The sequence below is a fragment of the Mucilaginibacter ginsenosidivorax genome (assembly GCF_007971525.1).
Lineage (GTDB): Bacteria > Bacteroidota > Bacteroidia > Sphingobacteriales > Sphingobacteriaceae > Mucilaginibacter > Mucilaginibacter ginsenosidivorax.
Genome location: NZ_CP042437.1, coordinates 685875 through 743545, shown reverse-complemented (window position 1 = coordinate 743545; position 57671 = coordinate 685875). Strand labels below are relative to the sequence as shown.

The 57671-nt window shown below is 42.7% G+C and carries 44 protein-coding genes (1 of these 44 only partly in view); 24 read left to right on the top strand and 20 right to left on the bottom strand.

Annotated elements, in window-relative coordinates:
* Nucleotides 1-91, top strand: partial view of an Hpt domain-containing protein gene (locus tag FSB76_RS03095; RefSeq protein ID WP_147052137.1) — the end only. The gene continues 287 nt to the left of window position 1, outside the view; 91 of the gene's 378 nt are visible here — the last part of the coding sequence; its start codon lies beyond the left edge, outside the window; its stop codon occupies nucleotides 89-91.
* 266 nt (nucleotides 92-357) lie between these two features.
* On the opposite strand, the gene purS is transcribed toward FSB76_RS03095, so the two are convergent.
* From purS to rho, 3 genes are all read right to left on the bottom strand, one after another.
* Nucleotides 358-612, bottom strand: a complete 255-nt coding sequence (gene purS, locus FSB76_RS03090; protein WP_090646069.1) for a phosphoribosylformylglycinamidine synthase subunit PurS — start codon at nucleotides 610-612, stop codon at nucleotides 358-360.
* Nucleotides 593-1315 carry a CDP-alcohol phosphatidyltransferase family protein gene (locus tag FSB76_RS03085; protein ID WP_147052136.1) on the bottom strand — a complete coding sequence of 241 codons (723 nt, stop codon included), beginning with the start codon at nucleotides 1313-1315 and terminating at the stop codon, nucleotides 593-595. Before FSB76_RS03085 ends, purS begins: the two co-directional genes overlap by 20 nt.
* Before the next feature lie 91 nt (nucleotides 1316-1406).
* The gene (gene rho / locus FSB76_RS03080) at nucleotides 1407-3041 is read right to left on the bottom strand and encodes a transcription termination factor Rho (protein WP_147052135.1); all 1635 of its coding nucleotides are present in this window, start codon (nucleotides 3039-3041) and stop codon (nucleotides 1407-1409) included.
* Between the two features lie 353 nt (nucleotides 3042-3394).
* On the opposite strand from rho, the gene pyrF reads away from it, so the two are divergent.
* A complete protein-coding gene (pyrF, locus tag FSB76_RS03075) occupies nucleotides 3395-4225 on the top strand; it encodes an orotidine-5'-phosphate decarboxylase (RefSeq protein WP_192910157.1) in 831 nt (276 codons plus the stop codon).
* Nucleotides 4226-4279: 54 nt separating this feature from the next.
* Here the strand turns inward: pyrF and FSB76_RS03070 are convergent, their stop codons facing one another.
* A complete protein-coding gene (locus FSB76_RS03070; protein ID WP_147052133.1) occupies nucleotides 4280-5695 on the bottom strand; it encodes a B12-binding domain-containing radical SAM protein in 1416 nt (471 codons plus the stop codon).
* 307 nt (nucleotides 5696-6002) lie between these two features.
* Between FSB76_RS03070 and FSB76_RS03065 the strand changes: the two genes are divergently transcribed.
* From FSB76_RS03065 to FSB76_RS03040, 6 genes are all read left to right on the top strand, one after another.
* A complete protein-coding gene (locus tag FSB76_RS03065; RefSeq protein WP_147052132.1) occupies nucleotides 6003-7970 on the top strand; it encodes an alpha/beta hydrolase family protein in 1968 nt (655 codons plus the stop codon).
* A gap of 57 nt (nucleotides 7971-8027) precedes the next feature.
* The gene (locus FSB76_RS03060; RefSeq protein ID WP_147052131.1) at nucleotides 8028-10019 is read left to right on the top strand and encodes a S9 family peptidase; all 1992 of its coding nucleotides are present in this window, start codon (nucleotides 8028-8030) and stop codon (nucleotides 10017-10019) included.
* A gap of 155 nt (nucleotides 10020-10174) precedes the next feature.
* Entirely contained in the window at nucleotides 10175-10570 is a 396-nt protein-coding gene (locus FSB76_RS03055; RefSeq protein ID WP_147052130.1) for a hypothetical protein, read from the top strand.
* A 161-nt stretch (nucleotides 10571-10731) separates the two neighbouring features.
* Nucleotides 10732-12123, top strand: coding sequence for a TolC family protein (locus FSB76_RS03050; RefSeq protein WP_147052129.1), 1392 nt, complete (start codon nucleotides 10732-10734; stop codon nucleotides 12121-12123).
* A 6-nt stretch (nucleotides 12124-12129) separates the two neighbouring features.
* The gene (locus tag FSB76_RS03045) at nucleotides 12130-15390 is read left to right on the top strand and encodes an efflux RND transporter permease subunit (RefSeq protein WP_147052128.1); all 3261 of its coding nucleotides are present in this window, start codon (nucleotides 12130-12132) and stop codon (nucleotides 15388-15390) included.
* 4 nt (nucleotides 15391-15394) lie between these two features.
* Complete coding sequence (locus FSB76_RS03040; protein ID WP_147052127.1) at nucleotides 15395-16477, top strand: efflux RND transporter periplasmic adaptor subunit; 1083 nt, start codon at nucleotides 15395-15397, stop codon at nucleotides 16475-16477.
* A 114-nt stretch (nucleotides 16478-16591) separates the two neighbouring features.
* On the opposite strand, the gene FSB76_RS03035 is transcribed toward FSB76_RS03040, so the two are convergent.
* The 6 genes from FSB76_RS03035 to FSB76_RS03010 form a co-directional block, all read right to left on the bottom strand.
* Entirely contained in the window at nucleotides 16592-17128 is a 537-nt protein-coding gene (locus FSB76_RS03035) for a pyridoxamine 5'-phosphate oxidase family protein (protein WP_147052126.1), read from the bottom strand.
* A gap of 261 nt (nucleotides 17129-17389) precedes the next feature.
* A complete protein-coding gene (locus FSB76_RS03030; RefSeq protein ID WP_147052125.1) occupies nucleotides 17390-18754 on the bottom strand; it encodes an exonuclease domain-containing protein in 1365 nt (454 codons plus the stop codon).
* 375 nt (nucleotides 18755-19129) lie between these two features.
* Entirely contained in the window at nucleotides 19130-19888 is a 759-nt protein-coding gene (locus tag FSB76_RS03025; RefSeq protein ID WP_147052124.1) for an ABC transporter ATP-binding protein, read from the bottom strand.
* A 196-nt stretch (nucleotides 19889-20084) separates the two neighbouring features.
* Nucleotides 20085-20375: an Asp-tRNA(Asn)/Glu-tRNA(Gln) amidotransferase subunit GatC gene (gene gatC, locus FSB76_RS03020; protein WP_147052123.1), complete on the bottom strand. Its 291-nt coding sequence runs from the start codon at nucleotides 20373-20375 to the stop codon at nucleotides 20085-20087.
* Complete coding sequence (locus FSB76_RS03015; RefSeq protein ID WP_147052122.1) at nucleotides 20372-21103, bottom strand: lysophospholipid acyltransferase family protein; 732 nt, start codon at nucleotides 21101-21103, stop codon at nucleotides 20372-20374. The genes gatC and FSB76_RS03015 overlap by 4 nt, the downstream gene beginning before the upstream one ends.
* 108 nt (nucleotides 21104-21211) lie before the next feature.
* On the bottom strand, nucleotides 21212-21958 hold the full coding sequence (locus tag FSB76_RS03010) for a lysophospholipid acyltransferase family protein (protein ID WP_225976399.1): 747 nt from the start codon (nucleotides 21956-21958) through the stop codon (nucleotides 21212-21214).
* A gap of 45 nt (nucleotides 21959-22003) precedes the next feature.
* Here FSB76_RS03010 and trpS point away from each other — a divergent pair, with 45 nt between their 5' ends.
* The 3 genes from trpS to kdsB all read left to right on the top strand — a co-directional run bounded on the left by trpS (nucleotide 22004) and on the right by kdsB (nucleotide 24574).
* A complete protein-coding gene (gene trpS / locus FSB76_RS03005; RefSeq protein ID WP_147052120.1) occupies nucleotides 22004-22999 on the top strand; it encodes a tryptophan--tRNA ligase in 996 nt (331 codons plus the stop codon).
* 126 nt (nucleotides 23000-23125) lie between these two features.
* Nucleotides 23126-23740: a deoxynucleoside kinase gene (locus FSB76_RS03000; protein WP_147052119.1), complete on the top strand. Its 615-nt coding sequence runs from the start codon at nucleotides 23126-23128 to the stop codon at nucleotides 23738-23740.
* A gap of 99 nt (nucleotides 23741-23839) precedes the next feature.
* Complete coding sequence (gene kdsB / locus FSB76_RS02995) at nucleotides 23840-24574, top strand: 3-deoxy-manno-octulosonate cytidylyltransferase (RefSeq protein WP_147052118.1); 735 nt, start codon at nucleotides 23840-23842, stop codon at nucleotides 24572-24574.
* 270 nt (nucleotides 24575-24844) lie between these two features.
* Here kdsB and FSB76_RS02990 read toward each other — a convergent pair whose 3' ends face one another.
* Entirely contained in the window at nucleotides 24845-27874 is a 3030-nt protein-coding gene (locus FSB76_RS02990; RefSeq protein WP_147052117.1) for a protein O-mannosyl-transferase family, read from the bottom strand.
* A 413-nt stretch (nucleotides 27875-28287) separates the two neighbouring features.
* On the opposite strand from FSB76_RS02990, the gene FSB76_RS02985 reads away from it, so the two are divergent.
* Both FSB76_RS02985 and FSB76_RS02980 read left to right on the top strand, forming a co-directional pair.
* The gene (locus tag FSB76_RS02985) at nucleotides 28288-29424 is read left to right on the top strand and encodes an FIST signal transduction protein (protein WP_147052116.1); all 1137 of its coding nucleotides are present in this window, start codon (nucleotides 28288-28290) and stop codon (nucleotides 29422-29424) included.
* Between the two features lie 3 nt (nucleotides 29425-29427).
* Nucleotides 29428-30960, top strand: coding sequence for an ATP-binding protein (locus FSB76_RS02980; RefSeq protein WP_147052115.1), 1533 nt, complete (start codon nucleotides 29428-29430; stop codon nucleotides 30958-30960).
* Nucleotides 30961-31032: 72 nt separating this feature from the next.
* Here FSB76_RS02980 and FSB76_RS32670 read toward each other — a convergent pair whose 3' ends face one another.
* Nucleotides 31033-31161, bottom strand: coding sequence for a hypothetical protein (locus tag FSB76_RS32670; protein ID WP_262713501.1), 129 nt, complete (start codon nucleotides 31159-31161; stop codon nucleotides 31033-31035).
* Between FSB76_RS32670 and FSB76_RS02975 the strand changes: the two genes are divergently transcribed.
* The 3 genes from FSB76_RS02975 to FSB76_RS02965 all read left to right on the top strand — a co-directional run bounded on the left by FSB76_RS02975 (nucleotide 31160) and on the right by FSB76_RS02965 (nucleotide 36031).
* Nucleotides 31160-32770, top strand: coding sequence for a CTP synthase (locus tag FSB76_RS02975; RefSeq protein ID WP_147052114.1), 1611 nt, complete (start codon nucleotides 31160-31162; stop codon nucleotides 32768-32770). The two genes, FSB76_RS32670 and FSB76_RS02975, sit on opposite strands and share 2 nt — an antisense overlap.
* Nucleotides 32771-32791: 21 nt before the next feature.
* Nucleotides 32792-34612, top strand: coding sequence for a membrane protein insertase YidC (yidC, locus tag FSB76_RS02970; RefSeq protein WP_147052113.1), 1821 nt, complete (start codon nucleotides 32792-32794; stop codon nucleotides 34610-34612).
* 216 nt (nucleotides 34613-34828) lie between these two features.
* A complete protein-coding gene (locus FSB76_RS02965) occupies nucleotides 34829-36031 on the top strand; it encodes a sensor histidine kinase (protein ID WP_147052112.1) in 1203 nt (400 codons plus the stop codon).
* A gap of 94 nt (nucleotides 36032-36125) precedes the next feature.
* Here FSB76_RS02965 and FSB76_RS02960 read toward each other — a convergent pair whose 3' ends face one another.
* Complete coding sequence (locus FSB76_RS02960) at nucleotides 36126-36914, bottom strand: hypothetical protein (RefSeq protein WP_147052111.1); 789 nt, start codon at nucleotides 36912-36914, stop codon at nucleotides 36126-36128.
* Between the two features lie 82 nt (nucleotides 36915-36996).
* Nucleotides 36997-38013 (bottom strand): chitinase, encoded by a 1017-nt coding sequence (locus FSB76_RS02955; protein ID WP_158642825.1) that lies wholly within the window; start codon nucleotides 38011-38013, stop codon nucleotides 36997-36999.
* A 182-nt stretch (nucleotides 38014-38195) separates the two neighbouring features.
* Here FSB76_RS02955 and FSB76_RS02950 point away from each other — a divergent pair, with 182 nt between their 5' ends.
* The 3 genes from FSB76_RS02950 (at nucleotide 38196) to FSB76_RS02940 (ending at nucleotide 39312) form a co-directional block, all read left to right on the top strand.
* Nucleotides 38196-38744: a cob(I)yrinic acid a,c-diamide adenosyltransferase gene (locus FSB76_RS02950; protein WP_147052109.1), complete on the top strand. Its 549-nt coding sequence runs from the start codon at nucleotides 38196-38198 to the stop codon at nucleotides 38742-38744.
* Nucleotides 38745-38836: 92 nt separating this feature from the next.
* Nucleotides 38837-39058: a DUF2795 domain-containing protein gene (locus tag FSB76_RS02945; protein ID WP_002996718.1), complete on the top strand. Its 222-nt coding sequence runs from the start codon at nucleotides 38837-38839 to the stop codon at nucleotides 39056-39058.
* Between the two features lie 107 nt (nucleotides 39059-39165).
* Nucleotides 39166-39312 carry a lmo0937 family membrane protein gene (locus tag FSB76_RS02940; RefSeq protein WP_147052108.1) on the top strand — a complete coding sequence of 49 codons (147 nt, stop codon included), beginning with the start codon at nucleotides 39166-39168 and terminating at the stop codon, nucleotides 39310-39312.
* Between the two features lie 29 nt (nucleotides 39313-39341).
* On the opposite strand, the gene FSB76_RS02935 is transcribed toward FSB76_RS02940, so the two are convergent.
* Nucleotides 39342-40064, bottom strand: a complete 723-nt coding sequence (locus FSB76_RS02935) for a 2-C-methyl-D-erythritol 4-phosphate cytidylyltransferase (protein WP_147052107.1) — start codon at nucleotides 40062-40064, stop codon at nucleotides 39342-39344.
* 133 nt (nucleotides 40065-40197) lie between these two features.
* Complete coding sequence (gene queA, locus FSB76_RS02930; RefSeq protein ID WP_090652026.1) at nucleotides 40198-41247, bottom strand: tRNA preQ1(34) S-adenosylmethionine ribosyltransferase-isomerase QueA; 1050 nt, start codon at nucleotides 41245-41247, stop codon at nucleotides 40198-40200.
* 238 nt (nucleotides 41248-41485) lie between these two features.
* Here queA and FSB76_RS02925 point away from each other — a divergent pair, with 238 nt between their 5' ends.
* The gene (locus tag FSB76_RS02925; protein ID WP_147052106.1) at nucleotides 41486-42733 is read left to right on the top strand and encodes an ABC transporter permease; all 1248 of its coding nucleotides are present in this window, start codon (nucleotides 41486-41488) and stop codon (nucleotides 42731-42733) included.
* An 8-nt stretch (nucleotides 42734-42741) separates the two neighbouring features.
* Nucleotides 42742-43269, top strand: coding sequence for a DUF3347 domain-containing protein (locus tag FSB76_RS02920; RefSeq protein WP_147052105.1), 528 nt, complete (start codon nucleotides 42742-42744; stop codon nucleotides 43267-43269).
* A gap of 12 nt (nucleotides 43270-43281) precedes the next feature.
* On the opposite strand, the gene FSB76_RS02915 is transcribed toward FSB76_RS02920, so the two are convergent.
* The gene (locus tag FSB76_RS02915) at nucleotides 43282-46509 is read right to left on the bottom strand and encodes a PAS domain-containing hybrid sensor histidine kinase/response regulator (RefSeq protein ID WP_147052104.1); all 3228 of its coding nucleotides are present in this window, start codon (nucleotides 46507-46509) and stop codon (nucleotides 43282-43284) included.
* Between the two features lie 153 nt (nucleotides 46510-46662).
* Between FSB76_RS02915 and FSB76_RS02910 the strand changes: the two genes are divergently transcribed.
* The gene (locus FSB76_RS02910) at nucleotides 46663-47949 is read left to right on the top strand and encodes a citrate synthase (protein WP_147052103.1); all 1287 of its coding nucleotides are present in this window, start codon (nucleotides 46663-46665) and stop codon (nucleotides 47947-47949) included.
* A 291-nt stretch (nucleotides 47950-48240) separates the two neighbouring features.
* Here the strand turns inward: FSB76_RS02910 and FSB76_RS02905 are convergent, their stop codons facing one another.
* From FSB76_RS02905 to FSB76_RS02895, 3 genes are all read right to left on the bottom strand, one after another.
* On the bottom strand, nucleotides 48241-49263 hold the full coding sequence (locus FSB76_RS02905; protein WP_147052102.1) for a SusE domain-containing protein: 1023 nt from the start codon (nucleotides 49261-49263) through the stop codon (nucleotides 48241-48243).
* 77 nt (nucleotides 49264-49340) lie between these two features.
* Entirely contained in the window at nucleotides 49341-50936 is a 1596-nt protein-coding gene (locus FSB76_RS02900; protein ID WP_147052101.1) for a RagB/SusD family nutrient uptake outer membrane protein, read from the bottom strand.
* Nucleotides 50937-50955: 19 nt separating this feature from the next.
* Nucleotides 50956-53916: a SusC/RagA family TonB-linked outer membrane protein gene (locus tag FSB76_RS02895; RefSeq protein WP_147052100.1), complete on the bottom strand. Its 2961-nt coding sequence runs from the start codon at nucleotides 53914-53916 to the stop codon at nucleotides 50956-50958.
* A gap of 347 nt (nucleotides 53917-54263) precedes the next feature.
* On the opposite strand from FSB76_RS02895, the gene FSB76_RS02890 reads away from it, so the two are divergent.
* Together FSB76_RS02890 and FSB76_RS02885 are read left to right on the top strand one after the other, a co-directional pair.
* Nucleotides 54264-55400, top strand: coding sequence for an alpha/beta hydrolase-fold protein (locus FSB76_RS02890; RefSeq protein ID WP_147052099.1), 1137 nt, complete (start codon nucleotides 54264-54266; stop codon nucleotides 55398-55400).
* 149 nt (nucleotides 55401-55549) lie between these two features.
* A complete protein-coding gene (locus FSB76_RS02885) occupies nucleotides 55550-57442 on the top strand; it encodes a RecQ family ATP-dependent DNA helicase (protein ID WP_147052098.1) in 1893 nt (630 codons plus the stop codon).
* Nucleotides 57443-57671: the final 229 nt, after the last annotated feature.

Below are 57671 nucleotides of genomic sequence, written 5' to 3'. Positions count from 1 at the left end.
TTTTGCCAAATTTAACCAGGTAAAAGCTACAGTAAATGCTAATTTGATTACCCTGCAGCAAATTAAGGCCGAAAAAGAAGCAAGCCTTTAAGGAGGTAAAAGGTTAAAGGCGAAAGTTAAAAGGTTTTTGCCTGTGTGCTAAAAATATAAGAGAGGCTATCCCTGGAGGGGTAGCCTCTTTACGTTTCTATATGCCTACAAATACAATATCGGGCCAGTTAACGAAAAAAAAGAGGCTACCTCTCTGTGAGATAACCTCTTTTTATATTTTAAAATTATTAAAGCCTTTCGCCTTTAACCTTTTCCCTTTTTATAAAGTTATTAAAGCCTTTTGCCTTTTCCCTTTCACTTCAAAAACTAAACTTCTACTACCTTAAAAGTATAGCTTTCCATAATCAGGTTGGCTAATAGGTTTTTGCAGGCTTCGTCTACTTTGCTGTGTGCTGTTTCGGCGCTGTCGGCTTCAAGCTCAAGGGTGATATGTTTGCCTATACGTACGTTTTGAATTTCGGCTAAACCGAGGTTTTTCATGCTTCCGGTTACTGCTTTTCCTTGCGGGTCAAGAATTTCTTTTTTGGGCATTACGTCAATTTCAGCCTGGAACTTTGTCATTAGTTATTTTAGTTTGAATTAAAGATAAGGTGATGTACATGAATATAACCACCGGAACTGCCACAAATTTAAAAAATAGAATCAGTATTGCCGAAAACATGAGCAGTAAATAACGGAAAATGTTTTTATTGAAGTCGCGATTCTTGAATTTAAGCGACATTAGCGGTAATTCGGATACCAGTAGGGTACACATGATAACTATGAGTACCGTTAATGTATACGGATTTAGGATAAATCGGGCCAAAACCTCATATTGTTCAATAATCAATGGCAGCGATGCTATAAATATGGCATTGGCGGGTGTAGGCAGGCCAATAAAGCTATCTGACTGCCGGGTATCATTATTGAATTTGGCCAGGCGTAAAGCCGAAAATACGGTTATTAAAAAAGCCAGGTAGCACAAATACTCGCTGATGTGTGCAATTTGCGGGGCTTTTAGAAATAGTTCATACAATATAGCCGACGGTAAAAAGCCAAAGCTTACCATATCTGCCAGCGAATCAAGGTCTTTGCCTATAAACGAGTAGGAGTTGAGTACCCTGGATGCAAAGCCATCAAAAAAATCAAAAATGGCAGCCAGGAAAATGGCGTATGATGCGATTAATAAATTACCCTGAAAGGCAAACACGATGCCTATACAGCCGCTAAACAGGTTGGCGCAAGTTATGGTATTGGGCAGGTGTTTTCTAACTCGTCTCTTCATTTTGTGTTACGAAGTTATCAGGATTTTATTAAGTAATAATGAAGTTACAAATAATATTTACATTAAATATAACTTCATTACCACTAAAATATTACGAATTCATCGAAATCAGGAACTCTTCGTTGGTTTTGGTACCCCTTATTTGTGCCTGTAAAAACTCCATTGATTCTTGCGAGTTCATGTCGGCCAGGTGGTTACGCAATATCCAGATGCGCTGTAAAGTTTCGCGGTCAAGCAACAGATCGTCGCGGCGGGTACTTGATGCAGTGATATCGATAGCAGGGAAAATACGCTTGTTTGAAAGTTTACGATCCAGTTGTAACTCCATGTTACCGGTACCTTTAAACTCTTCAAAAATAACCTCATCCATTTTTGAGCCGGTTTCTGTAAGGGCAGTAGCGATGATGGTTAATGAACCGCCATCTTCGATGTTACGGGCCGCGCCAAAAAAGCGTTTTGGTTTGTGCAATGCGTTGGCATCAACACCACCCGATAGTATTTTACCTGATGCAGGTGCAACTGTGTTATAAGCACGGGCCAAACGGGTTATAGAATCTAACAAGATCACCACATCGTGACCACACTCTACCATACGTTTTGCTTTTTCCAAAACAATGTTGGCAATTTTTACGTGGCGCTCGGCAGGCTCATCAAATGTTGATGATACTACTTCGGCGCGTACGCTGCGGGCCATATCGGTTACCTCTTCAGGGCGCTCGTCAATCAGTAAAATAATCAGGTAAACTTCGGGGTGGTTACGGGCTATGGCATTGGCCACATCCTTTAACAACATGGTTTTACCGGTTTTAGGCTGTGCCACAATTAACCCGCGCTGACCTTTACCAATAGGCGAGAACAAATCCATGATACGGGTTGAATAGTTACCCGGATCAGTAAACAAGCTTAGTTTCTCGGATGGGAAAAGTGGCGTTAAGTGATCAAAGGGAACGCGGTCACGTACTTCGGCAGGAATGCGGCCGTTAATAGCCTCAACACGTACCAAAGGGAAATATTTTTCGCCTTCTTTTGGCGGGCGGATGCTTCCGCGAACGGTATCACCTGTTTTTAAGCCAAAAAGTTTTATTTGCGATTGTGATACGTAAATATCATCAGGAGAAGTAAGGTAGTTGTAGTCAGATGACCTTAAAAAGCCATAACCATCAGGCATAATTTCCAATACACCTTCATTTACAATAACGTTATCAAAATCAAGGTTTATTGGTGGTTCCTGTGCTTTTTGCTGGTTAGGGTTGCCATTTGGCTGGCGTCTGTCAAATTTTTGCGGGCGGCCTTCGGCAACAACAGCTTCAGGTTTTGGTGCCGCTTCGCCGGGCTGGTTATCAGGGGTTTCGCCTGTTACGGGTGCCGGTATGGTTGTATCGTTAACAGCGTCTGCGTTGTTTTGATCGTCCTCTTCCTGGTCAAACAGGTTGGTATCATCCAAAGGTACTTCAACGCGGGGCTGGTTTTTTGGTTTTAACACGCGGGTACGCTTGCGTGTTTTTTCACCGGCTTCTTCGGCTACAGGCTCGGCTGTAATCGGTGCATAATTTTGTTCAACAATGTTCTGTTGTACCCTTGCGGCCTCAATTAATTGTTGTTGTTCAATAATACGTGCAATTAGCTGTGCTTTACGTAGTTCGTCGGCCTCAGCAATACCTAAATTTTTTGCAATTTCGCGCAACTCTGAAACGAGTTTGTCGTTCAATTCGATTTTATCAGACATGATATGAATTATAGTTCAAAGGGATTTTTAATATCGTAAATAGTTTTCAAACGGTTATAAAACTTCCATGTGCATTTTGGCTAATACGTTGTTACACACGGGGCGTTATAGTAAGAAATTGATCTTGAAGCATTGATTAAATAAACATCCAAACCCACTCAAAACATTAGTTAATAAAAATCGTGGGGTTTTAAATTGTTTCTTTGGTGCAAGAAAAAATTCAAAGGAAAACGATGCAATTCTAAACAATTATTTCTTAATATCAAATTAATTAAATAAATATCTGCGGTGTTATAACGTTTAAGCTAAATTTTTAGTTTTTTTGCCATCCGAATATTTAATCCCTTCCTATGATATCGCGCAGGCAGCTAATAGACCAGATCAAGCAAAAAAAATCCTTTTTATGTGTAGGCCTTGATACTGATATTGATAAGATTCCCGAATTTTTAAAAAATTACCCGGATCCTATCTTTGAATTTAACAAACGAATTATTGATGCCACTAAAGATCTTTGCGTATCCTACAAACCCAATGCCGCTTTTTACGAAGCACGTGGCATAAAAGGCCTGCAAAGCCTGATAGATACCTGGAAATACCTGCCCAGGGATACCTTAAATATAATAGATGCAAAAAGAGGCGATATAGGCAATACATCTGATAAATATGCCACAGCCTTTTTTAATGAAGAAGCATCGGGCATGAGCTTTGATGCTATCACCATAACCCCTTATATGGGTAATGACAGCGTTACGCCATATCTTAAATATGATGGCAAATGGATTATTATCCTGGCACTCACCTCATCGGTAGGTAGCAAGGATTTTCAGTACCTGGAAACCGGCGACGGTTATTTGTACGAAACCGTTATCCAAAAAGCCAATACCTGGGCCGGGGCCGATAGAATTATGTATGTGGTAGGCGCCACCAAAAGCACCGAATTTACCAACATCCGCAAATACGCGCCGGATAACTTCCTGCTGGTGCCGGGAGTAGGCGCCCAGGGGGGCAGCCTGGAAGAAGTGTGTAAATATGGCATTACCAAAGATTGCGGTCTGATTGTAAATGCATCCCGCTCGATCATCTACGCCGGTAACGACGAAAATTTTGCCGAAGCAGCCCGCGCCGAAGCATTACTTATTCAACAGCAAATGGAAGTGGAGTTGGAAAAGGCGGGGGTGATTTAATTTGGTGAGTGGTTGATTAAGTGAATGGTTGATTGGGTTAAATAGTTGATAGGTTTAGGCTTCAGGTAAGTATAAGGGCATTGGTCCGGCTTCTTTATCAGGTTTTTTGCCGAAGTTTATTTTTGATAGCACGGTTTCGAGGGCAGGGAGCGTGTTGTTGAGATTTTTTGTTTTGATGAGGAAATTCCACACCGGTTCAAATTTTTTCCAGCCGCCGGCATAAAAAAAGTGTTTGAGCTTGTGTATATGCGATTGGTGCTGAATGCTGGCCCTGAAGATGTTGTTCCATTTATAAAATTCCTTATAAGCCCACCAGTAGCCATCTTCCAGTTCCTGTGCGCTTAAGCCAACGGTTTGATAAACCACTTTGCGGGTATCATACAAATCCCAGTTTTTGGTAATTATCCTTCCCTGTCTTTCCATGGTTTTAAATAGTTCGGTACCGGGATAAGGGGTTAACACGTGGTAGGTTGATGTGGTAATTGAATGTTTTACGCCCCATTCAACTGTCCGCTTGAAAACATCTTTGTCATCATCGTCCAACCCAAAAACAAAGCTGCCGTTTATCATGATGCCAAGGCTGTGGAGCCTGTTTACGGCTTTTACATAATCTTTTTCGAGGTTTTGTTTTTTATTACTTTGTTTAAGGTTTTGCGGCGAAAATGTTTCGAAACCCACAAATAAACTCCTTAAGCCGGCTTCTGCTGCTTTTTCAATAAGGTTTCCCCTTAATATCGAATCTACAGTGGCTGCTCCCTGGAAAACACGGTTCATACCTTTCATGCCGTCGAATAGGGCGGCCGAGAATTTGGTGTTACCTAACAGGTGATCATCTAAAAAATATAAATGCCTGCCGGGCAGCCGGTCAATTTCGGCAAGGGCGTCATCAACCTCCTGGGTGTAAAAAGTGCGGCCACCTTCAAAAAAAGCATCCTTATAACAAAAGCTGCAATGATGCGGGCAGCCCCTGGTAACCACAATAGAGTTGGGAACAAGGTACAAATGCCTTTTGATCAGGTCGCGGCGGATGGGCGGAACTTTTTCTAAAGTACGGATGGTTGAATTGTATATTTTTTGAGGGCAGCGATTTTTAAAATCCAGCAAAAATTTAGGGAATGTATCCTCTCCCGGGCCTATAAAAATACTATCGGCATGTGGTGCAGCCTCAAACGGGAGGGAGGTAACGTGCAGGCCGCCAAGAATAACGTAAGCGCCCTTTGCGCGGTAATGGTCGGCAATTTTGTAGGCGCGGTAGGCATTGGTGATGTACACCTGGATAACCACCAGGTCGGGGCTGTCATCCAGGTTAAGTTTTTCTACGTGCTGGTCCTGCAGGTCAATCTCATCATCGGCCGATAGATAAGCAGCCAGGGTTGCCAGGCCAAGGGGCGGGAACAGGGAATATTTTATCGGCCTCCAAAACGGACTTTCGGCTTCGGTTAAGGCGGGCAGGATTATTTTAACTTTCATATTTTATAAATAAAAGTACTTTGATATGCAAAGTAAATGAATTGAATTTAATTAAACAAACTATGTTATAAATTTTGTGTGCACTATGGGATATTGCGGTTAACTGTTGCGCCTTTGTTGCGATATTTAAAGTTTGATAAATCTTGGTCTATTGATTTTTATATAGATGTTGTTTTTTACTGTTTCACCTGTTACGAACACTACAGTTTGGAATGCTCACTTAAAAAAAAGTCTTAACTCTTGATTCTTGCCTCTTGATTTTTCTTATTGCAAAAATCCCTAACTTACCGCCTCGTAAGTTGACGCTATGAAAAAAACACTACTCTCGCTTTTTGCGTTATCCTGTGCTTTGTATGCTACTGCTCAGATAAAACCATTTAAACCGGCCGATTTTGATAAAATACCTACAATAAGCGATCCGCAGCTTTCGCCGGATGGCAAATGGGTGGCTTACAGCGTATCTGAAGTTGATACGGCAAAGGATAAACGGGTATCGCACTTGTGGGTGCAAAGCTGGGATGGCAAGGAATCAATAGAGCTAACGCATGGCGAAGAAGCAGCTTCGGCGCCGCGGTGGTCGCCGGATGGTAAGTATTTGTCGTTTGTTTCGTCGCGCGATTCAAAAAAGGGCGGCCAGATCTGGTTGATGGACAGGCGCGGTGGCGAAGGCGTAAAGCTGACAGATATTAAAGGCGATATTGGCGAATATGCCTGGTCGCCGGATAGTAAAAAACTGGTGATGGTTATAAGCGACCCTGAAAATAAGGGGAAAGAGGAGCCTAAAACACCCAAACCCATTGTTATCGACCGCTATCATTTTAAACAGGATATAGAAGGCTACCTGCAGCACTTGAACAAGCATTTGTACCTGTTTGATGTTGCAGCAAAGAAGCTTGATACCTTAACCAGGGGAGATAAGGATGAAAGCTCGCCGGTATGGTCGCCAGATGGCAAAACGATAGCTTTTGTGAGCAACCGCAGTGCCGACCCTGATAAGAATGAGAACACGGATATTTTTACCATTGATGCGCACCCTAATGCCAGTATGCTCCAGATTACTTCATGGAAAGGCCCTGATACAAACCCACAGTGGAGCCCCGACGGCAAACTAATAGCTTTTTTGCGCTCCACCAGTGATGCCGACTATATGATGTACGATCAGAACATGTTGTGCACCATGGATGTGGTTGGTTCCAACAAAAAGATTCTAACGCAGCAGCTTGACCGCCCGGTTACCGACCTGGCCTGGGCAAAAGACAGTAAAAACATCTCGTTTTTAGTTGTTGACGACCGTGAACGCTACGTAGCCAGCGTGAACATAAACAATGGTAAAATAAGTACGGTTAATAAAGGCACGTACAGCATTACCGATATAAACACCAACTTAAGCGGCAACTGGGTTGTTCAAAAAACAGATCCTTATACTCCTGCCGAGTTATTCGCGTTGGAAGGCGGCAAGCTGCGCCGCTTAACCTTCCATCAGCAGGCCTGGTTAGCCAATGTTAAACTGGCACATGTAGAAGGTTTTGAATCTACCAGTGCAGATGGCACTTTGGTTAACGGTATTGTATTAACACCCGATAGTAACGCCAAAAAGTTACCCTTTATTTTATTTATACACGGCGGCCCTGTTGGGCAGGATGAATATGCCTTTGATGCCGTAGGGCAGGTTTTGGCTTGTGCCGGTTATGCGGTTGCGGGTGTAAATTACCGCGGCAGCAACGGCCGTGGCCTTGATTATTGTAAAGCCATTTATGCCGATTGGGGCAACAAAGAAGTAAAAGACTTGCTGGGCGCGGTTGACAAGCTGGAAAAATTAGGAATTGCCGATCCCGACCATTTAGGTATAGGCGGATGGAGCTATGGCGGCATCCTTACCGATTATACCATTGCATCTGATACCCGCTTTAAAGCTGCGGCCAGCGGCGCAGGCAGTGCATTGCAGCTCTCGGTTTATGGCAGCGATCAGTATGTTTTACAATATGAAAACGAAATTGGTGTGCCCTGGAAAAATGCCGATAAGTGGATTGCCTTATCGTACCCGTTTTTTCATGCTGATAAAATCAAAACACCGGTATTGTATATGTCCGGTTTGAAAGATTTTAATGTACCAACCATAGGCAGCGAACAAATGTACCAGGCCATGCGGTCGCAGGGGATACCTACGGAGTTAATACTTTATCCAAATTCTTTCCACGGCATCACCAAGCCAAGCTACCAGGTTGACAGGTTGCAGCGGTATGTAGAATGGTATGATAAGTATTTGAAAAAATAAATGTCGTTACCTATGCAGTAGGTAATTGCTGAAACCATTGATTCTTGTTCCATCGCTATGAATAAAATTGTATTAATGTTTGTCGCCATATTTGCTTTTACCAGCGCTATGGCACAAACGGCAAAGCGCCCTTTAAAACCGTCTGACGTAAATAATATTCCAACACTTGCCGATCCGCAATTATCGCCCGATGGTAAATGGCTGGCTTATAGTGTTTCGGATGTGGATACGGCGAAGGATAACCGGGTATCGCATTTGTGGATGCAGAGTGTTGATGGTAAGCAATCTATCCAGCTTACTTACGGTTCCGAACCTGCTTCCTCGCCAAAATGGACACCGGATGGTAAATTTTTGTCCTTCGTATCAGAGCGCGATTCAAAAAACGGCGGCCAGGTTTGGCTGATGGACCGCAGGGGAGGCGAAGGGCATAAATTGACAGATTTAAAAAAGGGCGACCTGGAAGATTATGCATGGTCGCCGGATAGTAAAAAACTGGCGCTGGTAATTAAAGATGCTGAGTATGATGGTAAGGAACCAAAAACAATCCCACCTATAAAGATAGACCGCTACCATTTTAAGCAGGATATTGAAGGCTACCTGCAGCATAGGCATACGCATTTGTACCTGTATGATATTGAAAGCAAAAAGGTAGATACATTGACGACCGGCGACAGGGACGATCAATCGCCGGTGTGGAGTCCGGATGGCAAATACATAGCTTTTGTAAGCAACCATACCAAAGACCCCGACAGGAACGAAAACTCGGATATTTTTACGGTTGAGGCCAAAGACGATGGAGAGATTAAGCAGCTGACCACTTTTACCGGTCACGATATTCTGCCGCTTTGGAGCCCGGATGGTAAGCATATTGCCTACCTGCGATCGACAAGTGATGCCGACTATTATATTTACCAGCACGATTTGTTGTGCATGATGGATGCCGACGGAAAAAATAACCGTGTACTTACCGAAGCATTGGACAGGCCTGTAAGTAACGTAGCCTGGAGCCGCGATAGTAAAAATATAGGCTACCTGGTTAGCAACGACCGGACGAGGTATGTGGCTCAGTACAACTTGTTGCTCCGCAAATCAACTACAGTATATAAGGCCGCAGAGTGCAGTTTTGAAAACATTATTGGGGCAACGCCCGGCGTGTGGATAGCCAAAATGACCACACCCTATATGCCTCATGAACTGGTGGCTATCGAAAATGGAAAAATCAGGCGGCTCACTTTTCACCAGGATAAGTGGTTGAGCGGTGTAAAATTGGCTTATGTAAAAGGTTTTCAGTCTTTTAGTGCCGATGGTACGCTGGTGTCGGGAATTTTATATACCCCCGATAGTGTAGTAAATAAAAAGCTGCCATTCATCCTGTATATCCACGGCGGCCCCACTGACCAGGACGAGTTTGAGTTTGATATGACCCGCCAGACTTTAGCTTCGGCAGGGTATGCTGTCGCTGCGGTTAATTACCGGGGCAGCACCGGCCGGGGGCTGGAATACACCAAAGCCATTTATGCCGATTGGGGTAATAAAGAAGTTCAGGATTTATTAGGCGCTGTAGACGAACTGGTGAAGTTTGGCATAGCCGACCGTGACCATTTAGGTATAGGTGGCTGGAGCTACGGCGGTATTTTGACCGATTATACCATAGCAACCGATGCGCGCTTTAAAGCGGCATCCAGCGGGGCGGGCAGCGCTATGCAACTGGGCATTTACGGCAGCGACCAATGGGTGGTGCAGTATGACAATGAACTGGGCGCCCCCTGGAAAAATCCCGAAAAATATATTAAGTTATCGTATCCGTTTTTCCACGCAGATAAAATCAAAACACCAACGCAGTTTATGTCGGGCCTGAAAGATTTTAATGTGCCGACAGGCGGTGGCGAGCAGATGTACCAGGCCCTTAAATCGCAGGGAGTGCCTACCCAAATGGTGCTTTACCCCGGTCAGTTTCATGGCATTACGGTACCAAGCTACCAGGTGGATAGACTACAGCGCTATATTGATTGGTATGATAAGTATTTAAAAGGCCCCCCAACCCCCTGACGGGGGGAGCTTTTTATTGGGCATTGGTAAATGTTGATGGATTTGGTTTATGTAGAATTGATGAAGATTGCTCTTGCCGGCTCAATTGCAACAATACTTTTGCAGAAAAACATATTTTTTATTTTGATGTTTGCATCCAAAAGAATACCGTTACGATGTTGCGTGAAAAAAATGGTGTAGTTAAAGATTTAAAGGTGCTGTTTGTGGCCGCCTGGTATATCTTTATAGCTGTTTCACATATTTTTTTGCTTCCCAAACTCACTGAACAAGGCAACCGGCCAGCTTCCGGGCACAATTCTATTTTTAAAAGAAACTCCGGTAATTTAACGCTAAATGCGGTGCATTGGAATTTTATTCAGCGTACAGATAAAGTAGTGATAAGTGATAAAAAATCGGTAATCGACCTCCTGAAAGCGGTTGTCGCCAGCTTTATCGTGCTTTTGTTTGCCTTACAGATCTGGAGAATACGACCCCATTGGCAACGGTTTTTTCGTATTCTGCTTAGTGATTACCGGTATTCATACCTTTCTTTTTGTTCCTTCCGTATTTGATGTAATGGCCTGTTACGGGCATCTGCCAAAGCTATCCGGCTTAAGGCATTCATTTAAATTTAGTTAAATCAATTACCGGTATTAGCCAGGTTTGCTATGTTGTGTTTTACATAGTTTTCTGCCCGGCGTGTTGTACCGGTACATCAAATTCCAGGAAACTTATGCAAATCATAACAAGAAATGTATTCATGCTGATGGCATTACTCATCAGCCTGAATACTTTTGCACAACAAAATATAGCACCTATTGGCCTTAAAAGCCTGCTGAGCCAGGTAAACGCCAACGCGCCGGCGCTGATAACAGATTCGGCGGCAATAGGCATCCGCCAGGCGCAGGCAGCCGAAACGCGCAGCAACTGGCTGCCCAATTTAAAGCTTAATTACCAGGCCGATATTGGTACAAATAATAACGTTGCCGGCCCGTATTTTGGTTTTGGGATTATCCCGTCCGATTCGCGGGGAGTGCGCACGCAAAGTAATACCACCGCGGTATCTGCCAATGTAGGCGTAGCCGCCCTGGATTGGGAGGTATATAACTTTGGCGCTTATGGCGCCCAAAATAAAGTGGCTAATTCCGATATCCGGGTACAACAAAGCCAGTTTGCCAACTCAAAATATCAATTGCAGGCTTACACTATCGGCAATTACTTACTGCTGATGAGGCTGCAAAACTTTTTGGATATCCAGTCACGAAACATCCAGCGTAATGTCGAGATCATGCGGTCTGTACAGTCATTGGCCAAAAGCGGTGTAAGGGCAGGGGTAGATACCAGCATTGCCGAAGCTGAACTATCCAAAGCCAGGTTAAACTACATCGAACTGGCCAACCAGCTAAAACAGGTACAATTGCAGCTTTCGGCAGTAAGCGGCTTGCCATATCAATCTATCGTGCCCGATACTGCTGCCGAAACCGCATTGATAGATCAGCCTGCAACATTGCAGCCAATTGAGCAGGATACCGTTAACCACCCGATTATCAATTATTACCGGTCGGTATATCAAAATAGCCTGCAGCGGGAAAATTTGGTTAAAAAAAGCTATAATCCTAAAATTATGTTAGAGGGTGCCGTGTGGGGCAGGGGATCAAGCGTTGATGCCAATGACCACTTTAATAGCCTATCCACGGGTTGGGGTTTCGACCGGAACAATTACCTGGTAGGCGTTGGTATCAGCTATAATTTGTTCGACTTGCGCCGCAAGCAATTAAAACTCCGCACCCAAAAGGCCCAAACCAGCTATAACGCCCGCAAACTACAGGAGCAAAAGCAAATGCTTGCAGTTAACGCCAACCAGGCCGATGTAGAGCTGGAAACCGCCCGCCAGCGCCTGCAGGAAATTCCGCACCAGTTGAGGGCTGCTAATGACGGTTACCGGCAAAAATTGTCGCTGTATAAAAACGGCCTTACTGATATCATTGAATTAAACGCGGCGCTCAATATCCTTTACCGTGCCGAAACCGATTACGCGCAGGCTAAATACAGTTATTCAAGCGCTTTATTCCAAAAAGCGGTTACCGATAACCAGGTAAACGCAGTTTTAAACCTTTTAAAATAAACTAATATGTCAATGGTCACATCCGCACTAAAAAGGCCCATCACCACGGTGGTTATCACCATGAGCCTTTTGCTTTTTGCAGTGCTTAGTGCAATAAAAATACCCATCGATATTTTCCCGCAGCTAAACCTGCCTACTATATATGTAATCGAATCGTACGGCGGCATGTCGCCTCAGCAAATGGAGGGGTTTTTCTCCACCCGTTTGCAGGATCAGTTTTTGTATGTAAACGGGATAAAAAGTATCACCAGTAAAAATATACAAGGTTTAACCCTCATCAAACTCTCGTTTTATGAAACTACCAACATGGCCGAAGCATCGGCCCAGGTGGCTTTGCAGGTAAACAGGGCAACCGCTTTTTTTCCGCCGGGGGCATTGCCGCCGCAGGTAATCCGGTTTGATGCTTCCTCATTACCGGTTGGTCAGCTGGTTTTTTCCAGCCCTACGCGTAGCTTAAAGGATATTTATGACCTGGCTGCTACTAAAATACGGCCCATGTTTGCTACTATACCGGGGCTGTCGGCACCGCCGCCATTTGGGGCAAACGCGCGGTCAATTACTGTAAGTGTCGATCCGGATAAGCTGCGCAGTTATAATTTAACACCCGACGAGGTAGTTGAAGCATTATCTAAATTTAATGTGATGTCGCCATCGGGTAATCTCCGGTTAAATAATACCATGTTTTTAACCACCATGAACTCGCTGATTAAAAGCCCGGATAATTTTGACGATATACCCGTAAAAACGCAAAATGGCGTGCCCATATTTATAAAAGATGTGGCCCGCGTTGCAGATGCTGCAGATGTTACGGTTGATTATGCGCTGATTAACGGCAAGCGTTCGGTTTATATACCGGTGGTAAAAACAGCCGATGCTTCTACCTGGACGGTAGTACAAACCCTTAAAAGTAAACTGCCCGAAATGCAAAGCCTGCTGCCAGATGACGTAAAGGTAAGCTATGCCTTTGATCAATCGGTATTTGTGGTTAATGCGGTTAAAAGTTTGATGACTGAGGGGGGGCTGGGAGCCCTGCTTACCGGCTTAATGGTACTGCTGTTTTTGCGCGATTGGCGAAGCAGCCTTATTGTAGTTATAACCATCCCGGTTTCTATCCTGATAGGGGTATTATTACTGAGCCTGTTTGGGCAAACCATCAACATCATGACGCTGAGCGGGTTGGCCCTGGCTATAGGTATCCTTGTAGACCAGGCCACGGTAACCATCGAAAATATCCATCAGCACCTGGAAATGGGTAAATCAAAAAAACAGGCAATTTATGATGCGTGCGAAGAGATCTCGTTCCCGCTGTTGCTGATATTGTTGTGTATCCTGGCGGTATTTGCGCCATCATTCATGATGTCGGGCGTGCCTAAAGCGATGTTTTTACCGCTTTCTTTGTCAATAGGTTTAACCATGATCGTATCGTACATCCTTGCCCAAACAGGTGTGCCGATATTGAGTAACTGGCTGATTAAAGCCGAACGCTATCAACACTATCACCATGGAGAAGTACACGCCCATGCCGGCGAATCACTGGATGATAGCGAGGAAAAACAAGTTGAAAAACACCTGCAAAACGAGCAGGCGCATCCCGAAAATAACGACCTGTTTGAAAAGGTCAAACTCTGGCTCATTAACGCCCTTAATAATGCCATGCCCCGGAAGCAGCTTATCGTATCTGTTTATTTAGGCGTGGTTATCGTTTTAGCGGGATTATGCTTTGTATTTATTGGTAAGGATATGATGCCCAAAATTAATAACGGGCAGTTCCAGATCAGGCTGAAAGAGCCGGACGGTACCCGGTTGGAGCGTACCGAGGATGCCTTTAAACAGGTATTACAGGTTATCAATCAAACGGTGAACAACCATGTAGAAATTACATCGGGATACGTGGGCCTAATCCCCAGCAGCTACGGTACCAGTAACCTTTATATTTTTAATACAGGTACTCAGGAAGCCGTACTACAGGTAAACCTTGATGAAAAGTACAAGGTAAATATGGATGAACTGAAAGATGCACTGCGTAAAAACATCCATTATAAACTTCCCGAACTGCAAATAACCTTTGAGCCGATAGATATGACCGAAAAGATCATGAGCCAGGGTGCCTCGTCGCCTATTGAAGTACAGGTGGCAGGCAAGGATATGCAGCAGATTGAAGGTTACGCCAATAAGGTAGTAACCAAGCTAAAGAATATTAGTTATTTGCGCGATGTACAGATAGAGCAGCCTTTAAAGTTCCCGGTAATAAAAATTACTTTGGATAGGTTAAAAGCTGCCCAGTTAGGCTTGAATATTAAAGATATTGCCCGCTCCGTTACAGCAAGTACATCGTCCAGCCGTTTTACAGATAAAAACTTGTGGCTTGATGAAAAAGGTGCCTATACCTACCAGGTACAGGTGCAAATTCCCGAGTATGTAATGAACACCCTGGATCAGCTGAAAGAGGTGCCGCTGGTAAAAGGGCAAAGCAGCCCTGTTTTAAGCGATATAGCCACATTTACCACAACCTATGTTCCCGGCGAGTACGACAGGGCCGGGCCAAGGCGGTTTTTAACTATCAGTGCCAATATTTATAAAACCGATTTGGGAACCGCCACTGCCGATGTGCAAAAAGCGCTAAACTCGGTAGGCGCACCGCCAAAAGGATTGATTGCCACCATGGGCGGAATGTCTACCCTGTTGACAGATACATTGGGCAGTTTACAAAACGGGCTGATGCTTGCCATTGTGGTTATCTTTTTATTGTTGGCAGCCAACTATCAATCATTTAAAGTATCGCTTGCGGTACTATCAACAGTGCCGGCGGTTATTTTAGGATCGTTGCTGATGTTGCTGCTTACAGGATCAACCTTAAACCTGCAATCGTATATGGGGATGATTATGTCGACAGGGGTATCTGTGGCCAATGCCATTTTGATTGTAACCAACGCCGAAAAATTGCGGATTGATTATAAAGACGCCACGAAAGCGGCTGTAACCAGTGCATCCATCCGTTTGCGTCCCATCCTGATGACCAGCCTGGCCATGATAGCAGGGATGATCCCGATGGCTTCGGGCATGGGCGAGGCAGGCGAACAGTCGGCACCTTTAGGGCGTGCGGTTATTGGTGGTTTGTTTGCATCAACGCTTGCGGCCCTATTCATTTTGCCCCAGGTATTTGCGTGGGTACAGCAAAAAACAGATTTTTTATCGCCCTCGCTAATGCCTGCTGAAACCGACCAACAATCAGCTAAAATAACAGAACCAGAAACCTCCATAGTTTAAGATCATGAAATTTCAATCAATTATATTAATAGCTGCCGTAAGCTTACTTGCAGCATGCGGCGGCAATCAAAAGCCGGTAGATATTTCGGCCCCGGCTGCAAAAAGTAAAACAGGTACCGAAACAGGTATTGTTACAGAAAAAGCCTTATCAAGTAACGCCCGCCTGCCTGGCCAACTTAAGCCTTATAATGAAGTAAATATTTTTCCGAAGGTAAATGGCTTCGTGAAAAGTATGTACGTCGATAGGGGTACTATCGTAAAAAAAGGACAATTATTGGTCACGCTTGAAGCGCCCGAGATGGAATCGCAATTGCAGGCAGCCAATTCAAGATACCTGCAAGCCCAGGAAAATGCCGTTGCCAGTAAAGAAAAATACCAGCGGTTAAAAGAAGCCGCCAAAGAGCCCGGTTCGGTATCGCCGCTTGACCTGGATAACGCGTCGGCCAAAATGAGGGCCGATGAAGCCATGGCAAAATCAGAACAATCCAACGTGGCATCAGTACGTACCATGCAGGGTTATTTGAATATACGGGCACCGTTTGATGGAATGATCGTTCAGCGTAATGTGTCGCCGGGTGCGCTGGTATCGCCGGGTAAAGGAACAGACCAGCCAATGTTAATATTGCAGGATATCAGTAAATTGCGTTTAGAGGTTTTTATCCCCGAAGATTATGTAGATAAGGTAGATTTGACAAGACCGGTGAATTTTACCTATAATGCTATGCCCGGTACAAAGCAAACGGCCAGGATCAGCCGGTCGGCAAATGCGTTGGGCAGTATGCGGTCTGAAGCCATTGAGATTGATGTTGAGAACAAAAACGGCAACTTGAAACCAGGTATGTATGCCGAGGTACATATCCCGATGTTATCGGGCGCCAAATCATTACTGGTGCCTAACCAGGCCATTGTCCGGTCGACAGAACACGAATATGTGATTGTGGTAAAAGGAGGCAAGGCCCAATTACAGGATATTAAAGAAGGGCTTTCCCGGAACGACTCGACCGAAGTATTCGGTAATTTAAAGGCCGGCGATACAATTGTAAAACATGCCAGCGACGAGATGAGACAAGGAGATGCTGTAAATTAATAGTTGCTTATGAAGCCTTAGCAGGTTCCTGAAAACCAGTAAGAAAAAAAGCCATGCAGAAAATCAACTGCATGGCTTTTGTCTATTAAGGACACCTTTCTCCCTTAAAAATGGTTATACGTTTATTTTGCCCTCAATCGAATCATCGAAGGTTTTGCCTATGGCCGCGCCGGCCAGCATTTTTACAAAAGCGATGGCATTGCCGTGCTTGTTGTCCCAATAATAACATTCGGTAGGTTCAACTTTTATTACCGATATGCGCGGATCGTCGATGCCATCGGTAAACCACACTTTTAGTATCGGTTCCCAAAGCTCTTTAATTTTTTCCTTGTCTTCGCTCACGGTGGCTATACCATAAACATTCAGGAAATCGGAATGTGCAGATCCCTGGAATAACAGGTGGACCATGGGGTCTTTCGACAGATCTTCATTCTTGTGGCTGTCATTGGCACTCAGAAACCAAAGGTTACCCTCGTCATCCACTTGTTGAACAGACATCGGGCGAACATTTGCCGGGATGCCGGTTTTAATATTGGTTAAAAAGAAACAGCTTTTAGCGCTGTCGACCATGTCTTTTAATTTGGCTATGGCCTCTGTTCCGCCAAGATCCTTATAATTATCTTCCGGTTGTTGTTGATTAATGCTATCCATTATTTAAAGTTTTTGTTGGTAAATGTTATAGCATAACCAATCAAAATCTTTATTGTGTTAATAAAATTAACTTTTAGGATAAAGTTGTGAGTTGTGAGTTGTGAGTTGTGAGTTGTGAGTTGTGAGGTGTGAGGTGTGAGGTGTGAGGTGTGAGGTGTGAGGTGTGAGGTGTGAGGTGTGAGGTGTGAGGTGTGAGTGGAATTATGTTAAATAGTTAAAACAATATTTATGAACGCAACTTACCGTATGACTCAATGACCTTTATGCGAACACCACCATTCTATCAGGGTATCGTGTAGCATAGCTGGATACGATGTTTTTGATGTAGTCATTTCCCGGGTAGGGGGTCAGGTAGTTTTTGAGCTGCTGCACATTGTTGGCATCAAAATAATGCGAGATGTAGCCCATTCCGTAAAACTGGCCTTTTTCAACCAAAATGCAGCTGTGTTCGTCGCCGGTACGGCCTTCATCGCGGATGGCGTAGGTAGGCAGGGCAAGTTTCAGCTGGTTAATAGCGTTATTAACCTTTTGGTTGTAGTCTTCTACCGATTCAACACCCTCGCAGGCGCATTGGCTGCCGGCGGCACCGATACATGGGGCAGTGTTGGTTTGTATAAAACAAAGCTTGGGGCACAGGCCAAAAGCTTCTATCAGTTTATTAAGCAGGTTATAACCATCCAGCAATGAGTTACAGGTATAAATAACATCGCTGAATTTGCGGCGCTTATCAACCGCCAGCCTGGTATAGCCGCGCTGATCTTCAAAGGCATAAAGGCAATAAGCGTTTTCAAAGCGTTTTAACGATCGGTTATATTTTGGCCACAGGCGTTTAATTTCGATGGCTTCCAGTACAAAGGCAATCAGCTCGGTGCCGCAAACCTGGTAGCTTACCTGGTGAATATTGCGTAAAAATTCCTGCCGCTGCAAGCCTGGGTTATTGCCGGTAAAATGGCTGCTTACCCGTTTCTTGATATTTTTGGCTTTGCCAACATAAATCACTTTCCCTTTTTGATCATGAAAATAATATACGCCCGGCGAGTATGGCAATTGCTCTACATCTTTTTTTGGCAGGTTGGCGGGCAATACCTGTTCTTTTGAATTTTGCTTAAGCGCCTGTTTAATATGGCCTTCTGTATCGCTGTTTATTAACAGCGTAAATAATTCGGCCGTGGCTTCGGCATCGCCGGCGGCGCGGTGGCGGGCTTCGTTACCGATGCCTAAATGGCGGCACAGGCGGCCAAGGCTGTATGATGGCAGTCCCGGCAAAATTTTGCGGCCCAGGCGTACGGTACAAAGCTTGTTCAGCTGTAAATCGTATCCGGCGGCGGCAAGGTGATAGCGTACAAATGAATAATCGAAATTTACGTTATGCGCTACAAATATTTTGCCGTGTATCAAATGGTAAATATCAGCCGCTACATCCTCAAAAGGAGGGGCGCTCTGCACCATCTCGTTGGTAATACCTGTTAAGGCGCTGATATATATGGGTATTTCGCGTTGCGGGTTAACCAGGGTTTGAAAGCGTTTTACAACTTTTTTACCATCATGTATGCATATGGCAATTTCTGTAATGCCATTAGCGCTGGCATGCCCCCCGGTAGTCTCGATATCAACAATTGCATACATATTTCAAATGTAATACAAGTTTGCTAATTATTTTAGTGTTATTTTAATTTTTCTTAGTCCGAAAGTTGGGATGTCCGAAAGTCAATAAGACGGAAGGAGACCGACAGTTTTGAAAATCAAAATAGTTAACGTAATGGGCTATATAAGCATCAACCGACATCTTGTTTTTATTGGCTGATGCTGGTTAACTGATCCTGCTACCGAAAGGGTGGGATTGGCCGGCAACATGTACAAATATTCAGATGCTCCTAAACTTAGCCCATTTTAGTGTTAACCATGATTAAATATAAACTGCTGATTATCAAATATTTGTAAATATTTAATCCGAAATGTGTTAAGTTATGTTAACCCAATATAGATGCGTTTGCCCTGGTATTAGTGTGCATCCATTTCCGTGCTTTCTACGGCAAGGCTTCTATCCACTTTCTGAATATGCTCGTTTTGATAGTCTTTTTCAATCAGGCCGTCGCGCATACGTACAATGCGGTGGGCGTGCATGGCAATATCTTCTTCGTGGGTTACCAGTATAATGGTATTGCCTTTGGCATGAATATCTTCCAGCAGCCCCATAATTTCTATCGAGGTTTTGGTATCCAGGTTACCGGTAGGCTCATCGGCCAATATGATAGAGGGATTATTGATAAGCGCCCGGGCCACCGCTACACGCTGGCGCTGACCGCCCGAAAGCTCATTGGGTTTATGATCAACCCTATGCTCCAGCCCAACATTTTTAAGGGCGGCATTGGCACGCTCGGTACGTTTCTCTTTGCTGATGCCCGCGTAAATCAGGGGCAGGGCAACGTTATCAAGAGCGGTATTACGCGGCAATAAGTTAAAAGTCTGGAAAACGAAACCAATCTCGGAGTTACGCACCTCGGCCAGTTGATTATCAGTCATATGGCTTACGTTTATTCCGTTCAGAATATATTCGCCCTTGGTTGGTGTATCCAGGCAGCCCAAAATATTCATCAGCGTTGATTTCCCTGAGCCCGAGGGGCCCATCAAAGCCACAAATTCACCTTTATTTATGGTTAACGATACCGATTTAAGCGCGTGAATTACCTCGCTGCCTATCACATACTTGCGTCCAATCTCGTTTATGGTAATTAAAGGTTTGTCTTTTAATGGCTCCATGAATGTTTTTTTATTTGGACTGCTGATAGGTACGGAATGTTACAAGCTTTTTGTTTTTATTAGTCGGAAATTCAGTCCGGAAGTCGGAAAGTCCGGAAGACGGAAAGTTTTTGTTAAGCGGGAAAGCCTGAAAGTGTTGTTTCATTTACTTTCGGACTTTCCGTCTTTCGGACTTTCCGACTTCTTAACAAAAAACTTATTTCTCAATCACTTTAGCCACCAAAAAGTAGTCTTCATCGTGCTTAGGGGCGTTTTCAAGTGCTTCTTCGTGGGTTATCTGCTGTTTTACTACGTCGTCGCGCAGTACGTTGGCGCCATCGGTCATGTAAACCAGGGGTTCAACGCCGGTGGTATCCAGTTCGTTTAGTTTGGCCATAAAATCAAGAATCTTACTCATATCCTGTATCATGTCCTGCTTTTCGGTCTCGCTTAGCTCTAAACGGGCCAGGTGGGCAACTTTTTCAACTGTTTCTTTATCTATGGTCATGCAGTTTGCAGTTTTTTATTAATCATATCAAATACTTGGTCACGCAGTGCATCGGCATCATCCAGTGTTAAATGGGCCGTTTCAATGGGTTTATGTACAAATATATTACAAATTCCGGGTCTGCTGCCATATTCTTTGCCGGTATCCCATAGTACTTTCCAGGTATCAAGGGATGATACAGGTAAAATGGGCACTTTCATCTCAATAGCCAACCTGAAGGGGCCATTCTTAAAACTATGCAACTCGGGCGGATATTCTTTCGGGATAGTGGCTTCGGGGAAAATTACTACGCTCACCCCGTTTTTAATACGCTCTGCTGCAGTTTTAAATGCCCGGAATGACGACATTTTACTTTCCCTGTTTACCGTAACGTCAATAGTTTTAAAAAAATAGCCAAGTACATAATTGTTCAGCAACTCTTCTTTCCCCATAAAGCAAATATTGTTTTTGAGGATAGTATTGATGGCCGATACATCGAGGTTTGAGGTATGGTTGCCGCATATCACGTACGTTTTTTTCCAATCCAGCGGCTCTTCAAAAGTAGCGCTGTAAAAAATTCCCGAAATGCTTGAGCTTAAAAAAATAATAAGGCGCCGCATTTGGTTAATGTAACGGTACCGGCTGGTTTTTTGCCTGAGTATATATAAAACCGGGTAACAAAGGGTGAAAAAGAAGGCTATGCTATACCTGTAAAAATTGGTATGGATCCTTTTCAGTGTTAATTTCATGTTCCCCAAATGTAAAAAAAATACTGGTTTCAGAAAGCTTAAAGCTTCATGCGAAAAGCCTAAAGCTAAAATTTTCACGTTAACTTCATTTGCAGGGCTCAATAAATTTTATGCAATTGTTTGTAGCTTTTCGGATGTGGCCAGCTTTTGTTGGATGATGGCGTAAACGTCATCGCGCAGGGTATCGGCATCTGCAGTGGTAAGCTTACTGGTATCTATGGGTTTATGTACATAAAAATGGCAAATGCCTGGCCTGCTGCCATATTTGGTGCCGGTATCCCAAAGTATTTCCCAGGTATTTACAGATGTTACCGGGATGATAGGTATTTTATGTTCAATAGCCAGGCGGAATGGTCCGCTTTTAAATTCACATAATTTAGGCGGATAATGGTCCGAAATCATCCCCTCGGGAAAAATAACCAGCGAAACACCTTCCTTTAACTTTTCGGAGGCTTTTTTAAATGCCCGGAAAGACGACATTTTACTTTCGCGGTTAACGGCGATATCAACCGAGCGGAAGAAGATGCCGGTTACCAGGCCATCCTCCAGTTCCTGCTTGCCCATAAAGCTGCAGTTGCTGTTTACAAGAATGCACATGGCCGAAATATCGAGGTTGGATGTATGGTTTGGGCATATGATATAGGTTTTACTCCAATCAACAGGCTCCTCATACTCAAAATTATACAAGATACCCACCAGCGCCGAACTGATGAATCCCCAGGCCCGGCGCAGCTTGTTCATGCTATGGTACCGGGCTGGTTTTTTAGAAAAATATTTAAAAAAAGGCCATAACAAAAAGTAGGATAGCGCTACACTCATTACGTATAAATAGATGTGCACTTTTTTCAATATCATTTTCATCGCCATCAAAAATAGAAAAATTCCTTACTTTCGCCACCTATGGAAACTGTTGTTAGTGGCATCCGTTCGACCGGAAATTTGCACTTAGGAAACTATTACGGGGCGTTGCAGAACTTTATAAAAATGCAGAATGAATATAACTGCTTTTTTTTTATTGCCGATCTGCATTCGCTAACCACTCATCCAACACCTGCCGATTTGCATAGTAATGTAAAACAGGTTTTGGTAGAGTACCTTGCCGCGGGTATCGACCCGGAAAAGGCAACTATCTACGTACAATCAGATGTGCCCGAAATTAGCGAGCTATATTTATATTTAAACATGAACGCCTACCTGGGCGAACTGGAACGCGCTACATCGTTTAAAGACAAGGTGCGCGCCAACCCCGATAATGTAAACGCGGGCCTGCTTACCTACCCGGTATTAATGGCGGCAGATATCATTATCCACAAAGCAACCAAAGTGCCCGTGGGTAAAGACCAGGAACAACACCTGGAAATGGCCCGTACCTTTGGCAACCGCTTTAACAGGCTGTATAACCATGAATATTTTCCCGAGCCTTACGCCTTTAATTACAGCAGTAACCTGGTAAAAATTCCGGGGCTGGATGGTAAGGGTAAAATGGGCAAGTCGGAAGGGGAGGGCAATGCTATTTTCCTTTGTGATACCCCCGAAGCCATCAAAAAGAAGGTAATGCGCGCCGTTACTGATGCCGGGCCAACAACCGAAAATCAGACTAAGCCCCAGGAAATACAAAACCTGTTTGATTTGATGAAGGTTGTATCATCTGCGGATACCGTTGCCCATTTTGACGATTTGTATAATAAAATGGCCATCCGTTACGGCGACCTTAAAAAACAGCTTACCGAGGATATGATCATTGCTACCGCGCCCATCCGCGATCGGATAAATGCCATTGCAGGCGATGCCGACTATTTAAGAAAAGTGGCCGCCATGGGCGAAGAAAAAGCCCGCGCAAGCGCCTCAAAAACCATCAGGGAAGTACGGGAAATTATAGGATTTAAGAAATTTTAAGTTGTCAGAATCAGAATTTAAAAAATTTTGAAATTTACAGAATTGAATTGTAAAAGATTTTTATAATTCTGACAATTCTGTAAATTAGGAAAATTCTGATTCAGACAAATTCATTATCAACTAAAAATGCACATAGCTATTGTAGGAAATATTGGCGCCGGTAAAACCACGCTAACTGAAATGCTGGCCCATAACTACGGCTGGGAACCACTTTTTGAAGCTGTAGACAATAACCCCTACCTGGAAGATTTTTACGGCGATATGAAACGCTGGAGCTTTAACCTGCAGATTTATTTCCTGAATAGCCGCTACCGCCAGATTATTGATATTCAGAAATCGGGCCGCAATATTTTGCAGGACCGCACTATTTATGAGGACGCCTACATATTTGCCGAAAACCTGCACGATATGGGCCTGATGACCACCCGCGATTATCAAAATTACGAATCGATATTTGAAAATATTACCGAGTTTATAAAACCGCCCGATTTGCTGGTTTACCTTAAAGCATCGGTACCAACCCTGGTAAGCAACATTCAACGCCGCGGCCGCGAATACGAAAGTGGCATACGCCTGGATTACTTGTCAAAACTGAACGAGAAATACGAAAAGTGGATCAAAAATTATAAACTGGGCAAACTGTTGATCCTTGATAAAGACAACCTCGATTTTGCCAACAATACCGAAGATATGGCTACCATAGTGCAGTTGATTGAACGGGAAATTAATGGTTTGTTTTAGCGGTTAGTTAGGTTTTACGTTGAACGTTTTAAGTTTTACGTAAACCAAATAAAAAAATATTCAAAAACGTATAACGTAATACGTAAAACGTACTACTGAATGAACATTTTAGGTATAATTCCCGCTCGTTACGCATCGTCCCGTTTTCCCGGTAAGCCGTTGGTTGATATTGCCGGTAAAAGCATGATTCAAAGGGTATATGAGCAGGCTAAGAAATGCGTTGATGTGGCCGAGGTAATAGTAGCTACCGACGATAGTCGTATACTTGACCATGTACAAGCCTTTGGCGGCCTTGCGGTTATGACAGCCGACTACCATCAAAGCGGTACCGACCGTTGTGCCGAGGTTGCCTCCTTACATCCTGAATACGATGTGATCATCAACATACAGGGTGATGAACCGTACATAGACCCGGAACAGATAACCAAGCTGGCCACCTGTTTTAACGATCCCGGTACCCAAATAGCTACGCTGATAAAAAAGATATTAACCAGGGAAGAATTGTTTAACTACAACTCGCCTAAGGTGGTTATCAATAAACTATCCGAGGCGGTTTACTTTTCGCGCGCCACGCTGCCACACATTCGCGGGCAGGAACCCGACAACTGGCTCGAGTTTTATACTTATTTTAAACACATAGGCATTTATGGTTACCGGGCAGATGTGTTACAGCAAATTACAAAACTCCCCATCTCGGGCCTCGAGAAAGCCGAAAGCCTTGAACAACTACGCTGGATAGAGAACGGCTACCGCATAAAAGTTGCGGAAACAGAACTGGAAACGCACGCCGTAGATGTGCCGGCAGATTTGGAAAAATTGAATTTGTTTAAGTAATACGCTGCGGTTGTATAATGCAGCGAAGATCAAATAAGTTAAGCGGTTTTGCTCGTCTTCTGCACGGTTCAGTGTAGTTATCCCGAGGAATGATATTCAAAGATAAAAGACTGTCATCCTGAGGTACGAAGGATCTATTAGCGAACTTTTCTATCGGTTATGCACAGCTGATAGATCCTTCGTACCTCAGGATGACAGGAAAATTGGATATGTCATAGGTAGCGATTGCTTCGTGTCTCATAATGACATGTGGTTATTATACCGATTTAATTACCTGTTCTCCAGCACCGCAAACTTACTCCCGTAATCGTTTAACTCATCCTGGAATTGTTTATGCAGCCCGGTTTCGTTGTATGCTTTGGTGGTTTCTGCCAATCCGTTCAATACATAAAGCTCAAATTGTACTTCGCCGGTGTTCAGGGCTTCGGGTTTATCTTTTAATAGGGTGTAATTATAGGCAAGCTGGTCGGTGAGGTAATTGCCTATCCCTTTGGCATAGCGATTGGCCAGCTCCTTATCGTTGAGTTTATAGGCTAACTGGGCCAATAGCAGTTTACGATGAGCGGTATCTATATTGGGGTTGATGTCGGGCATTTCCTGGTCAAATTTATGCAGCGCATTTAGGGCGAGGTCGCTGCGGCCGTCCTTGATCAGGCCCTGGGCAAGGTCATGAAAGGTGGTTTCCATGAATGGGTAGAACTCGGTTTTGCTTACATCGTCAAGGTAGCGGGCATGTTTAAAATTACCGTATTTAAACTTGTTCATTACGTTATTGTACATCACCAGGCTGTTTACCTTACCCAATTGGTCGTGCACTGCTGTATCGGCTTTAAAAGGGATCAGGTGATAGGCAAAGCCTTCTTTGTAAAGATAAGGTTCCATACCCATCATGTATTCGGACGCTACGCCTATGGTGAAACATACGGGTCGTTTCCAGTCGTTATGTGCCAGCAGGTCAATCATGGCCAGTTTATCTTTATAAATATAATCGCCTTTGAGTTGCCATTCCATGCTATTGGTTAGCTTATCCTTTTGCTGTGGGGTTACCACGCCGTTTTTTACAAGCTGGTCGGGGTCAACCTTTAGTTTAAAGTTTTTGGTGGGCAGGTAGTTCATGCTTTCACCGCTTTGGTATTGCACTTTAGTGCGTTCATCATCTGATGTTATAAAATCAAATACCTCTTTCACATCAACCGAACCGGGTATTTTGGCATCGTTATAAGCCATAAAATCGCGTACGCCCTGCTTGTATTTATCAAAAGGCATGGTAATGGGCAGCGGGGCCGATTGATTCATCGGCTTTTGCATCTGGCGGATGTACCAGTCGCCGCTAAACAGGCTGGTGCAAACAATGCGCACATCGGGCCTCACGCCTTCAACCTCCTGGTCGTACCACAGGGAGTAGGTGTCGTTATCGCCATTGGTAAACAAGATGGCATTTTTGGGGCACGAGATAAGGAAATTATAGGCCATATCATGCGGCGTCATCTTGGTAGATCGGTCATGATCGCCCCATTCCTGCCTGGCCATTAAAACTGGCGCTACCAATAAACACACAGCCACCGAAGCAAAAGCAGCCCCCTTCGCGTTCACTTTATGCCGCATAAAATCATTAATAGCCAGCACGCCCAGGCCTATCCAGATGGCAAACGCGTAAAAAGAGCCCACGTACGAGTAATCGCGTTCGCGGGGCTGTATATTGGCCTGGTTAACGTACAGTACAATGGCCAGTCCCGTAAAAAACCATAGCAGGCCGATAACCATGGCATCGGCTTTTTTGCGTTTAATGTGGTAGGCCATGCCTAATAAACCAACAATTAAAGGCAGGGCATATAATGGCGTATAGGTATTGGAGTTGGTTACCGATTTGGGCAGGTGTTTGCTGCCATCAAACCAGCCCGATGTCCAGTTGCCATCAATAGATGCCGTGCTGGTTTGGCCATCGGTATCATTGTAGCGGCCAACAAAATTCCATAAAAAGTAGCGCCAGTACATCTGGTACATTTGCCAGCTTAACATCCATTTCATGTTATCGGCAAAAGTGGGGCTTTGCCCATCCGCTAACTGCAGCCATTGTTTGTAAAACTGTACGTTCTGGGCATACTGCGGATCGCCCTGCGTACTGTGCATACGCGGAATGATGGTGTTATGGTCATAAGTATTGATGATTTTTTTGCCGCTTACTTCATACCGTTCGGCCCCTTTACGGTAAAGGTTTTTACCTTCCTGCTGGTCGGTAAGTTTAGCGTCGAAGTATGGGCCGTAAAGCAACGGCGTTTCGCCGTATTGAATGCGGCCAAGATAATCGTTAAGCGTAAAGGCATTATCCGGGTGCGAGTTATTCAGATCGGTATTGGCAGTAGCCCGGATAGGGATATAAAAAAATGATCCGTAGCCAAAGTAAATAAAGGCCAGGCAAATCAGCGCAAGGTTTAGCACAGGTTTTTTATGGCGGATGCTGTACCAGATACCCAAGGCTAATGAAGCTACAATGAGCAGCACAAAACACATGGCGCCGCTGCCAAAACCCAGGCCCAGGGAGTTCACAAAAAACAGATCGGAGTAAGCCGCGAATTTGATGGTGTATTCCCTGATGCCATACTGCACCAAACCAAGTAATACAATGCTAAACAAAAATACCACGATGCCGCTTTTTACAGTCGGGTTTTTATACCTGCGGAAATAATACACCATGGTAATGGCAGGGATGGTTAACAGGTTGAGCAGGTGGATGCCGATAGACAGGCCCATGACGTAGGCTATCAATACAATCCATTTATCGGCACCGCGTTCGTCGGCATGGGCATCCCATTTTAAAATGGCCCAGAATACTACCGCGGTACACAGCGAGGACAGTGCGAATACAATAGTCTCTACCGCCGAAAACCAAAAGGTATCGGTATAAGCAAAGGCTAATGAACCAACCAGCCCGGCCCCCATTATTGCAATTAACTGTGACGATGAGATTGTTTCGCCTTTTGCGATAAGCAGCTTTTTGGCCAGCGCGGTAATTGTCCAGAACAAAAACATTACCGTGGCAGCGCTTGCAAGGGCCGAACCGAGGTTGGTAAAATAAGGTACTTTGGTATTATCGCCCAGGGATAGCAGCGAAAATACTTTGCCCAGCATGGCAAACATTGGGTAGCCCGGCTGGTGTGATACCTGCAGGCGGTAGGCGCAGGCTATAAATTCGCCGCAATCCCAAAAGCTTACTGATGGCTCGAGGGTTAAAATGTAGGTTGCAAGGGCAATGAGCAGGCAGGCCCAGCCCAGCAGATTGTTGATTTTGTTGTACTGCATTATTAATAAGGTTGTAATTGTTTTATCATACGTTAATGTGGTACAATTTCGAAGTAAAATATCAGAAGGCCATAGGCATTAACATCTGCTTAACATCTTTTAACAAAATTTAACTTATTGATTTTGAGTGCATAGGTCGCCGTAGGTGCGGCTACGCAAAGCTGTAACGATAGCGATGAAAAAGAATTAACATTATTGAATATAAAACGTAAAAGGGTCAAAGCCGATTTATTAAGCACCCTCAGCAACAGCGGGATAAACCGGTTTGGTTAACCATTAAGAAAGCAACATAATAATCAACAATTAATGAATTGCATCTTTTTAGTAAATCGTTTAAATATTTAATGTTTTTGGCATTATCGCTTTTTCTTTTGTTAAATTAACAGAATACTTCAGTATAAACCTTTTCAGTCATGAGAACCGCACAGCATCATTTTATTAATAATAAGTGGATCGATTTCAACGCCGATAATGCAATTAACCCGGCCAAATGCCAGCTTGTGCTTGTATTTGGCGCCGCCCAGTTAATTACCATGCCGGCAGTTTATGAGCATCTGCAAATGAAATATCCGGCTGCCCAAATTGTTTTTTCGTCAACCTCGGGCGAGATACTGGACAATGAGGTTTATGATGATAGTATTGTAGTTACTGCCATCGAGTTTGAAAAATCGGGCATAAGTTGTGCTACAACCCATGTAAGCAATCAAACCAGCAGCTTTGAAACCGGTGCTTACCTGATGTCGCAACTGGATAAAAATGGCTTGAAGTGTGTGTTCATTATTTCGGATGGTACATTTATCAATGGCAGCGACCTGGTGGCTGGTTTTAATAGCGATAACCTGGATAATGTACCGGTAACAGGTGGCCTGGCAGGCGATGCAGCCAGGTTTAACAGCACTTTTACCAGCCTTAACAGCATACCCGCGCAAGGTAATGTAACAGCTATAGGTTTTTATGGCGATGATTTAATTATCAGCCATGGCTCAAGCGGGGGATGGGACGAGTTTGGCCCGCAACGTACTATTACCCGGTCGGATAAAAACGTATTGTTTGAGATTGACAACAAAAGCGCGCTTGACTTATACAAGGAATATCTTGGAGAATATGTGAAAGAATTGCCGGGATCGGCCTTGTTATTTCCACTTTCATTAAGCATAGCAGGCTCTGATAAAAGGCTGGTACGTACAATTTTGAGTGTTAACGAGCATGAAAAATCCATGACCTTTGCCGGCAACCTGCCCGAAGGAAGCCATGTGAGGCTGATGAAAGCCAATTTTGATAAACTGATAGATGCATCGTCAGCCGCGGCAACAGATGCCTCGGATAGGGGTGCTTCCACCAACCTGGCTATTATGGTGAGCTGTGTAGGCCGTAAACTGGTACTTAACGAGCGTACCGACGAGGAATTAATGGCCGCCAAAGAAATTTTTGGCGATAAAACGGTTATTGCCGGCTTTTACTCCTATGGCGAGTTATCGCCGCTAAACAAAGGCTCAAACTGCGAACTGCACAACCAAACCATGACCATTACCACTTTTACCGAGAACTAATTTATGGATTACCATTACCTGTTAGCTAAGCAAATAAGAAAAATGCTGCCGGCCCAATACCTGCAGGATGACGCTATTTTGCAGTTTTTGAGCGCTGTAGATAATAGTTTTAAAAACTTTGACAAATCAATAAAGCTTGCCGATCATGCCTTTAACATCAGCGAACGCGAATACCTGGCCGCAACAGACGACCTTAAACAACAAAACGAGATCAAAAAAAGGTCGATAAAGCAATTAAAGGAAGCCATAAAAGCGCTTAACCCCGATGTTGAACTGAAAATTTCCGACTCGGACGATGACCTTATCCATATCATCAGCTTTTTGCAGGAACGTATAACCAAGGCCAAAGAGCTGGAAGTAGAACTTATTCAATCAAAAGAACTTGCCGAAAAAGCGGCCATGGCCAAAGCTCAGTTTCTGAGTATCATGAGTCATGAAATACGTACCCCTATGAACGCTGTAATAGGCTTTACGCATTTGCTTATACACCAGGATCCCAAGCCCGAGCAGAAAGAGTTTTTGGGATTTTTAAAGTTTTCGGCCGAAAATCTGTTGGTGCTGATTAATGATATATTGGATTTTAGTAAGATAGAGGCAGGTAAAATTGAGTTTGAACACGTTGATTTCAGTATTACCGATCTGATAAAAAACATCCGCTTATCGCTTTTGCAAAAGGCAAATGAAAAAAACATCCAGATAAAACTGATGATGGATCATGACCTGCCAAACGCCATTATTGGCGATCCGGTTAGGCTGGGGCAGATTTTAACCAACCTGATAAGTAATGCCGTTAAATTTACCGAAAAAGGAAAGGTTACTATAACTGCTACAATGGCCGGCAACGATGGCGATAAATCAATCATTGATTTTGAAGTTGCTGATACAGGTATAGGAATTATGCCCGATAAAATTGACCATATTTTTGATAGCTTTAGCCAGGCCAGTACCGATACTACCCGCAAATATGGAGGCACCGGGCTTGGGCTTACCATTACAAAACGCCTTTTGCAGTTGCTGGGTGCCGATATAAAAGTAAAAAGCGAAATTGGTACAGGCTCTGTTTTTAGCTTTAGCCTGGCATTTAAGAAGAGTAAAAGACACCTAAGCAGTACATCAGACAGCGACGAGTTTTACGCATTGAAAAGTTTGAAAGGCACCAGGTTGCTCATTGCCGAGGATAACCAGATTAACGTAATACTGGCCAAGCATTTTATGAAGCAATGGGATGTAGAGTGTGATGTGGCCGAGAATGGGGAAATTGCGCTGATGCTGGTACAAACCCGTGATTACGATATGGTGCTGATGGATTTACAGATGCCCGAGATGGATGGATACCAAACCACCACAGCAATACGTAACTTAGATGGTGAGAAATATAAAAACCTGCCTATCATAGCGCTTACTGCTTCGGCCATGCTGGATATACAGGATATGGCATTTACAGTAGGCATGAATGATTATGTGAGCAAGCCATTTAATCCTAACGAGCTTCACCGCAAAATAGCTTTGTACAGCGGGCATAATACAATAGTTTAGTTATTGTCATTTCATCGGTTTGTGTATTTTGTAATTATCTCAATTATAAAATGTTATAAATCTTGGTATTTATTAAATACCAAGCTCTTGTCGTTTTTTCTCAACAAGTACGCCAAAGCCTGAAAATTTTCTTACTTTTGTATCCCGTACACAAACATTTGGTTTCGGCATAAAACCGCAGCCATTTTTCAAAAAAATCATGACTAAATATATTTTTGTTACGGGTGGCGTTACCTCGTCTTTAGGGAAAGGTATTATCTCAGCCTCATTAGCCAAATTACTTCAATCGCGCGGTTATCGTGTCACAATCCAAAAGTTTGACCCCTATATCAATATCGATCCGGGAACGTTAAACCCTTACGAGCATGGCGAGTGCTACGTAACGGAGGATGGCGCCGAAACAGATTTAGATCTTGGTCATTACGAACGCTTTTTAAATACCCCAACATCAAAAGCCAATAACATTACTACCGGCCGTATTTATCAAAATGTGATTAATAAAGAGCGTGAAGGTGCTTTTTTAGGCAAAACAGTGCAGGTAGTGCCACATATTACTGACGAAATTAAACGCAATTTCCGCATCCTTGGCGAAAGCGGTGAATATGATATCGTGATAACCGAATTGGGTGGTACTGTGGGTGATATCGAATCGTTGCCATACATTGAGGCTGTTCGCCAGTTCAGGTGGGAAATAGGGTCTGGCAACTCATTGGTTATCCACCTTACTTTAGTTCCTTTTCTTGCAGCGGCAGGAGAGTTAAAGACAAAACCGACCCAGCACTCAGTAAAAATGTTGCTTGAATATGGTATTCAGCCAGATATTTTGGTTTGCCGTACCGAGCATCACCTGAATATGGATATCCGTAAAAAGATAGCGCTTTTTTGTAACGTAAATATCAACGCGGTAATTGAATCTATCGATGCATCAACCATTTACGATGTGCCTTTATTAATGCTGAAAGAGCAACTGGATAAAACCGTACTGACTAAGTTAAAACTATCACATAAAAACGAGCCAAGCCTCGAAAACTGGAAAGATTTCCTGGGCCGTTTAAAAAACCCTACCGCCGATGTGCGCATTGCCCTGGTTGGTAAATATGTAGAATTGCCGGATGCTTATAAATCCATCACCGAAGCGTTCATTCACGCGGGTGCTGCCAAAGAGTGTAAGGTAAGGGTTGAATATATACCATCAGAAAGCCTGACGCCCGAAAACGCTATCGACAAGCTTAAAGGCATGCACGGTGTGCTGGTTGCCCCTGGTTTTGGCGAACGCGGTTTTGAGGGTAAAATTGAAGCTATCCGCTATGTTCGCGAAAACAATATACCTTTCTTTGGTATTTGTTTGGGCATGCAGTGTGCGGTTGTGGAGTTTGGCCGTAACGTGTTGGGCCTTGAAAATGCCAACAGCACCGAGATGAACCCCGACACCAAACACCCCGTTATTGGTATGATGGAAGATCAGAAAACCATCACCAACAAAGGCGGTACCATGCGCCTGGGGGCCTACGCATGCGAACTGAAAAAGAATAGTAAAGCAGCTGTTATATATGGCAAAACCAGCATATCCGAAAGACATCGTCATCGTTATGAATTTAATAATACTTATTTAAAACAATACGAAGCAGCCGGTTTGATCCCATCTGGAATTAACCCCGAGAATAATTTGGTAGAGGTTGTAGAGTTAAAAAACCACCCGTTTTTTGTGGGCTCGCAATTTCATCCCGAATTAAAATCAACAGTTGCAAATCCGCACCCACTTTTTATTAACTTTGTCGCCGCTTCACTGGCTTATGCCCGTAAGAAATAAGTAATTGTACGATACAATATAATGGATAAAAATACTTTCACAGGATTATTCCTGATTATGGCCATCATAGCCGGCTCAATTTATTTTTTAAAGCCGAATGAAGCCGAATTGAAAAAAGAACGCCTGGTGCAACACCAGGATTCGGTAAAAAAGGGTTTGTTTAATAAAACAAACACGCCGGTAGCTGCTAAGTTTGATACCACTAAAGCCGCGGTTAAAACCGTTGCCGATTCTGCAACTTTAAAAAGCCCCTTCGGCGCGGCATCAGTAGGCAGCGAGAAGGTTATCACCATAGAAAACCAGGAATTAGTAGTTAAACTGAACACCAAAGGCGGTAAAGTAGCATCGGTTGAGTTAAAAAATTACAAAACCTTTGATAAAAAGCCGCTGGTACTGTTCAGTGGCGATAAAGATCATTTTGGTTTAAATTTTAACGTTGGTGCTAAAAACATCAATACCGACGAGTATTATTTTACCCCAAGCGGTACCGATTTAAAAGTAGCCGAAAAAGATTCAGCCTCCATTACCCTGCGTTTAAGCTATAGCCCAACGCAGTATATTGATTATGTATACAGCTTAAAAGGCACTGGCTTTAAATTAGGCCTTACCATTAAGCCAACCGGGCTTGATGGCGTTATGGCTAACAGCAGCAACCTTAACCTGAACTGGGCAGCCAGCCTGCACAAACAGGAAAAGGATATGAAACAGGAGCGCCAGTACTCTACCGTGTATTACTATAACACAGAGAACACTGTTGATTGGCTTAATGAAAACAAAGACGATCAGAAAGAGATAAGCGATAAAAAGAATGTTTGGGTTTCTTTCAAACAACACTTCTTTTCAAGTACACTTGTTGCTGCCAATGGTATCAGTAAATCAAATATGGCTGTAATAACGGACGTAGCCGATACAACTGACGTTAAACAAATGAAAGCCGACCTTACATTGGTACGTAGTACCGATGGTAGCGTGCCTCTGGAGTTTTATTTTAGCCCCAATCGTTATTCAACGCTGAAAGATCAGGGCCATGATTTGCAAAAATTGGTTTACTTAGGCTTTAGCCCATTAAAATACATTAACCAGTTTGCAGTATTACCGCTGTTTAACTTACTGAACCAATTTAACTGGAATTACGGTTTAATTATCCTAATTCTTACCATCGCTTTAAAACTGGTATTGTCGCCGCTTACCTATAAGTCGTACTTATCGATGGCTAAAATGCGTGTGTTGAAGCCCGAGATGGATGAAATTAAAGCGAAAGTAGGAGAGGATAATCCAACACTTTTACAGCAGGAATACCTGAAGCTATATAAAAAGGCGGGGGTAAATCCATTAGGCGGATGTTTACCATTGTTAATACAAATGCCTATCGTTATTGCTTTCTTCAAGTTTTTCCCAAGTTTATTTGAACTTCGGGGCCAAAGTTTTTTGTGGATGCATGACTTATCAACTTACGATGCTGTAATTAAATTTGCGCCTATTATGGGTGCCGATCACATTAGTTTGATGTGTTTGCTGATGACGATTTCTACGTTGATATACACCTATTTCAATAACCAGATTTCGGGTGCCACCGGACAGATGAAATACATCGGGTACATTACGCCGCTTATATTCTTATTTACCCTGAATAACTACCCGGCAGGTTTAAATTATTACTACTTTTTGGCCAACATGCTTACCTTTTTACAACAATACCTGATTAAGTTCATGGTTGACGATAAAAAGATTCATGCCCAAATTCAGGAAAACAAAAAGAAACCCGAGGAAAAGAAAAAGAAATCAGGTTTCCAGGCCCGTATGGAAGAAATGATGAAAGCCCAACAACAAGCTAAGAAATAGGTTTTGAACAAAAGCTTTAAACTATCAGATATCCCGGAAGGTTCGCCTTTCGGGATATTTTGCTTTTGATACTTGCGAAACGGCGATTTTGCAAATGCAAAGTCTGCAGTTGGTTATCGCATATCCTAATGAGTTGTAATTTTTATGATACAAATATCTCTTAATTGCCATAACATTTCTTTAACTTAGAAGCTGTTTTGTTATCGGTAAAATTTAATGATAAAACCTCCAGTTCCGGAAAACGAAAATGAGCGCCTTGCCGCTTTAAACTCCTACCAAATTCTGGATACTTTGCCCGAACAGGGTTTTGACGAAATAACGCTCATTGCATCTGAAATTTGTCAAACACCTATTTCGCTGGTTAGCTTAATTGATGACGACAGGCAATGGTTTAAATCAAATAAAGGGCTTGAAGTTACTCAAACACCTAAAGAGCTTGCATTTTGCGCCCATGCTATTTTGGAGCCTGAAAAAGTAATGGTTGTTCCCGATGCGCAAATTGATGAACGATTTGCCGATAATCCACTGGTAACAGGTACCCCACAGGTTGTTTTTTATACCGGCGTGCCGCTAATTAATCCGGATGGTTATGCCTTGGGTACCCTTTGCGTTATTGATCATAAAGCCCGCCAGCTTAATAATGCCCAAATACTTGCCCTTAAAGCGCTTGCTAACCAGGTGGTGGCACAACTTGAACTTAAAAAGAAAGTTAACGAGCTTAATGCGGTCCGGCTCCAACTCGAGGAATCAAATCAATATCTTGAAAAATTTGCTATAATGGCAGCTCATGATATCCGCAATCCGCTCACCAATATTTTGCTCACCGGCCAGGTGTTAAAAGATAGGTTTAAAGATAAGCTTGATGAAAAAGGGAACAAATTCCTGGATATCATTAATGCATCATCCTATAAATTAATCTCGTTGTTGGAAAAGATGCTCGATTATTCAAAATCGAGCAAAGTGCTGATGCAAAACAGGGAGGAGGTTGAGGTAATGCAGTTGTTAAATGATGTACTTAAACTGGTAAACCTGCCAGTTGCATTTACCATTAACATATTATCGCGGCCTATTAAAATTATAACGTCGGTTGTTGCATTTGAGCAAATCATGACTAACCTGCTCAATAACGCTATCCGTTATAACAACAAGTCGGCTGGGGTTATACAAATTGAATTTACTGCCGATAACTGGTTTTACACTTTTACTATTACCGATAACGGCATAGGTATTGCCCCGGAAAACCATACCAAAATATTTGAACCCATGACCACACTGGGCACCAAGGATAGGTTTGATACCCAAGGCTCGGGTGTAGGTTTAAGTACCGTAAAAAGCTTGGTTGAGGCATTAGGGGGTACCGTAAAGGTGAGCTCGGTTGTCGGTGAGTTTACGGCGTTTACTTTTACACTGAAAAGGTAGGGTTGAGTCAAAAGTTCTGAGTCTTGAGTCATGAGTTGACTTTTGGGCTTTGAACTAAGGCCTTTCATTGTTTCAGGATTAACATAACAGTAGGTTACTTCCACCATTCGCCCTTTTCTGTCTTTAAAGCCATCTTTGAATTCGGTTTGTTCCCAACATAAGCATCCCTTACAGATTGCCATCCATATTTCAAGTATTTATTGTTGGGGCTAAATTCGCCCGCCCCTATATCTAAATCGCCACAATTTGGTACCCGAAAGTCGCCCCAGTTGCATCGTTGTATAAAGTTACTATTGTACATTTTCCAGTTTCCCGTAAACTCATTATTGGTATAGCCGTCGGCATCTAAATCAATATCATCGTAAATAATATTGTTACTCCTATCCAAATAGAAAGACGTTTTAAAGTTTCCTTCAAATATACCGGAGTGAGGTTGTCCTTTGGTTTCTGCAAAAATGTAATTTCCTTTTATTACAAACTGGCCTTTTATGCCTTTGTTTTTATATCTGTCATCGACTCCGTAGGAGATATTTTCAAGTTTAGATACATTGATTATAGCTATGGTTCCTTTAAAGTCACAAATATTGGTTTTAACCATCGATTTACCTGCTACAGTATAAATGTTAGTCCCCGGCATCTTTTTAACCGATATAAATTTAACACGTATACGTTGGTATTGATCGCCTATAAAGCCATAAATGCAGTCGTTTGTAGTTTTTGTCCACAATTTGGCAAAGTCCCGGCTAGTAAATTGCTGGTCAAGATTTGCTTTAATAGTCGCTATGTCTGGTAATGTTGTTCCTTTAGCCGGTTTGGCGTTGTTTTGAGCAAAACCACAATGAACAGTCACCATCAGCCAGAAAAATAAAGTAAGTTTTTTCATAACCTAAATATAAGATTATGAAGCTATATGATAGCTAAGTTTATTGCGGTTGCTGTATGCTGAAAAGTAGTTAGTGGTTGCTTTAATATTTATATGGCTTCATTGTAGCGCATGAACAGGCGCAATTTACATCGGTGATGCCGAGCTTCTTTAAAAAGAACTGGTAAAAACCAATACGATCTGTCATTCCGAAGTTATCGCCTTTGCCACATTCCACATCGCCGTTAACAATATTGATAGTCATGCCAAAGCCGGGAGTAGTACGGCCATTTGCCTTATCATTAGCGGTTGGTTGCCATTTGCCGGTCATAACATCATGGGCCGATGGCTTATGGGTTTCGGGTGTCATCCAAAAATATATGGCAGCTTTAAAAGCTATCACCGCATCTTGTTCTACCAGTTCGGGGGTGTTGAGCAAGATTTTTGAGTTGCCAAAAATAATGTTCGAAGCAAAACCGTAGTTTCCGTTATAACTTAATTGCATAGGACCACGGCCATAATATTTTTTGCCTTTAACGGCGGGATATTCGTCGCTGTCGGATACATACACATTTGATGTGTTGTCTTCATGTATCAGCATTAATCCGTCGGTATAGCTACCGTTCATGCCGTGCCGGGTTTCGTGGGCTATTTGTGCAAAAAAAGCTGCCAGTTCTTTTTTGTTGACATCGGCTGCCGAGGCAGTGCAAAAGTCGCCATAGTCAACAGTAAACACGCTGTCGGGTTTCTTTTTGGCCCATTCTTCATTCCAATCGGCGTCCTGGCGTGCCACAGAATCTTTACCGTTTTTTTTGTTGGTGCGTATAAATTGATAAACAGACACCGCACGGCGGGATATTTTTACTTTAACCTGCCCTAATTCATTTGCCGCTTTAATAAAAGCGGCGTAGGTATAAAATTTATCGCGCTGCGGAAAAAGATCATTAAACTGCTTTTCGGTAAGTATGCTGCTGATGGATGCCTTAGGCGCAGTTGCAGTTATTGCGGTAGTATCCTGAGTTTTTTTATCCCCGGTACTGCCGCCGCAGCTAACAGATGATATAACCAGTGTGCTGGCAGCAAGGAACAATAGCTTAGATGATAATATGATCGATTTCATGACTTTCATTAAATAACGGTTTTGACTATATTATAGGTGCAAGTTTAATGCTATCATTTTATAAAAGCATTTTATATGTAAAAATTGCGCAAAAGTGTTGTGTTATAATGTTGGAATTGCGCTATTTGTTTCTGGTAAAAGTGATATATTCACTTAGGCCGAAATGAGTACAAAAAGAATTCATGAAAATATATACTAAAACAGGAGATAAAGGGTTTACATCATTGATAGGCGGTACCCGGGTAGCTAAATACCACCTGCGGATTGAAAGCTATGGAACTGTTGATGAGCTAAACTCGTACATAGGCCTTATTCGCGATCAGGATATTGCTGAACATGATAAGGACATATTGAAGCAGATACAGGACAGGTTGTTTACTATAGGCTCCTCTTTGGCGGCAGACCCCGAAAAGTCAAAAATGGTGATACCTGATTTGCATATGGAAGATGTGGAACTGCTTGAGCAAGAAATGGACAGCATGAATGAGCAATTGCCCCAGCTGCGTCATTTTATTTTACCTGGTGGCAGTAATGCCATTTCGTTTTGCCATATTGCAAGATGTATATGCAGGCGCGCCGAGCGGATAACCGTTGAACTGGCCACCGGGAGTACCGTAGACGAAAAAGTGAATATTTACCTGAACCGGTTGAGCGATTACCTGTTCACATTGGCCCGTAAAATTGGATATGATAATAAAGTGCCTGAAAATCAATGGATACCGAGAATTTGATAATGTGAAAAAAAATATTGATATTCCACTTAAAAATATTATAGTTTTGCGAAAAAGTTAATTTACTGATAAATTATAAAATATAGAGAAATATGTATTGGACACTTGAACTTGCATCGCATCTTGAAGATGCCCCATGGCCCGCAACAAAAGATGAATTAATTGATTATGCTATCCGTTCCGGAGCTCCTGTTGAGGTGATTGAAAACCTGCAGGCATTGGAAGATGATGGTGAACCGTACGAAAATATAGAAGAGATATGGCCGGATTACCCGACCAAAGATGATTTCTTTTTTAACGAAGACGAATACTAATCAGCATAAAAAAGCCTCATTTCAGGGGCTTTTTTATTTAGACTGCATTTTTGGAATGATTTTAGTAATAAGCTTAACACATTTATCACTTTAAAAAACATACAAAAATGAGAGGCTTATTGTACATTATCGCGGTTATCCTGGTATTAGGATGGCTATTCGGCTTTTTCTTCGGACATGCAGGAAATTTAATTCACATACTTTTGGTAATAGCCATTATCGCTTTACTATTAGGCGTAATCAGGCGGGCCTAATTAACCTGCATAAATAAAAAGCCACCGGACTATACGGTGGCTTTTTTGCGTAAAAGTAATTCTGCAATCGCTATGTCTTCAGGAAAAGTAATTTTGATGTTTTCATGACTACCTTCGGTAAGTTGGATATCAATACCGGTTTGCTCAACAACGCTGGCATCATCAGTAAAATTAGGGCTGAAGGCCTGTTCATAAGCTTTTCTTAATAAACCGGCTTTAAAGGTTTGAGGCGTTTGTACCAGGTAAATTTCATCCCGTAATAAACTTACCGATTTATCGGTAGTACCACGCCTTACCGAATCGCGGCTTTTAACGGCGGTTACCGCGTTACCGTGTTCGCCGGCGTGATTGTATGATGTTTGGATAACAAAGGCGCTGGTAAGCGGCCGAACGGCGTCATGCACGGCTATTAAAGTCTGCTCATCACCATGAATACTATTCAAACCATTTTTTACCGAATGAAAGCGGGTTTCGCCACCGGCAACCAGCAGGTGAGGGATGCTGAAACTATGTTTTTTGCACAGCTGATGCCAGTATTCATGAAAATCTGGATGAAGCACAAGTACGATATCGAGATTAACGCCGGAATTGTGAAATGCCAGCATGGTATGCATTAATACAGGCAGGCCGTTAATCAAAAGAAATTGTTTTGGCACCGCCGCCTGCATACGGGTACCCGAGCCGCCGGCTACTATAATAACATGCTTAGATTTGAGATTTGAGATATGAGATTTGAGATTAGCTTCGGTCATCGGTGCATGCTTAGGATGTGGGGCTCTGAAGCAAGTTCAGGGCGACATGAATTTTTATTATCAAATCTAAAACAAAAAAAATGAGATATGAGCTTTAGTCCCATATCTCATATCTAAAATCTCAGATCTAAACTTATATAATCAGCATGGCATCGCCATAACTGTAGAAGCGATATTTTTCTTTAACGGCAACTTCATAAGCGTTCATCACGTGCTCGTAACCGCCAAATGCCGATACCATCATCAACAGGGTTGATTCTGGTGTGTGGAAGTTGGTGATCATGGAGTTTGCGATGCTAAAATCGTACGGAGGAAAAATGAATTTGCTGGTCCAATCGTTGGCAGCTTTCAATGTTTTACCCGCAGATACTGCCGATTCGATGGCACGCATAGAGGTGGTACCAACAGCGCATATACGTGCCTTGCGCTCAATACCGCGGTTTACAATATCGGCTTGTTTTTGCTCGATAATAAACTGCTCCGAATCCATTTTGTGTTTGGTTAAATCCTCAACCTCAACCGGGCGGAAAGTTCCTAAACCTACATGCAGCGTAACCTCGGCAAAATCAACACCTTTTAGTTCGAGGCGTTTCATTAACTCGCGGCTAAAATGCAAACCGGCAGTAGGGGCTGCAACAGCGCCTTCGTGTTTGGCAAAAATAGTTTGGTAACGTTCTTTATCTTCGGCAGTAGCTTTACGCTTAATGTATTTTGGCAGCGGTGTTTCGCCCAGGATCTCCACATTACGGCGGAATTCCTCGTCGGTACCATCAAACAAAAAGCGAATGGTACGGCCACGTGAGGTGGTATTGTCAACAACTTCGGCAATCAACAAATCATCATCGCCAAAATATAATTTATTGCCTACACGTATTTTGCGGGCCGGGTCAACAAGAACATCCCATAAGCGTAGTTCTTTGTTTAATTCGCGTAATAAAAAAACTTCAATAGTAGCGCCTGTTTTTTCTTTATTTCCATACAAACGGGCAGGGAATACTTTAGTATTGTTAAGGATCATGACATCCTTATCATCAAAATAGTCAAGTACGTCTTTAAATATTTTATGCTCAATTTTGCCAGAATCCTTGTGTAATACCATTAAACGGGCTTCGTCGCGGGTAGCTGATGGATTGTGTGCAATTAACGACTCTGGTAAATTGAATTTAAATTGAGATAATTTCATGTTTGTGTATATGAATTTTCAGGGCGCAAATGTATGAATTTTTTTGTTAAATTCACGGATTTTTTTAAGGGTCTTGTTATTTTATAAACCTTTAAGTTTAATATTAAAATGCTGTAACTTAAACGCAGCAATACCGTCTAAAAATCAAAAACATTCAACCGGGTAAAATCTGTGCTTTTTGGTTTTTGCTACGGTACAAATGCAGTAAGGTTAACCATTGAAACCAAAATAAGTTTATATGCTGTTTTTAAAACTTTTCGGGGAAAGCTTTTTGTTTGCTTTTGATGCGCTAAAACAAAACAAAACCCGCACAACGCTTTCGTTATTAGGGGTAACCATAGGCATTTTTACCATTATAGCTGTATTTTCGGCTGTTGATACCCTGCGAAATAACCTGCAAAGCAGCGTTAATAAGCTGGGCAACAATAGTATTTATGTTGAAAAATGGCCATGGGTAGGAGGTAGCGATTTTCCATGGTGGAAATACCTGCAAAGGCCGGTTGCAAAACTTAAGGATTTTAATGAACTATCCCGCCGTAGCCAAACCGCCAAGGCATTATCTTACGAAATTAGCATTGATAACCGCACCATTAAATATAAAAGCAATACGGTTGATGGGGCGCAAATAGATGCAGCGTCACAAGATCATAATAAAACCTGGAATTTTGATTTTGCCGAAGGCAGGTATTTTACCGATATGGAATCAAAAACCGGCGCGCCCATAACCGATATTGGATTTGATATAGCCCAAAATCTTTTCCCGGCAGGCGATGCAGTAGGTAAGCAGATAAAAGTAATGGGGCGTTATGTTACGGTTGTTGGCGTATTTTCAAAACAGGGAAAAGATATGCTGGGCATATCAACTGATAAGGAGGTGCTTTTGCCGTTAAACTTTGCTCATAACCTGATAGATATCCAGGCCGAAAATTATCACCCGTCAATTATTGTGCGCGGTAAGGATGGTATCCCCACTGATGATGTTGAAAGCGAGATCAGGGGCCTGATGCGTTCAATAAGGAGTTTAAGGCCTGGGGTTGAAGACAACTTTGCGCTTAACCGCACAACCATGTTAACCCAGCAGTTAGATAGCGTTTTTAAAGTTTTAAATACCGGGGGGGCCATAATAGGTTTGTTTTCAATGCTGGTTGGTGGTTTTGGTATAGCTAACATTATGTTTGTATCGGTAAAAGAGCGTACCAATATTATAGGCATTCAAAAATCGCTGGGTGCTAAAAACTATTTCATATTATTACAGTTTTTAATTGAATCTGTATCGCTTTGCCTCATGGGAGGGTTAATAGGCCTGTTATTTGTGTATTTTTTAACATTTGGTATTAAAGCTGTATTTGATGTGCAGGTGGTACTAGGGGCTTCAAATATTATAACTGGGTTAAGCTTCTCGTTGATAACCGGTGTTTTATCCGGGATTATTCCGGCCTATTTTGCATCTATCCTTGACCCTGTGGAAGCGATACGGACTAACTAACTTAATAAATGAAAATTGTAAACCGTATTTCTGTTCTTGCCACGCTGGCGGCCATATCGGCATGTAGCCAACCTGCAAAGCAGCGGGAGCTTGCTAAAACCGATGCCGCCGCTGTAAAAGTAGTAGATGCAAAAATTGCGGATACTGCTAATACGACCCATGTTTTTTCTGCTTATATCGCGCTTAAAGACCAGTTCCTGAAATCGGATGTAGCCCGGATTAAGGCAGCGGCTTCGGCACTTGAAAATAAACTTATAGGTATTAAAGGCTGCTCGGAAACGGCTACCCTGGCCCGGAAAATTGTTACAACCGATGATATCAAAGATCAGCGGGCTGCATTTTTAACCTTAAGTAATGATGTAATTGCCCTGGTAAAAGGGAGTAAAATAAAAACTGCCGCTATTTATGTTGATTATTGCCCTATGGCTGATAGCGGTAACGGTGGCTACTGGCTTTCGTTAGATAAAAAAATACAAAATCCTTATTTCCCGGAACAGATGAAAGAGTGCGGATCTGTTAAGGAAAAGATGAATTAACAGCTTCTTTATTTACTGATTGACGTTAACTGCCGGGTGGTAATATTTTGCTGCTTTTTCAAATAAAGCTTCGGGTGCAAAAGGTTTGGTAAGGTAATCGCTCATGCCAGCTTCAAGCGCCTTGTTATAAGTTTCCGGCATTGCATCTGCCGTTAGGGCAATGATAGGCATATGCGGATGCAACTTTTTGATAATAGCCGTAGCTTCAAACCCATCCATTACCGGCATCTGCAAATCCATAATAATTAGGTTGTATTTGTTGTTGTTTACCATGTTTACAGCTATTTCGCCGTTTAATGCTTCATCGGCACTGGCATTCCATTTCCTCAAAAAGCGCGTGGCAATCATCAGGTTCATCTTATTGTCATCAACCACCAATATGTTCATCCCGGTAAGGCTAAATGTAAGGCCGGCCACGGCTGGTGTCACCGCTTGATGGCCGATGGTTTTTGGAGCTATATTAAAGGCAATGGCGAATATAAAGGATGTACCTTTACCCAGTTCGCTTGTAACAGATATGGTGCTGTTGTGCAGCTCAACCAGGCGTTTGGTAATGGCCAGGCCCAGGCCGGTACCCCCATAATCGTTATTAATTACCTGCTTATCCTGCATAAACGGATCAAAAACAATATCAAAGCTGTCAGGACTGATGCCTATCCCGGTATCGGTTACGGTAAACTTAACGGTAACTACCGTATTACTTATCATTTCTTTTTCCAGCTTAATGCTAACACCGCCAATATGGGTAAATTTTACAGCATTGCTTACCAGGTTGTTTAATACCTGGCTTAAGCGCATGTTGTCGCCGGTTACCATTTCTGGTATACTCTCGTCAATTACAACATCCAGGGATAAGTGCTTTTCGGCAACCCGGGGATGAAAAGATTGCTTTATTTTATGGATAAGTTGATGGAGGTTGAACGGCGATTTGTTAAGCTCAAGTTTGCCTGCCTCAATTTTATTGTAATCTAAAATATCATTGATGATGGCCAGCAAGTTCTCGCCCGAGAATTTTAGTGTGTTCAGGTACTCCAGTTGTTCGGGCCGTGGATTTTCTGAGAGCAATAAATTGGTAGTGCCAATAACCGCATTCATCGGGGTGCGTATCTCATGACTCATGATCGATAAAAACTCCGATTTGAATTTTGATGCTTTCTCGGCTACTTCTTTAGCCCAGATCAACTCCTGTCGTGCTTTTTGTTGTTCGGTTATGTCTTCGCCTATGCTGGTGGTTTCTCTCAGGTCGCCGTTTTCGTCAAGAATAATAGTGTTTTGCCAGCTCATCACCCTTTCCTCGCCGTTTCGGCAAATAATAGGGTTAATAAAATGGGCTTCAACAGCATTGTTTTTAAACCAGTTGTGCATGAAGTTTTTTAAATCGTGCGGTATAAAATTATCCATCCAGTTCATACCAACAATTTCAGCCTGTGAGTAACCAAGCAGTTTGGTAAGGTATTTATTGCAAAAAATCACGTTGCCGTTTTTATCTAAAGTAACTGCCGCCAGGTTGATGGTTTCCAAAACCAACTTGTATTTGCTTTCCGATTGCCGGTAATCCAATTCGGCTTGTTTGCGTTCGGTTACATCCTGTAGTGTGCCAATGATTTTACGGATGCTGCCATCGTCGCGCTTCATTAACTTACCTATAATTACACTTAGGTATTTTATATTACCATTGGGTGTAATTATGCGATACTCTTGCGATATATCTTTTAAATTTTCGGGTTTTCTGAGTAATTGTTTTAAAACATGCCTGTCATTTGGATGAACATACTTTAATAACAGGCTCATCTGTTTTACCCCGAGCAGGTCAGGGGCCGAAACTTCGTGGATAATATTCAATTCCTCCGACCAGCTAAGCAGGTTTGTAGCCAGGTTCCATTTCCAGTTACCTATTTTAGCTATGGTTTGGGCCTCCATCAGTTCAACCTGACTAACTTTTACCGCTTTTTCGGACAATTTGGCTTCGGTTATATCCTGTAATACTCCAAAAATTCTTTTGCTGCTGCCATCATCGGCCTGCAACAGGTTACCACGAATTATTTTGATGTATTTTAACGTGCCTTTTGGTGTAATAAACTTGTGTTCAAACTGTGCCAACGTTGTGTGATGAACACTCGAAAGGTAAGCTTCAGCATTTTTGCGATCATCGGGGTGAATGAGACTGATATAATAATGAAATTTGCTGATGTTGGCAGGGATGCTTTCAATTTCGAGCAGGCTGAACAAATTGTCCGACCAATAGGTTTCGGCTGTAATGCTGTCATACCACCAGTTACCGGTTTTTGATATAGCCTGCGCCTCAAGTAGTAGTGCCTCGTTGGCTTTTAATGCATCTGCGTTTTTCTTTTGCTCAGATATATCAATCAATGCGGCAGATATTCGGCCTGTATAATTTCCATTACGATCATAAATAGGCATCATATTACACCTAAACCATTGGTTTGTACCGTAATCAGACACAAATTCAATAGACATAGGTAAACGGTTTGCTATCACGTAATCAAGGCAATCAATATACTTTTTTGCCCTGTCTGGTGGTAGTGCCTCCTCAAGTCGTTTGCCAAGGAGTGCTTTAGGATCGGCCGAGCGTTCAATAAGTTCGTTATACCAAACGTTAAGGCAAAGCCTGGTTTCATCAAACTCAAATACCATATCGTTAAATGAGCCGATAAGCGAGTGAAGGTTATTATTCAGATTAACCATTTTATCTACCGCGTTTTTTAGCCTGTATTGATAGGCCTTAACAACAAGAAAAGATACATAAGCTATAATGGTAAAAATGATAATAAGCACCACCAGAACTGGCAGGGAAATATTTAGCTGCGGGGCATTAATATACGCGGCTATAATTGCCAGCAGGTTAAGCCCGCATATAACAACAAACTCCCAGCCTTTTTTACAAAACAAAGTAAGGGCTATAAATATGGTGATAGAACTAAAAAGATACGCGTGCTCAAACCCGTTTATGCTTAGTAAAAAGTAGTTGTTAATGATCAGGAAGGAAAAAATTGTGACGTAAGTACTTACCGTATAAATGGTTTTGTTGGTGACAAAAGATAAACCAAGGGATATAATACACAAAAAACTATTAATAAACCTCAACCAAATAGGATCATATGAGTTATAATAACAAAGGTAGTGTAGTGATGGGCTTGCAATAAATAAGCCGATAAGCAATAACCGGTAAATTGTTTCGTCGTTTTGGATTATTAATACTGTTTTAACTTTCAACGACATTAACAAATACTTTTTAATGATTCAGGACAATATTACTTAACAAAAGAAGGGTAATTTAATAATTTTGCAGTTAAAAATTTACAAATAGTAAATTATCTTAGCGGGTATTAATACGCAGATTTAATTACATTTGTTGCAGATACAAAAATTTCTATGTCGGAAACAGCACAGCTAAAAATTGGTGATAAAACATTTGAACTCCCGGTAATTGAGGGTACAGAAGGCGAAAAAGCGATAGATATTTCAAAACTAAGAGATCAAAGCGGTTACGTAACGCTGGATATCGGCTACAAAAACACAGGTGCTACCAAAAGCGCTATTACTTTTTTGGATGGCGAAAAAGGCATCCTTAAATATCGTGGCTACTCTATTGAGCAGTTGGCCGAAAATGCCAGTTTTATTGAGGTAGCTTACCTTCTGATATACGGCGAATTACCAAAAGAACAGGAGTTGGCCGATTTTCAATATCAGATAAGCCGCCATACCCTGGTTCATGAGGATATGAAAAAGTTTTTTGATGGCTTTCCGTCAAAATCACATCCTATGGGCCAGTTGTCGTCGTTAATTGGTGCATTGGCTGCTTTTAACCCCGAATCATTGAAGCCCGGTTTATCTGCCGGGGAAGTGAACCTGGAGATTATGAAACTGCTGGCAAAAATGAGCACAGTAGTATCATGGATTTACAAAAAGTCATTAGGCCACCCGGTTGTGTATCCTCAAAACAAATACGACTACGTTACAAACTTCCTGTACATGACGTTTGCCGAGCGTACAGAAGATTATAAAGTTGACAGGGTAGTGGTAGACGTAATGAACAAATTACTAATACTACATGCCGATCACGAGCAAAACTGCTCAACGTCAACAGTTCGTATCGTAGGTTCATCAGATGCTAATTTATATGCCTCTATTTCGGCAGGTATTTCTGCACTGTGGGGCCCGCTGCATGGTGGCGCCAACCAGGCCGTGATAGAAATGCTGGAGAAAATTAAAAATGATGGGGGAGATACCGATAAATGGATAGCCAAGGCAAAAGATAAAAACGATCCTTTCCGTTTAATGGGCTTTGGCCACCGGGTGTATAAAAATTTCGACCCGAGGGCTAAGATCATTAAGAAAGCCTGTGATGATATATTAGAAAAATTAGGCATCAATGACGAGGTACTGGAGATAGCCAAAAAACTGGAAGAAGTTGCCCTGAAAGATCCATATTTTGTTGAGCGCAAGTTATACCCTAACGTTGATTTTTACTCGGGCATTATTTACCGGGCATTAGGTTTCCCAACAGAAATGTTTACCGTGCTGTTTGCCCTTGGACGCTTACCAGGCTGGATAGCCCAATGGAAAGAGATGAAAGCCAACAAAGAACCCATTGGCCGCCCGCGACAGATTTATACAGGCGATACCGACAGAGAGTATAAGGATATAAAAGAACGGTAGTTATTTTGGTTCACTGGTTCATTAGTTCATTGGTCTGCTTGTTTAGACCGGCGGCTTATGATAAATCAATAAAAAAAAGCGATTGGTAGCCCCAATCGCTTTTTTTGTGCAGTCAAATTCGCCCGCAGATCGTGCCAATGAACTCCCAGCTGTCGCTTTTTTTACGCAGCCAACTTCCCTCAGACAGGCACCAATGAACTAATGAACCAGTGAACCAATAAACTAAGAAAAAAAGACCCGCTGGTTTTCACCGGGCGGGCCTTTCAAATCAATCAACCGTAAATAAGTATCTTATAGTTTTGTAATGGTATAAGTATTTGCGTTGGCATCAAGTACTATTTTGTAGTTGCCGCTTGCAGCCACATCAATGTTTGGACCGTTTTGGGTAAGGCCGGAAGTTGGGCCACCAAGATTAACATCCCAACCATGATTAAACCTGAATTTGAACTGTTTACCACCAACAAGGGCAACGGTAACAACATAAGTTTTTGTTCCTGCATCATAGGTCATATCGGTATCATCGCTCCAGCCGCCTGGTGTAGCATCGCCAATAACAGCCCATATTTGTTTGGTAGCGGTAAACGTCATTTTATCTGCGTTCAAGTCAAGATGCAGGGCATATAAACCGGCCGACGGAACAGATAAGTTGCCACCAGAGGTACTCACCTTGCCACTGCCCGCATCGCCATAGGCTACATCCCATGTTTTTTTAGGTGTAATTTTAAACTCAAGATTACCTGGGGTGAAAGCTATAAAGCCATCGTAAATATTATCGCTGTTTGGCGATTTTAAGCTATCGGCGGTTGCCGGGCTCCATCCCTGGTAAGCACCGGGTACATATACGTAGCTGGCAAGTTTGTAAGGCTTTACCGTTAATGTAAGCACGTTTGTGTACGATATTGAGTTAGCTGCAATAGCAGATTTAACGCGCACTTCCAGATCGGTAGTGTTATCATAAGATAGTGCCATAGTAAGCAATATTGCGTTTAAACTGCCAACGGTGTATGACTGCGTAGTTCCGCTTAAAGCAACCTCAGTTAGCTTGGTTGATTTAAAACTGCCGCCTTTTACATCCATTTGCAGGGTGTAGCTTACTTTTGCACTATACCCTGTAACCGAAGTGGCGGGCCATGAAAAAGTAACTGCAACATCAGTTGCATGATCTTTTGACAACACAGGAGCGGTAGATGTAGCCGCTAATGTACCTGCCTTACCAACGTTTGCAACAACCCTTGTTTCATCCTTTTTACAGGATGGCAGCAATAATAGCCCGAGGCTGCTTATCGCTAAAATTTTGGTTAAAAGTCTTTTCATTTTTCTCTTTTAATCTGTTTGATAATGTTTTATAAAGTACCATAAGGCACGTTGCGCCTTATGGTAAGTAATGAATGCTATTTATAACCCGGATTTTGTTTTAAAGTAGGGTTGTTAACTATATCTGCTGATGGAATTGGCATCAGGTTAAGATCGGTAGATACACTTGTTCCGGCTTTTACTCCACCTTTCCAGGCCCAGATATAATCACCACCGGCAAATTTGCCAAAGCGGATCAAATCTGTCCTTCTGTGCATTTCAAACAGGAACTCGCGGCCTCTTTCGTTTAAAATAAAATCAAGCGTAAGTTGTGGGGCAGTAATATTGCCTGTCGCGCTGCCACCGTAAGCCCTGGTACGTACCAGGTTCACATAGGTTAACGCTGTAACCAAATCGCCACCTGTACCGCCGCGTAAAACAGCTTCGGCATAAATCAAATAAGCATCGGCCAAGCGGAACATTGGGAAATCGGTATCAGGGAAGTTACCTGTTATGTCTGAGCCAACTGCACCTGTGGAAGTTACGTTCCTGAATTTTTGAATGGCATAACCATCGGTAAACGTGTACTCGTCATTAATTTCAAGGTTTTGCCCATCAGTAAAAAATACAGCTCTTTTATCTGTGTTACCGCTGTTATCAGTAAATAAGCTTACGTATTGTTTAGTAGTACGTATACCTGCCCAACCTCCGTTGATACCAAAATCAGCAGCTTTCATATTCCCGCCCACAGGTGCGTGAATAAGGTAAGTAATACCTCCGTAGCCGGTTGTATGCAAGCCATCAAATGTTATAGGGAAAATTATTTCGTTTGATTTGTTGTTATCGGCGAGGAACAGATTTTTGAAATTAGGCTCCAATGAGTAGCCATCAGCAATTACTTTTTTTGCATAAGTTATTGCGTCGGTGCTTCTGTCTGTACCGGTGTAAACTTTAGCATTAAGGTATAATTTTGCTAAAAGCATATCGGCAGCAGCCTGATCTGCGCGTCCGTATTCAAAACGAGGGGCACCCATATCAGCTTCGGCTGCTTTTAATTCGCTTTCTATGTAAGCAAAAATTTCGGCGCGTGATTTTTGTTTTGGGAAAAATACACCAACAACGTCGTTCTCTGTTACAAACGGTACCGAACCAAAAAGGTCAATTGCATGCCAGTAAGCCAATGCCCTTAAAAAGCGGGCTTCGGCGCGGTACTGTTTTGCTTTTGCAAGGTTATCGCCGGTAATGCCGTTGCCGGCCAATTTAGCATCAGTAGTTTGGCGTATAAACTCGTTGTTTAAAGCTACTACGTAAAATATACGGTTGTACATGGCTGTTATGAATTCGTTACCAGAATTCCAGGTCATGTTATGCAGGCTATGAATGGTACCATCGTTCCAAACAATAGCGGCTTCATCTGTAGTTAACTCCTGCATGTTGTAATACTCGCGCAGGTAGTTACCAAAACCTTCGTCGATACCCGAAATATCAGGGTTGCCAGCCGGGCCAGCCTGCCCACTTAGTGCAAATGACGAGTAAAGTTTGGCCAGTACTCCTTTGTAGTTGGCAAAGTTGGCGTAAACCTGGTCGGTGGTTAAAGCCCCCTTTGGCGTAAGGTCTTTTTTGCAAGATGTCACAGTAACCGACAGTCCTATCACTACGATAGTCATCAGCCATGTTAAATTTCTCTTTCTCATATTTTAATATTTTTACAAATTATAAGCTCAGGTTTAAGCCAAGGGTATAAACTCTTGGGCGCGGATAAAAGTTATTGTCAACACCGCCATTTATTTCAGGATCAAGCCCTTTGTATTTGGTTATTACAAATACATTAGATACGTTGAATGATGCCCTAAGGTTGTGTTTACCAAGGGTACCAAAGGTGTAGCCCAAAGTAGCATAGTCCATACGCAGGAATGAAGCATTTTCTACGTAATAGTCAGAGTATAACTGGTATTGTTGAAACTGAGTTTGTAATACACTTGAAGGTAAGTTGCCCAGGTAGCCCGCGAATTTTACACCGGCATAAGCGCCGTTTGCAGCAGATTGCGCATTGTATAAATAGTTGCCCAGGTTGGCCCGTGCACTAAACCCTAAATTCCACTTTTTGTAAGTAAAATTAGAGTTGAAACCCATAAATACTTTTGGATCCGACTGTTTGTACAGGTATTTATCATCAACACTGCTACCATTTTTATTCCTGTCAACATAAACGCCTTCTAAAGGAAGCCCGTTTTGATCATAAACTTGTTGGTACACGTAAAACGCCCCGGGGTTTTGGCCCGCTTTGAACAAACCAATAGTATTACCCACGCCACCAGGGATGCCTGTTACCGCGATTGTTTGATTAGGATCTCCCGTTAAGGAAATATTGGTGATTTTACGCTGGTTAAGCGTAACGTTGTAACCCAATGTCCAGTTGATATCTTTTGAATCGATAGCAATGAAATTGATGTTAAAATCAACACCCTTGGTGGTTAGGTTACCAATGTTTGCAGTTATATAGTTGCTTAAATTAGTACCTGCCGGTATTGGGGTAAATATTAACAGATCCTTTGTTTTTTTGTTGTAAAGGTCGATGCTTCCGTTGATCCTGCCGTTAAGGAATCCAAAATCAAGGCCGGCGTTCACAGTGGCTGTTTGCTCCCACTTGATGTCGGCATTATAAGCATCAGAGCGTAATGTATTCACGAATGCATTGCCAAATTGGTATTGAGCTGCGCTATTGCTGGGTTCGTAAATAGCCAGGTACGGAAAGTATTTGCTAAGGCCGGTACCAATATCCTGTTGCCCGGTAATACCGTAACTAACCCTGAATTTCAGGTCGGATAAAACATCAACACTTTTTAAAAACGATTCTTCTTTAGCGCGCCACGCAAATGCAACCGAAGGGAAGTAACCGTTACGGTGCAAGTCTGAGAAGCGCGATGAACGGTCGTCCCTGATGCTGGCGGTTAACAAATATTTGTCGTTAAATGAATAGTTTAAGCGGGCAAAAGGCGATTCGATATAATACTCGCCCCATGAAGGAAGGCTTGGTGTACCAACCGGAGTGGTTTTATCAGCTTTATATTGCTGGCTTCCGCGAAAATATGTACTAAAGTATTGGTATGAGTAGCCAGCTTGTATATCAACATGGCTTTTAATGTCTTTAAGGTCTTTTGAATACTTTAAATAATAATCGGTATTATAAGTATAATTTTCATTAAAGTATTTGGAGTATGAACCACCCTGGGTAAAGTTTGAGGCTGCTGAAGCTGGTATAAAAGTATAACCATCCCCATCAGATAAATCGCCGCCAAAAGTTGCGCTGGCCTGTAATTCTTTCAGGAATGGGAATACATAGTTTAAAGATAAAGTACCAATACCCCTTTTGCCTTTACCTTGCGCGTCCTGTTCGTTCAACAGGCCTACAGGGTTACGTGGTGCAAGGGTGTTTGGATTGCCGCTGCTATCTAACCACTCAAAATAACCACCAAATTTGGTTTTGTCATTTGAGTAAACGGGCTGGGTAGGGTCGAAGCCAATAGCGTTACCAATGGCCCCTGCTGCAAAATGACTATCGGTGTATGAACCTTTCAAATTCAAATCGACCTTTAAGCTTCCACGCAAAAAGTCATGACTAATGTTGAACGCAGCTGTTGTCCTTTTTAAATTATCCGTTTTGACGATACCGTCCTGGTCTAAATAACCAATTGATAGGCGGTATGGAACACCTTTTATACCACCGGTAATGCTCAGGTTATTATCATAAGTATAAGCCGGGCGGTAAATGAGGCTTTGCCAGTCGGTATTGGCAGTGCCCAACAAATTAGCCTGACCAGGGCTTTGGGTTTTAACCGCAGTACGGAACTGATCGGCTGTCAACACGCTTACTTCTTTGGTTATTTTTGAAAGCGCGGTTTTTGAATCAAAATTGATGTGTACATCTTTATCACCTTTACCCTTTTTGGTGGTAATAATAATTACACCATTTGATGCCCGTGAACCGTAAATTGCTGTTGCCGATGCATCTTTAAGGATATTGTATGATTCGATATCATTAGGGTTTATTAAGCTCAAAGGGTTTGAAACGCCACTAATGCTGGTATTGGCCAATGGTATTCCGTCAATTACAATTAAAGGGTCATTTGATGCATTTAAAGATGCACCACCCCGTATGCGTATTGTACTACCAGAGCCTGGCGCACCGCTGTTTGAGGTGATTTGTACACCGGCAACTTTACCGGTAATTAATTGCTCAGGTGTGGTTACCGGGCCCTGGTTAAAATCCTTGGCCGAGATTGAGGTTACCGAACCTGTAAGGTCTTTCTTCTTTTGGGTACCGTAACCTACCACAACTACTTCATTAAGGTTTTGATTGTCGGGTTTTAATGAAAAGTTAACTTCTACAGCAGTACTACCCACCGTTACAACTTTCTTTAAAGCCACATAACCTAAAAATTTAGCGGTTACGGTAACGTTCCCGGTCTTAACACCGGTAATAGTGTAGCTACCGTTACCATCGGTAGTTGCACCTATGGTTGTGCCATCAATAGTAACGGCGGCGCCGGGCAGGGGCGCGTTGGTTTCGTCTAATACTTTCCCTTTAATGCTTCCTGTTTGGGCAAATGCCATTACTGACATCATTAGAAAGGCACAAAGAAGAACGTACTTTTTTGAGTAATTTTTTCTCATTTACTTTTTGGGTTTTTGTGAATAAAAAAGGCTTAATTAGCCAGTGTTAAATTGGTCTGATAATTTTGCTGAAACAGCACGCGACTAATTTACATTTAGAAATAATAAAAGCAAATTTTATACAAAAGATAATTTTGACCGGATTAATTAAGGTATAATTAACTTTAATGAAATATTAAACAGGGGAGAACTTTTAATACTTTTTGCCTTTTTTTGTGGGAAATTTGCAAACTGGCTAAGATTTGCCCAAAACTAAGTGTCATAATTACACAATAGGCAATTTTACTAATATGTAACGATTTTCCGGGAACGTTCCCGGAAAATAATTGTCACTAAAACAATTAATAATGATAAAAAAAATATTTTTCTGCGCGTTTTGGGTTTTTGCCCAAACTTTTTTGCTTTTCGGGCAGGTAAAAACAGCCTTTAAAACGGGAAAAATACCACCCCTGAAAGGCTCATCCGAAGGCCTGTTTTTGGCAGGTAATTTTAACGGATGGAACCCTGCCGACAGTGCCTGGAAACTGATAGCTGATGGCAATGGAGGCTACAAGCTTTTAACAACGATGCCTAAAGGTATTTATAACTACAAAGTAACCCGCGGCAGCTGGGATAAAGTAGAATGCACCGCAACCGGCAAGCCGGTCGATAACCGCAGCCTGATAATTACCGGCGATACCACGATAGTTTTAGATGTTGCCGCCTGGCAGGATAATTTTGCCCCCGCAGAAAAGAAACATACGGCTACTGCACAGGTACATATCATTAGTGATAAATTTGTAATACCTCAGCTGGAAAGGCAGCGCCGTATATGGATTTACCTGCCCGCAAATTATACTTCATCTAAAAACAGATATCCCGTGATATATATGCACGATGGACAAAACCTTTTTGACGATTACACCAGCGGTTACGGGGAGTGGGCGATTGACGAATTGATGGATAAAGTATCGCCACAAAAGCAGTGTATTATAGTAGGAATTGACCATGGCGGCGATTCCAGGATCACCGAATATGATCCTTATGACTCAAAATATGGCAAAGGACGCGGCGATGATTATGTGGAGTTCCTGGCAAAAACGTTGAAACCCTACATTGATATACATTATAAAACCATGGCCGATGCAAAACATACCACAATAGCCGGCAGTTCGATGGGAGGGCTGATATCAATGTACGCCACATTAAAATATCCGGGTGTGTTTGGCAACGCCGGCGTGTTTTCGCCCGCTTTTTGGATAGCACCCCCAATTTATGATCTGGCTAAACAGAAAACTATCAGCAATAAAACCCGTTTTTATTTTGTTTGCGGCGATGCCGAAAGTGAAGATATGGTTGCCGATATGCAAAAAATGGCCGCTATAATAAAGGGTGAGGGTGCTAAGCCCGAAAACGCCCCCGTAACCATCATAAAAGATGCCAGCCACAATGAAAAGCAATGGCATGGCGACTGGCCGAAATTTTATAATTGGCTGATGCAGTAGCAAAGTCGGGAAAGTCCGGAAGTAGCTTCAAATCTAAAGTTCGGGATGTCTGACGATTTTTGTCTTTTTTTGTAAATCACGGTATTGTACCTGACCGACATTTATTATCTTTCGAACTTTCCGACTTTCGGACTTTTCCGACTCAACCCATGACTATCGAAGAAATATTAAAACAGTACTGGAACCATGATCACTTCAGGCCGATGCAGGCCGAGATCATCAAGTCTGTTTTATTAGGTCATGATACTTTGGCATTGCTGCCTACAGGTGGGGGCAAGTCTGTTTGTTTCCAGGTGCCCGCGTTAGCTAAGGAGGGTGTTTGCATCGTAATATCTCCGCTGATAGCATTGATGAAAGACCAGGTTGAAAACCTGAAAGACAAGGGTATCAATGCCGTTGCCATCGTATCGGGCATGGGCAGGCGCGAGATTGACCTGGCGTTGGATAACTGCATATATGGCACGGTTAAATTTTTATACCTCTCGCCCGAGCGGCTGCTATCAGAACTGGTTCAGGAGCGAATAAAATATATGAAGGTTAACCTGATAGCGGTTGACGAAGCACACTGTATCTCGCAATGGGGCTATGATTTTCGCCCCCCGTACCTGCACATTGCCGATTTACGCCAATTACATCCCAATGTGCCTGTGCTTGCCCTTACCGCAACGGCCACGGCTGATGTTAAACAGGATATCCAGGATAAGCTGCAATTTAAAAATCCGGTTATTTATCAGCAAAGTTTTGAGCGCAACAACATCAGCTACGTTGTTCAGGATGCCGAAAACAAATTCAGGCGGATGCTGGATATAGCCAAAGGGGTTAAAGGCAGCGGTATTGTTTATGTACGCAGCCGCAAGGATGCTGCAGAAATTGCTAAGTATTATAACGAAAATGGCATCAAGGCCGATTTTTACCATGCAGGCCTGCCTATGGACGAACGGGCTGATCGCCAGGAAGATTGGAAAAATAACCGTACGCGGGTAATTGTAGCCACTAATGCTTTTGGGATGGGTATTGACAAGCCCGACGTTAGGTTTGTTATCCACAAGGATATGCCCGAAAGCCTGGAAGCCTATTACCAGGAAGCGGGCAGGGGAGGCCGCGACGGGCAAAAGGCTTATGGCGTATTACTATATACTCATGCCGACAGGCTGCGGCAGGAGAAGTTGTTTGAGCTTAACTTTCCAACCGTTGATGAGATAAAACATGTTTACCATTGCCTGGCCAATTACTATCAACTGGCTTACGATGCAGGCGAAGGCCTCAGCTTTGATTTGGACCTGGGCGCGTTTTGCAGCCGTTTTAAGCTGGATGCAATAAAAACGTTAAATGCCCTGAAGTTTTTGGAAAAGGACGAATACCTGTCGTTCAATGAAAGTGTTTTTCTTCCATCGCGGTTCAGGTTTGAGGTGGTTAACGAGGTACTGTACAACTTCCAGATCCAGAATGCCGGTTGGGATCCGTTTATTAAAACGCTGTTGCGTTCATACGGCGGAGCGTTTGAAAACTATGTAAAAATAAAGGAGTACGACCTGTCAAGACGTACAACATTAAGCGTTCAGCAGGTTGTTGAAGGATTGTTGCAGCTGCAGCAGTTTGGCTTAATAAGCTACCTTCAGCAAACAGATAAGCCACAGGTTACATATCTAAAAGCCCGGCAGCAATCAAACAGGTTGTTTATAAACAAAAACTATATCCAGGAGCGTAAAGAGACCTATCGCCAAAAAATGGAGGCGGTTTTTGCGTATGCTGTTCATAAACAATGCCGCAGCCAAATGTTGCTGGCTTACTTTGATGAGCCGAACGCCCGCAAATGCGGCATCTGCGATGTTTGCCTCGACGAAAAGCGCCACAAAAACGAAGATGAACTTTTGGACAACATTACCAACGAGGTTGTACAATTGCTCAGTATCTCAACGCCCGATATCGGAACGTTAATTACTACAATTAACATCGGCACCGAAAAAGATAAAATTGAAACCATCCGCCTGCTACTTGATGCGGGGAAAATAAAAACCGACGGGGAGAAGTATTATCTTTAAATGGTTCTGAGGTCTGAGGCCGGGATTCTGAGGTCTGAAGCCTTAGCCTCGATGGATGAGTGTGGTTTCGTTGCAAGGTAACGGAGCGAAATCGATACTTATGGTCTATATACTCCATCTCAGGTATCCCGAGCTTCGTCCCCGAACACTGTAACCCGATCCCAGTCCTCCGACCACAGATTCCTCAGATCCTCCAAATTCACCGTGTAAATTATACACTTCACCGACA

Excerpts from the sequence above, each read along its gene's own strand:
- purS (WP_090646069.1), bottom strand. The coding sequence starts at position 612 with ATGACAAAGTTCCAGGCTGAAATTGACGTAATGCCCAAAAAAGAAATT.
- FSB76_RS03085 (WP_147052136.1), bottom strand. The coding sequence starts at position 1,315 with ATGAAGAGACGAGTTAGAAAACACCTGCCCAATACCATAACTTGCGCC.
- rho (WP_147052135.1), bottom strand. The coding sequence starts at position 3,041 with ATGTCTGATAAAATCGAATTGAACGACAAACTCGTTTCAGAGTTGCGC.
- FSB76_RS03070 (WP_147052133.1), bottom strand. The coding sequence starts at position 5,695 with ATGAAAGTTAAAATAATCCTGCCCGCCTTAACCGAAGCCGAAAGTCCG.
- FSB76_RS03065 (WP_147052132.1), top strand. The coding sequence starts at position 6,003 with ATGAAAAAAACACTACTCTCGCTTTTTGCGTTATCCTGTGCTTTGTAT.
- FSB76_RS03060 (WP_147052131.1), top strand. The coding sequence starts at position 8,028 with ATGAATAAAATTGTATTAATGTTTGTCGCCATATTTGCTTTTACCAGC.
- FSB76_RS03055 (WP_147052130.1), top strand. The coding sequence starts at position 10,175 with ATGTTGCGTGAAAAAAATGGTGTAGTTAAAGATTTAAAGGTGCTGTTT.
- FSB76_RS03050 (WP_147052129.1), top strand. The coding sequence starts at position 10,732 with ATGCAAATCATAACAAGAAATGTATTCATGCTGATGGCATTACTCATC.
- FSB76_RS03045 (WP_147052128.1), top strand. The coding sequence starts at position 12,130 with ATGTCAATGGTCACATCCGCACTAAAAAGGCCCATCACCACGGTGGTT.
- FSB76_RS03040 (WP_147052127.1), top strand. The coding sequence starts at position 15,395 with ATGAAATTTCAATCAATTATATTAATAGCTGCCGTAAGCTTACTTGCA.
- FSB76_RS03035 (WP_147052126.1), bottom strand. The coding sequence starts at position 17,128 with ATGGATAGCATTAATCAACAACAACCGGAAGATAATTATAAGGATCTT.
- FSB76_RS03030 (WP_147052125.1), bottom strand. The coding sequence starts at position 18,754 with ATGTATGCAATTGTTGATATCGAGACTACCGGGGGGCATGCCAGCGCT.
- FSB76_RS03025 (WP_147052124.1), bottom strand. The coding sequence starts at position 19,888 with ATGGAGCCATTAAAAGACAAACCTTTAATTACCATAAACGAGATTGGA.
- gatC (WP_147052123.1), bottom strand. The coding sequence starts at position 20,375 with ATGACCATAGATAAAGAAACAGTTGAAAAAGTTGCCCACCTGGCCCGT.
- FSB76_RS03015 (WP_147052122.1), bottom strand. The coding sequence starts at position 21,103 with ATGAAATTAACACTGAAAAGGATCCATACCAATTTTTACAGGTATAGC.
- FSB76_RS03010 (WP_225976399.1), bottom strand. The coding sequence starts at position 21,958 with ATGATATTGAAAAAAGTGCACATCTATTTATACGTAATGAGTGTAGCG.
- trpS (WP_147052120.1), top strand. The coding sequence starts at position 22,004 with ATGGAAACTGTTGTTAGTGGCATCCGTTCGACCGGAAATTTGCACTTA.
- FSB76_RS03000 (WP_147052119.1), top strand. The coding sequence starts at position 23,126 with ATGCACATAGCTATTGTAGGAAATATTGGCGCCGGTAAAACCACGCTA.
- kdsB (WP_147052118.1), top strand. The coding sequence starts at position 23,840 with ATGAACATTTTAGGTATAATTCCCGCTCGTTACGCATCGTCCCGTTTT.
- FSB76_RS02990 (WP_147052117.1), bottom strand. The coding sequence starts at position 27,874 with ATGCAGTACAACAAAATCAACAATCTGCTGGGCTGGGCCTGCCTGCTC.
- FSB76_RS02985 (WP_147052116.1), top strand. The coding sequence starts at position 28,288 with ATGAGAACCGCACAGCATCATTTTATTAATAATAAGTGGATCGATTTC.
- FSB76_RS02980 (WP_147052115.1), top strand. The coding sequence starts at position 29,428 with ATGGATTACCATTACCTGTTAGCTAAGCAAATAAGAAAAATGCTGCCG.
- FSB76_RS02975 (WP_147052114.1), top strand. The coding sequence starts at position 31,160 with ATGACTAAATATATTTTTGTTACGGGTGGCGTTACCTCGTCTTTAGGG.
- FSB76_RS32670 (WP_262713501.1), bottom strand. The coding sequence starts at position 31,161 with ATGATTTTTTTGAAAAATGGCTGCGGTTTTATGCCGAAACCAAATGTT.
- yidC (WP_147052113.1), top strand. The coding sequence starts at position 32,792 with ATGGATAAAAATACTTTCACAGGATTATTCCTGATTATGGCCATCATA.
- FSB76_RS02965 (WP_147052112.1), top strand. The coding sequence starts at position 34,829 with ATGATAAAACCTCCAGTTCCGGAAAACGAAAATGAGCGCCTTGCCGCT.
- FSB76_RS02960 (WP_147052111.1), bottom strand. The coding sequence starts at position 36,914 with ATGAAAAAACTTACTTTATTTTTCTGGCTGATGGTGACTGTTCATTGT.
- FSB76_RS02955 (WP_158642825.1), bottom strand. The coding sequence starts at position 38,013 with ATGAAATCGATCATATTATCATCTAAGCTATTGTTCCTTGCTGCCAGC.
- FSB76_RS02950 (WP_147052109.1), top strand. The coding sequence starts at position 38,196 with ATGAAAATATATACTAAAACAGGAGATAAAGGGTTTACATCATTGATA.
- FSB76_RS02945 (WP_002996718.1), top strand. The coding sequence starts at position 38,837 with ATGTATTGGACACTTGAACTTGCATCGCATCTTGAAGATGCCCCATGG.
- FSB76_RS02940 (WP_147052108.1), top strand. The coding sequence starts at position 39,166 with ATGAGAGGCTTATTGTACATTATCGCGGTTATCCTGGTATTAGGATGG.
- FSB76_RS02935 (WP_147052107.1), bottom strand. The coding sequence starts at position 40,064 with ATGACCGAAGCTAATCTCAAATCTCATATCTCAAATCTCAAATCTAAG.
- queA (WP_090652026.1), bottom strand. The coding sequence starts at position 41,247 with ATGAAATTATCTCAATTTAAATTCAATTTACCAGAGTCGTTAATTGCA.
- FSB76_RS02925 (WP_147052106.1), top strand. The coding sequence starts at position 41,486 with ATGCTGTTTTTAAAACTTTTCGGGGAAAGCTTTTTGTTTGCTTTTGAT.
- FSB76_RS02920 (WP_147052105.1), top strand. The coding sequence starts at position 42,742 with ATGAAAATTGTAAACCGTATTTCTGTTCTTGCCACGCTGGCGGCCATA.
- FSB76_RS02915 (WP_147052104.1), bottom strand. The coding sequence starts at position 46,509 with ATGTCGTTGAAAGTTAAAACAGTATTAATAATCCAAAACGACGAAACA.
- FSB76_RS02910 (WP_147052103.1), top strand. The coding sequence starts at position 46,663 with ATGTCGGAAACAGCACAGCTAAAAATTGGTGATAAAACATTTGAACTC.
- FSB76_RS02905 (WP_147052102.1), bottom strand. The coding sequence starts at position 49,263 with ATGAAAAGACTTTTAACCAAAATTTTAGCGATAAGCAGCCTCGGGCTA.
- FSB76_RS02900 (WP_147052101.1), bottom strand. The coding sequence starts at position 50,936 with ATGAGAAAGAGAAATTTAACATGGCTGATGACTATCGTAGTGATAGGA.
- FSB76_RS02895 (WP_147052100.1), bottom strand. The coding sequence starts at position 53,916 with ATGAGAAAAAATTACTCAAAAAAGTACGTTCTTCTTTGTGCCTTTCTA.
- FSB76_RS02890 (WP_147052099.1), top strand. The coding sequence starts at position 54,264 with ATGATAAAAAAAATATTTTTCTGCGCGTTTTGGGTTTTTGCCCAAACT.
- FSB76_RS02885 (WP_147052098.1), top strand. The coding sequence starts at position 55,550 with ATGACTATCGAAGAAATATTAAAACAGTACTGGAACCATGATCACTTC.